50 protein-coding genes and 1 pseudogene (2 of these 51 cut by a window edge) are annotated in these 56353 nt (G+C 71.0%); 31 read left to right on the top strand and 20 right to left on the bottom strand.

The annotated features are described in order from the left end of the window. Positions 1-392 carry the 3' portion of a VOC family protein gene (locus ABZZ74_RS05735; RefSeq protein WP_356762050.1) on the top strand. Its footprint begins 4 nt before the window's first position, so 392 of the gene's 396 nt are visible here — the last part of the coding sequence; its start codon lies beyond the left edge, outside the window; the stop codon is at positions 390-392. On the opposite strand, the gene ABZZ74_RS05730 is transcribed toward ABZZ74_RS05735, so the two are convergent. Both ABZZ74_RS05730 and ABZZ74_RS05725 read right to left on the bottom strand, forming a co-directional pair. Then, positions 381-1061 (bottom strand): DUF6597 domain-containing transcriptional factor, encoded by a 681-nt coding sequence (locus ABZZ74_RS05730; RefSeq protein ID WP_356762049.1) that lies wholly within the window; start codon positions 1059-1061, stop codon positions 381-383. The two genes, ABZZ74_RS05735 and ABZZ74_RS05730, sit on opposite strands and share 12 nt — an antisense overlap. A 33-nt stretch (positions 1062-1094) precedes the next feature. Further along, positions 1095-2033 carry an AraC family transcriptional regulator gene (locus ABZZ74_RS05725; protein ID WP_356762048.1) on the bottom strand — a complete coding sequence of 313 codons (939 nt, stop codon included), beginning with the start codon at positions 2031-2033 and terminating at the stop codon, positions 1095-1097. Positions 2034-2114: 81 nt separating this feature from the next. Between ABZZ74_RS05725 and ABZZ74_RS05720 the strand changes: the two genes are divergently transcribed. Further along, positions 2115-2951, top strand: a complete 837-nt coding sequence (locus tag ABZZ74_RS05720; RefSeq protein ID WP_356762047.1) for an NmrA family NAD(P)-binding protein — start codon at positions 2115-2117, stop codon at positions 2949-2951. Between the two features lie 4 nt (positions 2952-2955). Here ABZZ74_RS05720 and ABZZ74_RS05715 read toward each other — a convergent pair whose 3' ends face one another. Then, on the bottom strand, positions 2956-4092 hold the full coding sequence (locus ABZZ74_RS05715) for a YihY/virulence factor BrkB family protein (protein ID WP_356762046.1): 1137 nt from the start codon (positions 4090-4092) through the stop codon (positions 2956-2958). 493 nt (positions 4093-4585) lie between these two features. Between ABZZ74_RS05715 and ABZZ74_RS05710 the strand changes: the two genes are divergently transcribed. The 20 genes from ABZZ74_RS05710 (at position 4586) to ABZZ74_RS05615 (ending at position 27136) form a co-directional block, all read left to right on the top strand. After that, positions 4586-7039, top strand: coding sequence for a Pls/PosA family non-ribosomal peptide synthetase (locus tag ABZZ74_RS05710; RefSeq protein WP_356762065.1), 2454 nt, complete (start codon positions 4586-4588; stop codon positions 7037-7039). Positions 7040-7077: 38 nt separating this feature from the next. Continuing rightward, entirely contained in the window at positions 7078-9216 is a 2139-nt protein-coding gene (locus ABZZ74_RS05705) for a non-ribosomal peptide synthetase (protein WP_356762045.1), read from the top strand. Continuing rightward, positions 9213-10217 (top strand): TauD/TfdA family dioxygenase, encoded by a 1005-nt coding sequence (locus tag ABZZ74_RS05700; protein ID WP_356762044.1) that lies wholly within the window; start codon positions 9213-9215, stop codon positions 10215-10217. The genes ABZZ74_RS05705 and ABZZ74_RS05700 overlap by 4 nt, the downstream gene beginning before the upstream one ends. Continuing rightward, entirely contained in the window at positions 10214-11245 is a 1032-nt protein-coding gene (gene sbnB, locus ABZZ74_RS05695; protein ID WP_356762043.1) for a 2,3-diaminopropionate biosynthesis protein SbnB, read from the top strand. The genes ABZZ74_RS05700 and sbnB overlap by 4 nt, the downstream gene beginning before the upstream one ends. Positions 11246-11281: 36 nt before the next feature. Beyond that, positions 11282-12247: a 2,3-diaminopropionate biosynthesis protein SbnA gene (gene sbnA / locus ABZZ74_RS05690; protein WP_356762042.1), complete on the top strand. Its 966-nt coding sequence runs from the start codon at positions 11282-11284 to the stop codon at positions 12245-12247. 59 nt (positions 12248-12306) lie between these two features. Next, positions 12307-13941 carry an acyl-CoA dehydrogenase family protein gene (locus ABZZ74_RS05685; RefSeq protein WP_356762041.1) on the top strand — a complete coding sequence of 545 codons (1635 nt, stop codon included), beginning with the start codon at positions 12307-12309 and terminating at the stop codon, positions 13939-13941. A 346-nt stretch (positions 13942-14287) separates the two neighbouring features. After that, on the top strand, positions 14288-15604 hold the full coding sequence (locus ABZZ74_RS05680) for a GAF domain-containing protein (protein ID WP_356762040.1): 1317 nt from the start codon (positions 14288-14290) through the stop codon (positions 15602-15604). A 147-nt stretch (positions 15605-15751) separates the two neighbouring features. Beyond that, entirely contained in the window at positions 15752-17026 is a 1275-nt protein-coding gene (locus ABZZ74_RS05675) for a hypothetical protein (protein WP_356762039.1), read from the top strand. Between the two features lie 13 nt (positions 17027-17039). Then, a complete protein-coding gene (locus ABZZ74_RS05670; protein WP_356762038.1) occupies positions 17040-17612 on the top strand; it encodes a GNAT family N-acetyltransferase in 573 nt (190 codons plus the stop codon). 127 nt (positions 17613-17739) lie between these two features. Further along, positions 17740-17823 carry a putative leader peptide gene (locus ABZZ74_RS05665; RefSeq protein ID WP_309486338.1) on the top strand — a complete coding sequence of 28 codons (84 nt, stop codon included), beginning with the start codon at positions 17740-17742 and terminating at the stop codon, positions 17821-17823. Positions 17824-17951: 128 nt separating this feature from the next. After that, complete coding sequence (locus ABZZ74_RS05660) at positions 17952-19649, top strand: nitrite/sulfite reductase (RefSeq protein ID WP_356762037.1); 1698 nt, start codon at positions 17952-17954, stop codon at positions 19647-19649. Continuing rightward, positions 19646-19825 (top strand): hypothetical protein, encoded by a 180-nt coding sequence (locus ABZZ74_RS05655; protein ID WP_133041655.1) that lies wholly within the window; start codon positions 19646-19648, stop codon positions 19823-19825. Before ABZZ74_RS05660 ends, ABZZ74_RS05655 begins: the two co-directional genes overlap by 4 nt. Beyond that, positions 19822-20532: a phosphoadenylyl-sulfate reductase gene (locus ABZZ74_RS05650; protein WP_356762036.1), complete on the top strand. Its 711-nt coding sequence runs from the start codon at positions 19822-19824 to the stop codon at positions 20530-20532. Before ABZZ74_RS05655 ends, ABZZ74_RS05650 begins: the two co-directional genes overlap by 4 nt. 20 nt (positions 20533-20552) lie before the next feature. After that, positions 20553-21089, top strand: coding sequence for an adenylyl-sulfate kinase (cysC, locus tag ABZZ74_RS05645; protein WP_208779489.1), 537 nt, complete (start codon positions 20553-20555; stop codon positions 21087-21089). Next, complete coding sequence (gene cysD, locus ABZZ74_RS05640; protein ID WP_356762035.1) at positions 21086-22021, top strand: sulfate adenylyltransferase subunit CysD; 936 nt, start codon at positions 21086-21088, stop codon at positions 22019-22021. Before cysC ends, cysD begins: the two co-directional genes overlap by 4 nt. Before the next feature lies 1 nt (position 22022). Next, positions 22023-23351, top strand: a complete 1329-nt coding sequence (locus ABZZ74_RS05635; protein WP_356762034.1) for a GTP-binding protein — start codon at positions 22023-22025, stop codon at positions 23349-23351. Between the two features lie 233 nt (positions 23352-23584). After that, complete coding sequence (locus ABZZ74_RS05630) at positions 23585-24703, top strand: aliphatic sulfonate ABC transporter substrate-binding protein (protein ID WP_356762033.1); 1119 nt, start codon at positions 23585-23587, stop codon at positions 24701-24703. Between the two features lie 35 nt (positions 24704-24738). Then, on the top strand, positions 24739-25524 hold the full coding sequence (locus ABZZ74_RS05625) for an ABC transporter ATP-binding protein (RefSeq protein ID WP_356762032.1): 786 nt from the start codon (positions 24739-24741) through the stop codon (positions 25522-25524). Beyond that, positions 25511-26389: an ABC transporter permease gene (locus ABZZ74_RS05620; RefSeq protein ID WP_356762031.1), complete on the top strand. Its 879-nt coding sequence runs from the start codon at positions 25511-25513 to the stop codon at positions 26387-26389. The genes ABZZ74_RS05625 and ABZZ74_RS05620 overlap by 14 nt, the downstream gene beginning before the upstream one ends. A 6-nt stretch (positions 26390-26395) precedes the next feature. Then, positions 26396-27136, top strand: coding sequence for a sirohydrochlorin chelatase (locus ABZZ74_RS05615; RefSeq protein WP_356762030.1), 741 nt, complete (start codon positions 26396-26398; stop codon positions 27134-27136). On the opposite strand, the gene ABZZ74_RS05610 is transcribed toward ABZZ74_RS05615, so the two are convergent. The 5 genes from ABZZ74_RS05610 to ABZZ74_RS05590 form a co-directional block, all read right to left on the bottom strand. Continuing rightward, the gene (locus tag ABZZ74_RS05610; RefSeq protein ID WP_356762029.1) at positions 27133-28080 is read right to left on the bottom strand and encodes an aminoglycoside phosphotransferase family protein; all 948 of its coding nucleotides are present in this window, start codon (positions 28078-28080) and stop codon (positions 27133-27135) included. The two genes, ABZZ74_RS05615 and ABZZ74_RS05610, sit on opposite strands and share 4 nt — an antisense overlap. Before the next feature lie 119 nt (positions 28081-28199). Then, positions 28200-30809: a fibronectin type III domain-containing protein gene (locus ABZZ74_RS05605; protein ID WP_356762028.1), complete on the bottom strand. Its 2610-nt coding sequence runs from the start codon at positions 30807-30809 to the stop codon at positions 28200-28202. 124 nt (positions 30810-30933) lie between these two features. Beyond that, complete coding sequence (locus ABZZ74_RS05600; protein WP_356762027.1) at positions 30934-31551, bottom strand: DsbA family protein; 618 nt, start codon at positions 31549-31551, stop codon at positions 30934-30936. Positions 31552-31618: 67 nt separating this feature from the next. Further along, a complete protein-coding gene (locus ABZZ74_RS05595; protein WP_356762026.1) occupies positions 31619-32215 on the bottom strand; it encodes a TIGR03086 family metal-binding protein in 597 nt (198 codons plus the stop codon). A 25-nt stretch (positions 32216-32240) separates the two neighbouring features. After that, positions 32241-33266 carry a 2-dehydropantoate 2-reductase N-terminal domain-containing protein gene (locus tag ABZZ74_RS05590; protein WP_356762025.1) on the bottom strand — a complete coding sequence of 342 codons (1026 nt, stop codon included), beginning with the start codon at positions 33264-33266 and terminating at the stop codon, positions 32241-32243. A gap of 21 nt (positions 33267-33287) precedes the next feature. Between ABZZ74_RS05590 and ABZZ74_RS05585 the strand changes: the two genes are divergently transcribed. Then, the gene (locus ABZZ74_RS05585) at positions 33288-33713 is read left to right on the top strand and encodes a hypothetical protein (protein WP_356762024.1); all 426 of its coding nucleotides are present in this window, start codon (positions 33288-33290) and stop codon (positions 33711-33713) included. A gap of 13 nt (positions 33714-33726) precedes the next feature. Continuing rightward, positions 33727-34023: a hypothetical protein gene (locus ABZZ74_RS05580; RefSeq protein ID WP_356762023.1), complete on the top strand. Its 297-nt coding sequence runs from the start codon at positions 33727-33729 to the stop codon at positions 34021-34023. Here the strand turns inward: ABZZ74_RS05580 and ABZZ74_RS05575 are convergent. Continuing rightward, positions 34010-34558 carry a DUF1697 domain-containing protein gene (locus ABZZ74_RS05575; protein WP_356762022.1) on the bottom strand — a complete coding sequence of 183 codons (549 nt, stop codon included), beginning with the start codon at positions 34556-34558 and terminating at the stop codon, positions 34010-34012. The genes ABZZ74_RS05580 and ABZZ74_RS05575 overlap by 14 nt on opposite strands. A 401-nt stretch (positions 34559-34959) precedes the next feature. Between ABZZ74_RS05575 and ABZZ74_RS05570 the strand changes: the two genes are divergently transcribed. Continuing rightward, positions 34960-37215, top strand: coding sequence for an MMPL family transporter (locus ABZZ74_RS05570; RefSeq protein WP_356762021.1), 2256 nt, complete (start codon positions 34960-34962; stop codon positions 37213-37215). 56 nt (positions 37216-37271) lie between these two features. Here the strand turns inward: ABZZ74_RS05570 and ABZZ74_RS05565 are convergent. The 5 genes and pseudogenes from ABZZ74_RS05565 to ABZZ74_RS05545 all read right to left on the bottom strand — a co-directional run. Continuing rightward, a pseudogene (locus ABZZ74_RS05565) lies at positions 37272-37472 on the bottom strand (glycosyl transferase); the annotation flags it as partial. Positions 37473-37569: 97 nt separating this feature from the next. Continuing rightward, positions 37570-38349, bottom strand: a complete 780-nt coding sequence (gene erm / locus ABZZ74_RS05560; protein WP_356762020.1) for an ErmE/ErmH/ErmO/ErmR family 23S rRNA (adenine(2058)-N(6))-methyltransferase — start codon at positions 38347-38349, stop codon at positions 37570-37572. Between the two features lie 277 nt (positions 38350-38626). Then, a complete protein-coding gene (locus ABZZ74_RS05555) occupies positions 38627-39913 on the bottom strand; it encodes an extracellular solute-binding protein (protein WP_356762019.1) in 1287 nt (428 codons plus the stop codon). After that, a complete protein-coding gene (locus ABZZ74_RS05550) occupies positions 39913-40746 on the bottom strand; it encodes a carbohydrate ABC transporter permease (protein ID WP_356762018.1) in 834 nt (277 codons plus the stop codon). Before ABZZ74_RS05550 ends, ABZZ74_RS05555 begins: the two co-directional genes overlap by 1 nt. Continuing rightward, complete coding sequence (locus tag ABZZ74_RS05545) at positions 40743-41651, bottom strand: sugar ABC transporter permease (protein WP_356762017.1); 909 nt, start codon at positions 41649-41651, stop codon at positions 40743-40745. Before ABZZ74_RS05545 ends, ABZZ74_RS05550 begins: the two co-directional genes overlap by 4 nt. Positions 41652-41849: 198 nt before the next feature. Between ABZZ74_RS05545 and ABZZ74_RS05540 the strand changes: the two genes are divergently transcribed. Further along, positions 41850-42704 carry an aminoglycoside phosphotransferase family protein gene (locus tag ABZZ74_RS05540; protein ID WP_356762016.1) on the top strand — a complete coding sequence of 285 codons (855 nt, stop codon included), beginning with the start codon at positions 41850-41852 and terminating at the stop codon, positions 42702-42704. 4 nt (positions 42705-42708) lie between these two features. On the opposite strand, the gene ABZZ74_RS05535 is transcribed toward ABZZ74_RS05540, so the two are convergent. Continuing rightward, positions 42709-43737 carry a LysR family transcriptional regulator gene (locus tag ABZZ74_RS05535; protein WP_356762015.1) on the bottom strand — a complete coding sequence of 343 codons (1029 nt, stop codon included), beginning with the start codon at positions 43735-43737 and terminating at the stop codon, positions 42709-42711. Between the two features lie 94 nt (positions 43738-43831). On the opposite strand from ABZZ74_RS05535, the gene ABZZ74_RS05530 reads away from it, so the two are divergent. Both ABZZ74_RS05530 and ABZZ74_RS05525 read left to right on the top strand, forming a co-directional pair. After that, positions 43832-44782: a DMT family transporter gene (locus tag ABZZ74_RS05530; RefSeq protein ID WP_356762014.1), complete on the top strand. Its 951-nt coding sequence runs from the start codon at positions 43832-43834 to the stop codon at positions 44780-44782. Next, the gene (locus ABZZ74_RS05525) at positions 44752-45249 is read left to right on the top strand and encodes a YbaK/EbsC family protein (RefSeq protein WP_356762013.1); all 498 of its coding nucleotides are present in this window, start codon (positions 44752-44754) and stop codon (positions 45247-45249) included. Before ABZZ74_RS05530 ends, ABZZ74_RS05525 begins: the two co-directional genes overlap by 31 nt. Before the next feature lie 7 nt (positions 45250-45256). Here the strand turns inward: ABZZ74_RS05525 and ABZZ74_RS05520 are convergent, their stop codons facing one another. The 4 genes from ABZZ74_RS05520 to ABZZ74_RS05505 all read right to left on the bottom strand — a co-directional run bounded on the left by ABZZ74_RS05520 (position 45257) and on the right by ABZZ74_RS05505 (position 49628). Continuing rightward, entirely contained in the window at positions 45257-45979 is a 723-nt protein-coding gene (locus ABZZ74_RS05520; RefSeq protein WP_356762012.1) for a 3'-5' exonuclease, read from the bottom strand. A 102-nt stretch (positions 45980-46081) separates the two neighbouring features. Beyond that, positions 46082-47329: an SAV2148 family HEPN domain-containing protein gene (locus tag ABZZ74_RS05515; RefSeq protein WP_356762011.1), complete on the bottom strand. Its 1248-nt coding sequence runs from the start codon at positions 47327-47329 to the stop codon at positions 46082-46084. Positions 47330-47440: 111 nt separating this feature from the next. Then, on the bottom strand, positions 47441-48766 hold the full coding sequence (locus tag ABZZ74_RS05510) for a copper amine oxidase (RefSeq protein WP_356762010.1): 1326 nt from the start codon (positions 48764-48766) through the stop codon (positions 47441-47443). A 55-nt stretch (positions 48767-48821) separates the two neighbouring features. Next, on the bottom strand, positions 48822-49628 hold the full coding sequence (locus tag ABZZ74_RS05505) for a Tat pathway signal sequence domain protein (protein WP_356762009.1): 807 nt from the start codon (positions 49626-49628) through the stop codon (positions 48822-48824). Between the two features lie 189 nt (positions 49629-49817). Between ABZZ74_RS05505 and glgX the strand changes: the two genes are divergently transcribed. From glgX to ABZZ74_RS05490, 3 genes are all read left to right on the top strand, one after another. Beyond that, the gene (gene glgX, locus ABZZ74_RS05500) at positions 49818-51941 is read left to right on the top strand and encodes a glycogen debranching protein GlgX (RefSeq protein ID WP_356762008.1); all 2124 of its coding nucleotides are present in this window, start codon (positions 49818-49820) and stop codon (positions 51939-51941) included. 69 nt (positions 51942-52010) lie between these two features. Next, positions 52011-54365, top strand: a complete 2355-nt coding sequence (gene treY, locus ABZZ74_RS05495) for a malto-oligosyltrehalose synthase (RefSeq protein ID WP_356762007.1) — start codon at positions 52011-52013, stop codon at positions 54363-54365. 432 nt (positions 54366-54797) lie between these two features. Then, positions 54798-56048: a M14 family zinc carboxypeptidase gene (locus ABZZ74_RS05490; RefSeq protein ID WP_356762006.1), complete on the top strand. Its 1251-nt coding sequence runs from the start codon at positions 54798-54800 to the stop codon at positions 56046-56048. A 55-nt stretch (positions 56049-56103) separates the two neighbouring features. On the opposite strand, the gene ABZZ74_RS05485 is transcribed toward ABZZ74_RS05490, so the two are convergent. Further along, on the bottom strand, positions 56104-56353 hold the 3' portion of the coding sequence (locus tag ABZZ74_RS05485; protein ID WP_356762005.1) for an SSI family serine proteinase inhibitor. The gene runs 167 nt beyond the window's last position; only the last 250 of its 417 coding nucleotides appear in the window; its start codon lies off the right edge, out of view — the gene reads right to left on this strand; it ends in the stop codon at positions 56104-56106.

Here is a 56353-nt window from a genome sequence, read left to right as displayed (position 1 = left end):
CTCCACATTTCGCCGTGATCGGCGTGGTCGCCTCCGACATGGCGGCCTCGCTCGCCTTCTACCGTCGCCTCGGCCTCGTCTTCCCGGAGGGTGCCGAGGAGCAGCCCCATGTCGAGGCCGAGCTGCCCGGTGGTCTGACCCTCGCCCTGGACACCGAGGAGACCATCCGCTCCTTCCACTCCGGATGGCGGCCGCCCAGCGGCGGCGGCCGGATCTCGCTCGCCTTCCGGTGCGGGTCACCGGCCGAGGTGGACGCCGTGTACGAGGACCTCGTCGGCGCGGGCCACCACGGCGAACTCAAGCCGTGGAACGCGTTCTGGGGCATGCGGTACGCGGTCGTCCACGACCCGGACGGCAACGGCGTCGACCTGTTCGCCCAGCTACCCCAGTAGCTCACCGAGCGGCAGCCCCGCCAACTCCCGTACGTCCCGTGCCAGATGGGCCTGGTCCGCGAACCCGGCGAGTGCGGCCGTCTCCGCGAACGGCACGCCTCGCCGGGCGAGCTTCAGGGCCCGCTGTAGACGCAGCACCCGCCCGAGGGTCTTGGGTCCGTATCCGAAGGCGGTCAGCGCCCGTCGATGCAACTGCCGTACACCGAAGCCGAGTTCATCGGCGACGGCAGCTACGGGCCGTCCCGCGTCGAGGGCGATGACGAAGTGCCGTAGCAGCGGATCGGGCGGTTCTTTGTCCGCCGCCATACGCAGGGCGAGTTTTTCGAGACCGATTTCGGGATCACCGGCCGCATTGACCAGGGCGGTGAGCCGACGAACCTCGGAAAGGGGGCGCATATCGGCGAGTTCAACGCGCCGGTCGCGCAATTCATGCGCGGGTACGCCGAGTAGAGCGGGTGCGGTGCCGGGGTAAAAGCGGATTCCCGCCCATATTCCGGCGGAGCCCTCGGCGACATAGGCGCGGGTATCCGGTCCGGCGACCCATAGCCGTCCCTCGTGCCAGAGCAGATCCATGCATCCGTCGGGCAGCACGCGTCCCACGCCGGCCTCGGACGGGGTATTCGTCCAGAGAACCGCCCCACTGAGCGAAGACGCCCTCTCCCGGTACACGAGGATCAGCCTACGCGCCCGCGATCCGCGCCTCTAAGGGGAAACCCTTTGCCGGAACTCCGCCGGGCTCACCCCGTAAACCCTCTTGAACGCACTGGACAGGGCGAACGCGCTGCCGTAGCCCACCCGCCGGGCGATCGCCTCCAGCGTCCCGTCGCCGTCGCGCAGCGCGTCCGCCGCCAGGGCGAGCCGCCACCCCGTGAGGTAGGCCATCACCGGCTCCCCCACCAGCTCGCTGAACCGCCGGGCGAGCCACGCCCGCGACACCCCGGCCTTCGCCGCCAGCGACGCCACCGTCCACGGATGGGCGGGATCGTCCTGCACGAGTCGCAGCACCCGCCCGACCACCGGATCCGCCAGCGCCCGGTACCAGGCGGGGGCCTGGGCGTCCGGCCGGGAGAACCACGCGCGGAGCGCGGCGATGACCAGCAGGTCGAGCAGGCGGTCCAGGACCACCTCCTGCCCGGGCTCGTCCCGTACGACCTCCTGCATCAGCAGCGGCGTCAGCGGGCACTCCCACACGTCGGCGGTGAGCGAGAGCAGCGGCGGGAGTGCGGCGAGCAGCCGCCCGCTGATCTCGCCGCGCATCAGATACGTCCCGATCAGCATCACCGCCGACCCGTCGGGGCGGTCGCCCCAGGTGCGCACGCCCAGGTCCATCGAGCCGTTCAGCGGCCGCCCGTCGGGATAGAAGCACTCGGCGCCCGGCAGGATCAGCGCCTGCGGCTCCGTGGCGGGGTCGTCGCCGCAGGTGTACGGGTCCGGTCCGCGGGCGATGGCGAGGTCGCCCGCCCGCAGCCGTACGGGATCGCCTTCCTCGGGTGTGATCCAGGCGTCGCCGCGGACCATCAGCATCACCGTGAGCGGGGCGCGGTCCTCGACGCGCACGGCCCACGGCGGGTCGAAACAGGCACGGATCATGAAGGCGCCACGCGCGCGTGGGCCTTCCAGCAGGCCGGCGAGAGCGTCCATGCGGTCAGCGTAGACGCGGGCACATGGGAATGAGCCGTTCAGCGATGGTCGCTCGTCGGGTGGGGCAGTTCACTGGCTGCCATGACACAGAACACGCGGAACACGACGGTTGTGGTGACCGGTGCCTCCGGTCGTACGGGACGACGCGTGGCCGAGGCCGCGCTGGCCGCGGGGCTGACCGTGCGGGCGGCCACACGGGCGCAGGGGTTCGACTGGACGGAGCGGTCGACGTGGGCGGACACGCTGCGGGGCGCGGACGCGGCGTATCTCGTCTGTCCGGCCGACGTCGGTTCGCCCGAGGCGGCGCGGCACGTCGGGCTGTTCGCGCACGAGGCGGTCGGCCTCGGTGTGCGCAGGCTGGTGCTGCTGTCCGCGCGGGGCGAGGAGCGGGCGCGGCCCACCGAGGAGGCGCTGCGGGAGTCGGGGGCGGACTGGACGGTCGTACGGGCCGCCTGGTTCGCGCAGAACTTCAGCGAGGGGCCGCTGGTTGAGGGGCTGCGGCAGAGCGGGGAGCTGGTCTTTCCGGGGGGTGCGGTGCGCGAGCCGTTCGTGGACGTGCGCGATGTCGCGGAGGTGGTGGTGGCGGCGCTGACGGCGGGTGAGCGCTATGTGGGGCAGGCCCTGGCCGTTTCCGGGCCGCGACTGCTGACCTTCGGGGAGGCGGTCGCGGAGGTCGCGCGGGCGGCGGGGCGTGAGCTGTCGTACCGGGCGGTGCCGGCGCGGGAGTACGGCGCGCGTCTGGCCGGGTTCGGGGTGCCGCCGGAGGAGGTCGAGTTCCTGGTCGAACTGTTCGAGTCGCTGCTGGACGGGCGGAACTCGTATCTGTCGGACGGAGTCCAGCGGGTGCTGGGGCGGGAGCCGCGCGATTTCGCGGACTTCGCCGGGGAGGCAGCGGCGGCGGGCACCTGGAAGGTGTGAGCGGTCAGGACCCTTCGGGCTTGTGCGGCGGATGGGTGCTCTTGACGTGGGTGCGCAGGCGTGAGGTGACGTCCTCCGGCGGCAGGAAGCGCGACCAGCGCTCGGGGAACTCCGAGGGCATGTCCGGGTCGTCGGGATCGCTCTCCAGGCCCGCCGCGGTACGGGCCACGTGCTCGGCCAGCTGCGCCTCGCGCAGGCGTTCGTTGGCGGCGCGGGCCGCGGCCGTCGCGGCGGCCGGCCAGACCCGGTCGATCGCCGCGTTGACCGCGGCCCCGACGAGCACCGCGAAGGCGCCCACGCCGATCCACAGCAGCACGGCGACGGACGCGGCGAGGGAGCCGTAGATGGTGGCTCCCTCGATGGTGTGCGTGATGTAGATGCGCAGCAGGAAACTGCCCAGCACCCACATGGCCAGGGCCACCAGGGAGCCGGGCACGTCCTCGATCCAGGGGGAACGCACGGGCACGGACACGTGGTAGAGCGTGGTGAGGAAAACGATCGACAGGACGATGACGACGGGCCAGTACAGCACCTGCACCAGCGTCTCCGACCAGGGCACGATGCGTACGACGGCGTCGGGCCCCGCCACCATCAGCGGCAGCGCGATCGAGCCGATCACCAGACCCACGATGAACAGCAGGAACGACATCACCCGGGTCTTGACGATGCCGCGCACGCCGTCGAGGCCGTACATCACGGTGATGGTGTCGATGAACACGTTCACCGCGCGCGATCCCGACCACAGGGCGAAGAGGAAACCGACCGAGATGACGTCGGGGCGGCCGCCCCTGACCACGTCGTGCAGGATCGGCTGGGCGATCTCGGTGACGCCCTTGTCGGAGAGCACGGTGCGGGAGGCGTCCAGGATGTTGCTCTGGAGGCTGCTGATGGTGTCGGTGCCGGTCCAGGCGTCGGCATAGCCGAGCAGACCGATGAGGCTGAGCAGCAGCGGCGGCACGGACAGCAGCGTGAAGAACGCGGCCTCGGCCGCGAGGCCCAGGATGCGGTACTCCATGCAGGAGTTGACGGTGTCCTTGAGCAGCAGCCAGGCGGTCCGGCGCTTGGAGACGTTCCGGTAGAGGGCACGCGCCCGGTGGAGGCGGCCGGAGGGCCGCTCGGAAGGTTCACTTGCTGGCTGCACGACCTAACGGTATCCGCCGTGCGCGGGTCCACTCATCCCCTGGCCCCGGGGTTCGCACCGGCAACACGGCGGAAACGGATCGTCGACAGATCCTCCTTTTTCTGTCATGTCCGCGTTGGCCGGATTGCTCCCCCATCATTCCGCCGTTTCTGTAAACGGCACACGTCGCCCCGTTGATCGACCTTTCCGCCAGGCCCGGAAATCGCCAATGACCCGAATCCTCTTGATGCGTGCATGAACTTTCCGAAACAATTCGGATCGTATTCGTTGTGCATGCCGAGGACGGCTCAGGCGCACACGACACGGGGGACATCAGTGGTCACGAACAGAACTCATTCCTTTCGCCTGACCACTCATTTCACTTCCGCACCAATTCGGGCCTTGTCGTGAACGGCGGGCGGGTCGACACCGTACTTCTCTCCGGGACATTCCTACGGGAACCGAGCGAGCCGCAAAAGGCGTAAGGCATGTAAAACCGTAAGGAGCGCTCGTGGTGGGAAAAGTCGAGACCGTCACCGAAAACGTCCTGGCCGAGGTGCTGGCGGGTGTCGTGCGCAGGGAACACATCCCCGTCGACAGTCACTTCTTCGACGATCTCGGAGCCAACTCGCTGGTCATGGCGCACTTCTGCGCCAGGGTCCGCAAACGGCCGGACCTGCCGTCGGTGTCGATGAAGGACGTGTACGGCCATCCCACGATCCGCAGGCTCGCGGCGGCCCTCGACACCGTGCCCGCACCCGCCGCCGCCCCCTCCCCCGCCGAGGCAGACGCCGAGGCCGAGGCGGCCCTGCCCGGCAGCACTCCGCGCTACCTCCTGTGCGGCACCCTGCAGTTCCTGTTCTTCGCCGGGTACTGCCTGCTCGCCGGGGTGGTCCTGGGCCGGGGCTACGAGTGGATCTCCGCCGTGGACGGGGTGGTGGACGTCTATGTCCGCTCGCTGGTGTTCGGCACGGCGGTGTTCGCGGGGGCGTGCCTGCTGCCGGTGGCCGCGAAATGGCTGCTGGTGGGGCGGTGGAAGGAGACCGATTTCCCGGTCTGGAGCCTCGCCTACGTGCGTTTCTGGACGGTGAAGGCGCTGCTGCACGCCAGCCCGATGATCCTGTTCACCGGCAGCCCGCTGTACGTCCTCTATCTGCGCGCCCTCGGCGCCAGGATCGGCAAGGGCGTCACGATCCTCTCCCACTCGGTGCCGGTCTGCACCGACCTGCTGACCGTCGGCGCCGGTTCGGTGATCCGTAAGGACGCTTTCCACCTCTGTTACCAGGCCCGTGCCGGACGCATCCGCACCGGCCGGGTGACGCTCGGCAGCGAGGTGTACGTCGGCGAGAAGACCGTCCTGGAGATCGGCACGACGATGGGCGACGGCGCCCAGCTCGGCCACTCCTCCGCCCTCTACGACAGCGCGACGGTCCCGCCGGGCGAGCGATGGCACGGCTCCCCCGCCCAGCCCACCGACGTGGACTACGTCCGCGTCCCGCCGGCCCCCTGCTCCACCCTGCGCCGCGCGGTCTACGCCCTGGCCGGCCTGCTGCGGACGCTGCTGCTCTACGTCCCGCTGGCGGTGGGCGGAAGCTACCTGCTGCTGACCGTGGTCCCCGCCCTGGGCGCCCTGCTCGACCCCAGCTCCCAGGACCTGACCACGGCGCGCTTCTACGGCGAGGCACTGGGCCTGTCGCTCGCCGCCTACGCCGGCTACCTGGTCCTCGGGCTCGCCGCCGTGTCCCTGCTGCCGCGAGCCCTGAGCCCGCTGCTGCGCCCGGACCGGGTCTATCCGCTCTACGGTTTCCACTACTCCGTGCAGCGTGCGATCGCCCGCGTCACCAACATCAAGTTCTTCAAGTGGCTGTGCGGCGACAGCTCGTACATCGTCCCCTACCTGCGCGCCATCGGTTACGACCTCTCGCGGGTGGAGCAGACCGGCTCCAACTTCGGCACGGAGGTGCAGCACGAGACGCCGTACCTGGCCTCCGTGGGCAGCGGCACCATGGTCGCCGACGGGCTGTCGATCGTGAACGCCGACTTCTCCGGCACGTCGTTCCGTGTCTCACGCGCGACGATCGGAGGGCACAACTTCCTCGGGAACAACATCGCCTACCCCAGCGGCGGCCGCACCGGCGAGAACTGTCTGCTGGCGACCAAGGTGATGGTCCCGCTGGACGGCGAGATCCGTCAGGGCGTGGGCCTGCTGGGCTCGCCCTGTTTCGAGATCCCGCGCTCGGTGGAGCGCGACAGCCGCTTCGACCATCTGCGCGAGGGGGCCGAACTGCACCGCGGGCTCGCCCTGAAGAACCGGTTCAACCTCCGTTCCATGGGCCTGTTCCTGTTTCTGCGCTGGCTGGACTGGTTCGTGCTCGGGGTGATCGGCTTCGCCGCCTTCGACCTGTACGGCACCCACAGCACGGCCGGTGGCCTGCTGATCGGTGCGTCCCTGATCGTCGGACTCGCTTTCAGTACCGGTTACTACGTGCTCGTGGAGCGGCTGATCGGCCGGTTCCGGCCGCTCTCGCCGAAGCTGTGCTCGATCTACGACCCGTACTTCTGGTGGCACGAGCGGCTGTGGAAGGTGCCCGACAACCATCTGGTCGTCTTCAACGGGACACCGTTCAAGAACCTCGTCTGGCGGGCGCTGGGGGTCCGGCTCGGGCGGCGGGTCTTCGACGACGGCTGCTACATCACCGAGCGCAGCCTCGCCGCGATCGGCGACGACTGCACGCTCGCCGCGCACACCAAGGTGCAGGCCCACTCCCAGGAGGACGGCACCTTCAAGTCCGACCACATCACCATCGGTGCCGGCTGCACGCTCGGCACCGGAGCGCTCGTGCACTACGGCGTGTCCATGGGCGACGGGGCCGTCCTCGCGCCCGACTCCTTCCTGATGAAGGGCGAGGAGATGCCGGCCGGGGCGCGGTGGGGCGGAAACCCGGCGGTCGCGCCACGGCACGGCTGACCGGACGGCAAGAAAAGAAAACAGGGGGAACAAGATCCATGGACATCATCCCGCGCTGGACGCTCGACCCGGTACCGGGCGTCGCGGAGTACGACATCGCACTGCCGGAGAGTGTGCCGAGCGATCCGTCGGCCCTCGCGGCCGCCCACCTCAGGGTGCTCGCCGAACTCTCCGGCGAACGCGGAGCACCGGCCCTCGCCGATCCCGGTGTGCAGGTCGGTCTCGAAGGCCGCACCCTGCGGCTGCGCTACCGCACCGACATTCTCGACGCCGCGGCCGCCGCCCGTGTCGCCGGATACCACCTCACCGCGCTCACCGACCCGCACCGGCCCACCCTGCTCTCAGAGGAGGAACTCCGCTTCCAGCTGGACGAGTTGGCGGGTCCTCGCCGACGGCTGCCGGACCGGCGGGTGCACGAGCTGTTCGAGGAGCGGGCGGCGCTGCACCCGGACGCGGTGGCCGTCGTCCAGGACGGCCGGCGGTGGACGTACGGCGAGTTGAACTCCCGTGCCAACCGCATAGCGCGGGCGCTGCTCGCCCGGGGGCTGCGGCACGAGGGCGTGGTCGCCGTGGTGATGGAGCGGAACCTGGACTGGGCGGCGACCGTGCTCGGCGTCCTGAAGGCGGGTGGTGTCTATCTGCCCGTCGAGCCGCACTTCCCGGCAGACCGGATCGCGCGGACCCTGGAGCGGGCGGAGTGCGCCCTGGTCCTCACCGAGCACGGCAGCGACACCCGGGTGGGCGGGCGCGTCCGGAAGCTGTTCGTGGACATGGCGTACGGCGAGGGGCACGCCGAGCGCGATCTCGGCCTGCCCGTCACCGCCGGCCAGCTCGCCTACATCTACTTCACGTCGGGCTCCACCGGTGAGCCCAAGGGCGCGATGTGCGAGCACGCCGGGTTCGTCAACCACGTCCTCGCGAAGATCGCCGACCTGGGCGTCGGCGCCGGGCGGACGGTCGCGCAGACCGCGCCGCAGTGCTTCGACATCTCCCTGTGGCAGCTGGTCTCCGCGCTGCTGGTCGGCGGGCGGACCCTGATCGTCGGGCAGGAGACGATCCTCGACGTGCCGCGGTTCGTGGACACGATCGCGCGGGGCCGGGTGAACGTGCTGCAGCTCGTGCCGTCGTATCTGGAGGCGGTACTGGCCGAGTTGGAACAGCGGCCGCGCGAACTGCCGGACCTGCGCTGTGTTTCGGTGACCGGGGAGGCGGTGAAGCGGGAGCTGGTCGAACGCTGGTTCACCGTCGAGCCCGGCATCCGGCTGGTCAACGCCTATGGCCTGACGGAGACTTCGGACGACACCAACCACGAGGTGATGGACCGGGCGCCGGACGGGCCCCGGGTGCCGCTCGGGCGGCCGATCGCGAACGTCCGCGTCTACGTCGTCGACGGGGACCTGGTGCCCGTGCCGCTGGGCGCGCCCGGCGAGATCGTCTTCTCCGGGGTCTGCGTGGGCCGCGGGTACGTCAACGACCCCGAGCGGACCAAGGCGGCCTTCACCGACGACCCGTACCGGCCCGGCGAACGGTTGTACCGCAGCGGGGATCACGGGCGCTGGCGGCCGGACGGGAAGCTGGAGTTCCTCGGGCGCCGGGACAGGCAGGTCAAGGTGCGCGGATTCCGGGTGGAGATCGGCGAGATCGAGAACGCGCTGCTGCGGGTGGACGGGGTGCGCGACGGCGCCGTGGTCGTCGTGGGGGGCGCGCGGCTGGTGGCGTTCTGCACGGGGCCGGAGCCGGTGGACGCCGACCGGGTGCGGGCTCGGCTGGCCGAGTCGCTGCCGGAGTACATGGTGCCGGCGGTCGTGCACTGGCGGGAGCGGCTGCCCCTGACCGGCAACGGCAAGACCGACCGCAAGGCCCTCGACCGTCTTGCCGGGCGACTGGACCGCGAAGCCTCCGCGGACCGGCAGCCGGACGGTGACGCCTCCGGCGGCCCGGACAGCCCCGGGGAGCGGCGCATGGCCGCCGCCTGGGCCGAGGTGCTCGGCATTTCCGCGGACCGGATCGGCCGCCGGGACCATTTCTTCGACCGCGGCGGCACCTCGCTGTCCGCCGTGAAGCTCGCGATCGCCCTGGACCGGGCGGTCACCATCGACGACGTCACCCGCCACCCGGTCCTCGCGGACCTGGCGGGCCTGCTGGACCAGCGCCACGGAAAGGAACAGGTGCAATGACGCACGTGTACCCGGCTCTTTCGCCCGACATCGACACAGCTCCCGGCCGTCCACCGCTCCTGCACGCCAAGCCCGAAGCGGGTGCGGCGAGTTGGGCCGCCGAACACCGTGACGCGCTGCGTGCCGCGGTCGCCGAGCACGGCAGCCTGATGGTCCGCGGGCTCGGCCTGACCGAACCGGCCGCCGCCCGGGCGGTGTTCGGGCATCTCACCGACGCCCTGATGGCCGACCGCGAGCCGTTCGCGCCCCGCCGCTCCTACGGGGACGGCGTGTACTCCTCCTCCAAGTGGCCGCCCAACCAGCAGATGTGCATGCACCACGAGCTCAGCTACTCCCTCGAGTTCCCCGGTCTGCTGCTCTTCGCCTGCCTGGAGGCGCCGGAGTCGGGCGGGGCGACCGCTCTCGCCGACGGACCGTCCGTGCTTCAGGCGCTGCCCGCGGAGCTGACCGACCGGTTCGAGCGGGAGGGCTGGCTGCTGACCCGGACGTACAACGACGAGATCGGCGCCACGCTCGAGGAGGCCTTCGGCACCGACGAGCGGGCCGCCGTCGAACGCCACTGCCGCGCCCACGCCATCGAGTTCGCCTGGCAGGAGGACGGCTCCCTGCGCACCCGGCAGCACCGCGCCGCGGTGGTCCGGCACCCGGCCGACGGCCGGCGCTGCTGGTTCAACCAGGTCGCCTTCCTCAACGAGTGGACCATGGACCCCGAGGTGCGCGAGTACCTGACCGACGTGTACGGCCCCGACGGACTGCCCTTCAACACCCGCCACGGCAACGGCGATCCGCTCGACGAGGGCGTCGTGCGCGCCATCAACGAGGTGTACGAGGCGCACACCCTGCGCGAGCCGTGGCAGTCCGGCGATCTACTGCTCGTCGACAACATCCGCACCGCGCACGGCCGGGAGCCCTTCGAGGGCCCGCGCGAGGTGCTGGCCGCACTCGGCGATCCCGTACGGCTGACCGACTGCGCGCCGGCTTTCGAGGTGAGGACCCTATGACTGCCGCCGCCGCACCGTCGTTCTCCGTCATCTCCGGTGAGCAGGTCCAACAGGCCCTGCACGGGCGGGAGTCCGAGATCGCCGAGCTCGTCGAGGCCGTGTACCTGCTGCACGGGGCGGGCGAGTCGGTGAACCCGCCGTCGTACTTCCTGCGCTTCCCGGACCGTCCGGCGTCCCGGATCATCGCGCTGCCCGCCTCGCTGGGCGGACCGCTGCGGGTGGACGGACTGAAATGGATCTCCAGTTTCCCGGACAACACGCGGTCCGGTCTGCCACGCGCCTCGGCGGTGCTGATCCTGAACGATCCCGAAACCGGTTACCCGTTCGCCTGTCTGGAGAGCTCGGTCATCAGCGCCACCCGCACGGCCGCCTCGGCCGCGCTGGCGGCCGACCGGCTGAGCCGGAGCCGACCGCGGCCGACGCGGGTGGGCTTCGTGGGAACCGGCCTGATCGCGCGCTACATCCACACCCATCTCACCGCCACCGGCTGGGAGTTCGAGGAGACGGGTGTGTACGACGTGTCGTCGCGCAGCGCGGCGGGGTTCCGCGGCTATCTGGAGCGGACGGGCGCGAAGGGGAGGATCGGTGTGCACGAGGACGCCGAGTCCCTGGTCCGCGCCTCGGACCTGCTGGTCTTCGCGACGGTCGCCGCCGAGCCGCACGTCCACGACCCATCGTGGTTCGCGCACCGTCCGCTGGTGCTGCACGTGTCGTTGCGGGACCTCGACCCGAGGATCCTGCTGGACTCGGCCAACTACGTGGACGACGTCGAGCACTGCCTGAAGGCACAGACCTCGCCGCACCTGGCCGAACAGCTCACCGGGGGCCGCGACTTCCTGGACGGCACGCTCCACGACGTGCTGACCGGCCGGGCGAGCGTCCCGGACGACCGGACGGTGGTGTTCTCGCCGTTCGGACTGGGGGTGCTCGACCTGGCGGTCGGCAGGTTCGTCCACGACGAGGTGGCCCGTCGGGGCGGGCTCAACGTCGTCGAGGGGTTCTTCCACGAGCTGCGCCGGTACGGCTGACCGGCCCGGCTGCGTGACGCATGAGAAGGGGACATCATGCCCGTCATTTCCGACCCTGTTCAGTTCAATGAGGAGGAGCTCTATGTCGACCTGCGGGCCGCTCTGGGGCTGCCGCTGTACCTGAAGTGCGAGGGGTTCAACTTCGCCGGCTCCATCAAGATCAAGGCGGCCACCGAGATGGTGGACGCCGCCGAGCGGGACGGGCTGCTGCGGCCCGGATCGGTGCTGGTCGAGTCGTCGTCCGGGAACCTGGGCGTCGCGCTCAGCGTGATCGCGGCGAGCCGTGGACACCGGTTCCTGTGCGTCACCGACGCGCGCTGCAACGAGCCGACGATCCGGCTGATGGAGGCGCTGGGCAGCGAGGTGCACGTGATCGAGGAGCCGGATCCGCGCGGGGGTTTCCTGGGCGCCCGGATGGCGTACGTGGGAGCGCTGTGCGCGTCCGACGACAGATACGTGTGGCTCAACCAGTACACCAACCACGGAAACTGGAAGGCGCACTACCGGACGACCGCGCCAGCCATCGGCCGCCGCTTCCCGCATCTGGACGTCCTGTTCGTCGGGGCCGGCACGACCGGGACCCTGATGGGCTGCGCCCGCTGGTTCTGGCAGTGGCGGCACCGGGTGCGGATCGTGGCCGTCGACAGCGTGGGCTCGGTGAGCTTCGGCGGGGCACCCGGGCGCCGGATGATCCCCGGGCTGGGCACGAGCGTGCCGCCGCGGCTGCTCGACGAGTCGTACGTCGACGACCTGGTCCGGGTGGAGGAGAGCGACACGGTGCTGGCGTGCCGGCGGCTCGCCGCCCGGGGCTTCCTGTTCGGCGGCTCGACGGGCACGGTGATCAGCGGCGCGGGCCAGTGGCTGGCGGAACACGGCCACAAGGGCCTCACGGCGGTGGCGATCGCCCCGGACCTCGGCGAGCGCTACCTGGACACGGTGTACCGGGAGGGGTGGCCGTCGGACGCGCTGGAGCGGGAGCCGGCGATGGCCCGGCTCGCGTGACGCACCGCCCGGCGCACTGAAGTGTGCTGACCGGCGCCGGTACGGGGTACTTTCGCGGCATGGCAGGCACCACGCACACCGTGACCAACCAGCCCCCGCCTCTGACCGGCTACGACGTCTACGGCGCCGACCATGCCCTGACCGCGGCCGTGGAGCGCCACCTCGCCCCCGGTCTGCTCGACGAGGTCCACGCCGAGGTGTCGGCGCTCGGGCAGTCCGCCGGGTCGGCGCAGCTGCAGGAGTGGGGCGCCCAGGCCAACGAGAACCCACCCCGGCTGCGTACCCACGACCGCTACGGACACCGGGTCGACGAGGTCGACTTCCACCCTGCGTGGCACCGGCTGCTCGGCAAGGGCGTCGCGGCCGGGCTGACCGCCGCCTGGACCCGGCCGGGCGGCCATGTGCGCAGAGCGGCGGCGTTCGTGGTGTGGACCCAGGTGGAGGCCGGCAACCTCTGCCCTCTGTCGATGACCCACGCCGCCGTCCCCGCCCTGCGCACCGATCCCGCTCTCGCCGCGGAGTGGGAGCCGCGGCTGACGTCGATGATCTACGACCGTGAGCTCAGGCCGGCCCGGCTCAAGGCCGGCTCCCTGTTCGGCATGGGCATGACCGAGAAACAGGGCGGCAGTGACGTACGGGCGAACACGACCGCCGCCCGGTCGCTCGCCGCGGACGGCGAGTACGAGCTCACCGGACACAAGTGGTTCTGTTCGGCGCCCATGTCCGACGGGTTCCTGGTGCTCGCGCAGGCGCCCGGCGGGTTGACCTGTTTCCTTGTGCCCCGGGTGCTGGAAGACGGTTCCCGCAACGTCTTCCTCATCCAGCGCCTCAAGGACAAGCTCGGCAACCGGTCGAACGCCTCGAGCGAGGTCGAGTTCGACGGGACCTGGGCGCGCCGGGTCGGTGAGGAGGGGCGCGGGGTGCGCACCATCATCGACATGGTGGCCGCGACCCGGCTGGACTGCGTGCTGGGCTCGGCGGGCCTGATGCGGCAGGCGGTCGCGCAGGCCGTGCACCACTGCGCCCACCGGGAGGCGTTCGGCGCGAAGCTCGCCGACCAGCCGCTGATGCGCAACGTGCTGGCCGACCTGGCGCTGGAGTCGGAGGCGGCGACCACCCTCGCGCTCAGGCTCGCGGCGGCCTGCGACGAGGGCGGCGAGCAGGAGCGGGCGCTGCTGCGGATCGCCGTACCGGCCGCCAAGTACTGGGTGACCAAGCGGTGCGCGCCGGTCGTCGTGGAGGCCGCGGAGTGCCTCGGCGGCAACGGTTACGTCGAGGAGTCCGGGATGCCCCGGCTGGTGCGCGAGTCGCCGCTGAACTCGGTCTGGGAGGGCGCCGGAAACATCCAGGCGCTGGACGTGCTGCGCGTGCTGCGACGCGAGCCGCACGCCCTGAACGCCTACCTCCAGGAGGTCGGCAAGGCCCGCGGCGGCGACCACCGCCTCGACGGCGCGATCAAGGACCTCCTGACCGAACTCGCCGACCTGGACGGCGTCGAGGCCCGTGCCCGCCGCCTGACGGAGCGACTCGCCCTGGTCCTCCAGGGCTCCCTCCTGGTCCGCTTCGCCCCACCGGAAGTCGCCGACGCCTTCTGCGCCTCCCGCCTGGGAGCCGACGGAGGCGCAACGTTCGGCACCTTGCCCCACACCCTGGACCTGGCTGCGGTGGTGAACCGAGCCCGCCCCGTCAACTGACCCAGGGCAAACCGCCCTGAAGGGGCGCGGGGAACTGCGCGACCAGCCACAAACCGCCCGGCACCCGCCGACGCACACCAAGCCGCACCCCGGATGGCGCACCCGGCCAAATCGCCGAAGGCAGGGGTGGTGCTGCGCCGACACGGCACCACCCCCGCCGCACTGGCCCGTTCGAGGCCGTGAACGCCGCTCGGGACGGCGTCGCTCAATATTCAAACAAGCTCGGAGCGTTCACCAGGGTTGCAAGGGGTTGCAACTTGCTGCTGTCTGTGGCCGGACTGTGTCCGTCCGTCAACCGGGACCGGCACTATGAGACGGACAGTCAAGACGACCCCCGGGAGGACCAGTGGCACTCTCGCCGACGGACGTGGCGCAGCTCGCCGTGGTCGACACGGCGCGTGCGGCGCGGGTACTCAGCGAGGTCCGTTCCGCCACGCTCGCCGGCGGGCGCGGGCCTGTCGCCCCGCGCCCGGTGATCGAACAGTCCTGGGAGCGCATGCTGCGCGGCGGCATCGATCCCGACCGGGACCGGCGCTCCGGCCTGCTCTCGCCCGAGGAGGTGCGCAGGCGCCGGGAGACCACGGAACTGCGGCATGTCCTGCCGGTGCTGCGGGAGGGCCTGCTGTCGGTGGCGGACGTCGCCCACCACATCATGGTGGTCGCCGACCAGGACGGCCGGGTGCTGTGGCGGGAGGGCAGCGCCGCGGTGCTGCGCCGGGCCGACGGGCTCGGCTTCGAGCTGGGCGCGGACTGGCGGGAGGACGTCGTCGGCACCAACGGCATCGGCACCCCGGCGGTGGTACGGCGGCCGGTGCAGGTCTTCGGCTCGGAGCACTTCGTGCGCTCGCAGACCAGCTGGACATGCAGCGGCGCCCCGATCACCGATCCGCGCGACGGCCGGCTGCTCGGCGTGGTGGACGTCAGCGGACCGCTGGAGACGATGCACCCGGCGACGCTCGCCTGGGTCGACTCGGTGGCCAAGCTCGCCGAGTCCCGGCTGCGCGAGCTGCATCTGGGGTCGCTGGAGCGGCTGCGGGCCACGGCGGCCCCGGTGCTGTCCCGGCTGAGCGGGCAGGCCCTCGTGGTGGACCGTGACGGGTGGACGGCCGCGGTCACCGGGATGCCGTACACCAGTCGGATTGCCCTGCCCAAGTCCCTGTCGGCGGGCCGCCGGTGGCTGCCGCCGCTCGGGCTGTGCTCGGTGGAGCCGCTGGCCGGGGGCTGGTTGGTGCGCGCCTCGGCCGAGCCGGAGCCACGGACGGCCACCCGGGTCGTACTGGACTTCTCCCAGCCACGCCGCTGGTCGGTGACGGTGTCCGGGAGCGCCGGCTCCTGGAGCCGTGAACTGAGTCCTCGGCACGCCGAGTTGCTGTACCTGCTGGCCCTGCGGCGGGGCGGGCACAGTGCCGCGGGGCTGGCCGAGGAGGTGTTCGGCGACCCCGCGCGCACGGTGACGGTGCGCGCCGAGATGTCCCGGGTGCGGCGCTACTTGGGCGGTGTGCTGGAGCACCGGCCGTACCGCTTCGGGGAGGACGCGGAGGTGGAACTGGTGCTGCCGGACGATCCGCGCGATCTGCTGCCGCAGTCGACGGCGCCCGCGGTCGTGGGCGCACGGATGACGGACGGGATGCCCCGAATGTGTCGTTCCGGTCTCACGGAGTGACCGTGACGCACCATCTTCCGCATATTTGCAGGGTCTTCGTGCCGAGCCGCCCTTGACTGCCGTAGCATCCCTCTACGGGCCACCCCACCTGCGCCTTTGGTCAACACACGGACCATTGGCCGCAGTTGGCTCGCCTCGGGAGGACCTATGAAGAGTCGTGGCAGGCACCGTCGGCAGAAGCGTGGCCGCGCGCTGCGCGCTTTCCTGGCCGGGACCGCCCTCGCGCTCACCGCGGCCGCCACCATGATCAGCGCCTCGCAGGCCACGGTGAGTGAGAACCCGGGCGGCCTGAAGGCGCTCGACACGGCCGGGACCTCCGGATTCCCGCTTCAGGAGCACCTGGTCCCGCGGGCCGCTCTGGACCGGCTCGCCTCGGCGATGGGCAGACCCGTCGGGGTGCGCGCCGTCCTCGCGGACACCGACCACACCCTGCGCACCCCGGCCGACTGCACGACCGCCGACCGCTCGGCGCTGCCGGTCGAACCGGCGGCCACGCGCGCGTACTGCTGGGATGCCGCCGACACCCGCGGCTGGCGGGCCGGCGCGGTGACGACCTCCGGGGACGCCGACGACGACGGCCACTGGGGCGACGACCGGGTGATCCTCTCCGGCTGGAGCCACGACACCGGCCGGACGGGCAGGCCGGGCCTGGCCCGGGTGGCCTTCGTCAACGCGGACGACCCGGACCACCTCACCTACACCTGGGCGCTGCTGGCCGTGCCGACCGACGGCGGCCGCAACTACACGGGCCTGGCCTCCACCGTCTCGGGACTGGTCTGGTACCAGGACAAGCTGCTGGTCACCACCGCCGAGGGCCTGTACGTCTACGATCTGCGCCGCGTCCAGCGGGCCTCCGTGGACAGCGACCGGGTGGGCAGGGTCCGCGGCGGCTGGTCGGCCCACGGCGCCCGCTATGTGCTCCCCGCCGTGGGCTCGTACACGCTCGGCCGGGGCACCCCGCGTCCGGCGGCCGTCTCCCTCGACCGCAGCACCGCGCCCGACAGCCTGGTGGCGAGCGAGGCGGTGCCCGCGAACAGCGACCGGCAGACCCGGTTGTGGCGCTACCGCTTCAGCAGCAATCCCGCCCGCGCCGGCCTGCTGGCCACCGACGCCGAGGGGCGGGCGGTCGCCGGCGAGGCGTACGAGACGAAAGCGACCGGCATCGTCGGCGTCCTGTCGTACGACTCCGACTGGTATCTGGACCGGCCGTCCGACAGTCGAGACGGTCGGGGCACCCTCTGGCGGCAGGACCGGCAGGAGGGGAAGGCCACCGAGTGCGGTTCGGACGACTCGCGCCACTGCTGGGGCGGCCGGGCGGGCTCGCTGTCCTTCTGGGAGGAGACCGGCGAGGTCTGGTCCCAGTCGGGGCGGATGCTGTACGCGCTGCCGCTGAGCTCGATCGACAGATCCCTGGCCGAATGATTTTCTGGCGGGCATGACGAACATCCCCGTGACCACCTGGTCGCTGGAGCAGACCGCCCCGACCGACCTCCTGCCGGCCGCCGCGCCCGAGGGGGACGTGCGGATCGTGCGCTCCGAGGTGCCCTCCCCCGAGTTCAGCCGTTTCCTGTACGCGTCCGTCGGCGGCGACATCCGCTGGATCGACCGGCTCGGCTGGAGCCACGCGCGGTGGCTGGAGCACCTTCAGCGGCCGGGCGTGGAGACCTGGGTCGCCCACGACCGTGGCACGCCCGCCGGTTACGTGGAGCTGGAGCCGCAGGACGACGGGGTCGTGGAGATCGTCTATTTCGGGCTGATCCCGGCCTTCCGCGGCCGGCGCATCGGCGGGCACCTGCTGTCGTACGGCGCCGCCCGCGCCTGGGACCTCGCGGACCGCTGGCCGGGGCTGGCCGCGACCAAGCGGGTCTGGTTGCATACGTGCAGCCTGGACGGGGAGCATGCGATGGACAACTACCTCCGGCGGGGCTTCCAGCTCTTCGACACCAAGGTCGAGGAGCAGCCGGAGGTGGCCGCACCGGGCCCCTGGCCGGGGGCATACCGCGTCTGACCTGCGCGGACAAGAGCACGAACGGCGCATGTGATCGACGACACCCCTGTCTCGCCAAACGAGACAAGGGTGTCCGCATGGCGGACGAAGCTGGACTGTGTCCAGATTGCCATGACACGCTTCCGTCATGTCTGGAACTGGAATTGCCTTGGTGAGTCGGCGGCACGTCGATCTCGGCCGCATGTCCAGCGCCATCTGTCCGGCGAGCTGACAGCCACAGCGAAGCCCGACATCTCCTGACATTCCCTCTCTTTTGCGCAACGTCGCGCACGTATGCCCATGCGCCCGAACGCGCAGGTCAGAGCCGAATTACCGCCTGTCCCGAAGGACGTAACCACCATGGCCGCCACCCCGCAGAAGCCCGCCGCCGCGCCAGTCCGCCGCAAGGTGAGCCGTCACCGCGGTGAGGGCCAGTGGGCGATGGGGCACTACACCCCCCTCAACGGCAACGAGCAGTTCAAGAAGGACGACGACGGTCTCAATGTGCGGACACGCATTGAGACGATCTACTCCAAGCGGGGCTTCGACTCCATCGACCCGAACGACCTGCGCGGGCGGATGCGCTGGTGGGGCCTGTACACCCAGCGCAAGCCCGGGATCGACGGCGGCAAGACCGCGATCCTGGAGCCGGAGGAGCTGGACGACAAGTACTTCATGCTGCGGGTGCGGATCGACGGCGGCCGCCTCACCACCCAGCAGCTGCGGGTGATCGGCGGGATCTCCGAGGAGTTCGCGCGGGGCAGCGCGGACATCACGGACCGGCAGAACATCCAGCTGCACTGGATCCGCATCGAGGACGTGCCGGAGATCTGGAACCGCCTGGAGGCGGTCGGACTGTCGACCACCGAGGCGTGCGGCGACTGCCCGCGTGTCGTCATCGGCTCACCGGTCGCCGGCATCGCCGAGGACGAGATCATCGACGGCACCTGGGCGGTCGACGAGATCCACGACCGTTACATCGGCAGCAAGGAGTTCTCCAACCTGCCGCGCAAGTTCAAGACGGCGATCTCCGGTTCCCCGCTCCTCGACGTGGTCCACGAGATCAACGACGTCGCCTTCGTGGGCGTCGAACACCCCGAGCACGGCCCCGGGTTCGACCTCTGGGTCGGCGGCGGCCTGTCCACCAACCCGAAGATCGGCGTCCGGCTCGGCGCCTGGGTGCCGCTGGAGGAGGTCCCGGAGGTCTGGGCGGGCGTCGTCGGGATCTTCCGCGACTACGGGTACCGGCGCCTGCGGACCAGGGCCCGGCTGAAGTTCCTGGTCGCCGACTGGGGCGCGGAGAAGTTCCGCCAGGTGCTGGAGGAGCAGTACCTCAAGCGCGCACTGGTCGACGGTCCGGCGCCCGCCGAGCCACTGCAGCGCTGGCGTGACCACGTCGGTGTGCACCGGCAGAAGGACGGCCGTTACTACGTCGGTTTCGCACCGCGCGTCGGCCGTGTCGACGGCACCACGCTCACCAAGATCGCCGACCTGGCGGAGGCCCACGGCTCGGGCCGGGTACGCACCACCGTCGAGCAGAAGATGATCGTCCTCGACGTCGAGGAGGAGCAGGTGGAGCCGCTGGTCGAGGCGCTCGAAGCGCTGGACCTGACGGCCAAGCCGTCGCCCTTCCGGCGTGGCACCATGGCCTGCACCGGCATCGAGTACTGCAAGCTGGCGATCGTCGAGACCAAGGCCCGCGGCTCCCTGCTGATCGACGAACTCGAGCGCCGCATCCCGGAGTTCGACGAGCCGATCACCATCAACCTCAACGGCTGCCCGAACGCCTGCGCCCGTATCCAGGTGGCGGACATCGGTCTCAAGGGGCAGTTGGTCCTCGACAAGGACGGCAACCAGGTCGAGGGGTACCAGGTGCACCTCGGTGGCGCGCTCGGCCTGGAGGCCGGGTTCGGACGCAAGGTGCGCGGCCTGAAGGTCACCGCCGAGGAGCTGCCCGACTACGTCGAGCGCGTTCTGAAGCGGTTCCAGGACGAGCGCGAGGACGGCGAGCGGTTCGCCGCCTGGGCCGCACGCGCCTCCGAGGAGGCCCTGTCGTGAGCGAGCGGGCGGCCCCCTTCTACTGCCCCTACTGCGGCGACGAGGACCTGCGTCCGGCCGAGCAGGGCCACGGCGCCTGGGAATGCGCGGCGTGCAACCGGGCCTTCCAGTTGAAGTTCCTCGGGCTGCTCGCCCGGGGCCTTCAGCACTCCGAGGCAGCGGGAGACGAGATATGAACGCCGTGACGCAAGACCGTACGACCGAGGAGCTCAAGGCGCTCGCCGAGCAGGCGGGCCGCGATCTGGAGGACGCCTCCGCGCTGGAGATCCTCCAGTGGGCGGCGGAGACCTTCGGCAAGCGTTTCTGCGTGACCTCCTCGATGGAGGACGCGGTGGTCGCCCACCTCGCCTCCCGCGCGATGCCCGGCGTCGACGTCGTGTTCCTCGACACCGGTTACCACTTCGAGGAGACCATCGGCACCCGTGACGCGGTCGAGGCCGTGATGGACGTCAACGTCATCACCCTCACCCCGCGCCAGACGGTCGCCGAGCAGGACGCGGAGTACGGCCCGAAGCTGCACGACCGCGACCCCGACCTGTGCTGCAAGCTGCGCAAGGTCCAGCCGCTGGAGCAGGGTCTGAGGAACTACACGGCCTGGGCGACCGGCCTGCGCCGTGACGAGTCCCCGACCCGTGCGAACACCCCGGTCGTCGGCTGGGACGAGAAGCGGCAGAAGGTCAAGATCTCCCCCATCGCCCGCTGGAGCCAGGACGACGTGGACGCCTATGTGAGCGAACACGGCGTCCTGACCAACCCGTTGCTGATGGACGGCTACGCCTCCGTCGGCTGCGCCCCCTGCACCCGCCGGGTGCTCGAGGGCGAGGACGCGCGGGCCGGCCGCTGGGCGGGCCGGGCCAAGACCGAGTGCGGGCTGCACGAATGACGACGACCGAGGAGTTGCAGGTGACGACCGGAGCCACCGTCTGGCTCACGGGTCTGCCGAGTGCCGGCAAGACCACCATCGCGTACGAACTGGCCGGCCGGCTGCGCGCCGAGGGCCATCGCGTCGAGGTGCTCGACGGCGACGAGATCCGCGAGTTCATCTCCGCGGGCCTCGGCTTCAGCCGCGAGGACCGGCACACCAACGTGCAGCGCATCGGTTTCCTCGCCGAACTCCTCGCCCGCAACGGCGTCAAGGCGCTGGTCCCGGTCATCGCGCCCTACGCCGACAGCCGTGACGCGGTGCGCAAGCGGCACCAGGAGAGCGGGGCGCCGTACATCGAGGTGCATGTGGCGACCCCGGTCGAGGTGTGCTCCGTACGCGATGTGAAGGGTCTGTACGCCAAGCAGGCGGCGGGTGAACTGACCGGGCTGACGGGTGTGGACGACCCCTACGAGGAGCCCGAGTCGCCGGATCTGCGCATCGAGTCCCAGCACCAGACCGTGCAGGAGTCCGCGGCCGCGGTCCACGCGCTGCTCACCGAGAGGGGACTGGCATGACGACCGTCGCATCCGTGCACGAGGGGACGGACGCCCCGTACGCGCTGTCCCACCTGGACGCGCTGGAGTCGGAGGCGGTGCACATCTTCCGTGAGGTGGCGGGCGAGTTCGAGCGGCCGGTGATCCTCTTCTCCGGCGGCAAGGACTCCATCCTCATGCTGCACCTGGCGCTGAAGGCCTTCGCGCCGGCCGCCGTGCCCTTCTCGCTGCTGCACGTGGACACCGGACACAACTTCCCCGAGGTCCTCGAGTACCGGGACCGTGTGGTGGCCGCACATGGGCTGCGCCTCCATGTGGCCTCCGTACAGGACTACATCGACCGGGGTGTGCTCAAGGAGCGTCCGGACGGCACCCGTAACCCGCTGCAGACCCTGCCGCTGACGGAGAAGATCCAGGCGGAGAAGTTCGACGCGGTCTTCGGCGGCGGGCGCCGGGACGAGGAGAAGGCCCGCGCGAAGGAGCGGGTGTTCTCGCTGCGGGACGAGTTCTCGCAGTGGGACCCGCGCCGCCAGCGCCCCGAGCTGTGGAACCTCTACAACGGCCGGCACGCGCCCGGCGAGCATGTGCGGGTGTTCCCGCTGTCCAACTGGACCGAGCTGGACGTGTGGCAGTACATCGCCCGCGAAGGCATCGAGCTGCCGGAGATCTACTTCGCGCACGAGCGTGAGGTGTTCAACCGCAACGGCATGTGGCTGACCGCCGGCGAGTGGGGCGGCCCGAAGGACGGCGAGAAGGTCGAGAAGCGGCTCGTGCGCTACCGGACCGTCGGTGACATGTCCTGCACCGGTGCCGTCGACTCCGACGCGGTGACGCTGGAGCAGGTCATCACGGAGATCGCCGCGTCCCGGCTGACCGAGCGGGGCGCCACCCGCGCCGACGACAAGCTGTCCGAGGCCGCGATGGAAGACCGCAAGCGCGAGGGGTACTTCTAGGATGACCACGACCACGGAGCTCTCCGAGACCACCCTGCTGCGGTTCGCGACGGCCGGTTCGGTCGACGACGGCAAGTCCACGCTCGTCGGACGGCTGCTGCACGACTCCAAGTCGGTGCTGACCGACCAGCTGGAGGCCGTCGAGCACGCCTCCCGCAACCGCGGCCAGGAGGCCCCGGACCTCGCACTGCTGACGGACGGTCTGCGGGCCGAGCGCGAGCAGGGCATCACCATCGACGTGGCCTACCGCTACTTCGCCACGCCGAAGCGGCGGTTCATCCTCGCCGACACCCCGGGCCATGTGCAGTACACCCGCAACATGGTCACCGGCGCCTCGACGGCCGAGCTGACGGTGATCCTCGTGGACGCCCGCAACGGCGTGGTCGAGCAGACCCGCCGGCACGCGGCGATCGCCGCGCTCCTGCGCGTGCCGCACGTGGTCCTCGCGGTCAACAAGATGGACCTGGTCGACTACCGGGAATCCGTCTTCGCCGCGATCGCCGAGGAGTTCACGGCCTACGCGACCGAGCTCGGCGTCCCCCAGGTCACCGCGATCCCGATCTCCGCGCTGGCCGGCGACAACGTGGTGGAGCCGTCGGCGAACATGGACTGGTACGGCGGCCCGACGGTCCTGGAACACCTCGAAACCGTTCCCGTGAGCCACGACCTCAGCCACTGCCACGCCCGGCTTCCGGTGCAGTACGTGATCCGGCCGCAGACCGCCGAGCACCCCGACTACCGCGGTTACGCCGGCCAGATCGCCGCCGGTTCCTTCCACGTCGGCGAGGCGGTCACCGTGCTGCCCTCGGGCCACGCCTCCCGGATCTCCGGCATCGACCTGCTCGGTGAGCCGGTCGACGTCGCCTGGACCACCCAGTCGGTGACGATCCTGCTGGAGGACGACATCGACATCTCGCGCGGCGACCTGATCGTGCCCAGCAAGGACGCTCCGCCCACCACGCAGGACATCGAGGCGACCGTCTGCCACGTCGCCGACGCCCCGCTGACCGTCGGCCACCGCGTGCTCCTCAAGCACGGCACCCGCACCGTGAAGGCGATCGTCAAGGACATCCCCTCCCGGCTCACGCTCGACGACCTGTCCCTGCACCCGCACCCGGGACAGCTCGTCGCCAACGACATCGGCCGCGTGAAGATCCGCACCGCGGAGCCGCTGCCGGTGGACTCCTACGCCGACTCGCGCCGCACGGGTTCGTTCATCCTGATCGACCCCAGCGACGGGACCACGCTCACCGCGGGCATGGTCGGCGAGTCGTTCGCCTCCCCCGAGCCCGTCAAGGACGAGGCCGAGGACGACGGGTGGGACTTCTGAGATGAACTCCCCCGATTTCTACTCCACGTTCGCCAAGGAGGGCGGCCGCGTCGGCAGCGGCGCCCTCGGCAGCGGGCAGGGCGGAGTGGCGCGATGTGTGCGCTGACGTACGCGCACTGCCTGCGCGCCCCGTCCCCCCACCCGACGTCCCGGAAGCGACGAAGACCCCCGCCGAACTCCCGGCCACGACCTGAGAGACCGTGACCGCCGGGCCAACGAGAGGAAAGCCTCCCGTGCCTGTCAACCGCTCCACCTTCCTGCGCCGCGGAGCCGCCGTGGTCGCCGCCCTTCCCCTTCTCACTCTCGCCGCCTGCGGCTACGGGTCCGACTCCAGCAAGAGCGACTCCTCCTCCAAGCAGAAGGTCTCCGCCGGTTCGTCGAAGATCGACGGTCTGGACTCCGTGAAGATCGGTTACTTCGGCAACCTGACCCACGGCACCGCGCTGGTCGCCCGTGAGCAGGGCCTGTTCCAGAAGGAACTCGGCGCCACCAAGGCCGACTACGCGACCTTCAACGCCGGCCCGTCCGAGATCGAGGCGCTCAACTCCGGCTCCATCGACATCGGCTGGATCGGCCCCTCCCCGGCGATCAACGGCTACACCAAGTCCAACGGCAAGAGCCTGAAGATCATTGGTGGTTCGGCGTCCGGTGGTGTGAAGCTGGTCGTGAACCCGAAGAAGATCACGTCCCTGAAGGACGTCAAGGGCAAGAAGATCGCGACGCCCCAGTTGGGCAACACGCAGGACGTGGCGTTCCTCAACTGGGCCGCGGACCAGGGCTGGAAGGTCGACGCGCAGAGCGGCAAGGGCGACGTCACGGTCGTCCGCACGGACAACAAGATCACGCCGGACGCCTTCAAGGCCGGTTCGATCGACGGCGCCTGGGTGCCGGAGCCGACCGCGTCGAAGCTGGTGGCCGAGGGCGGCAAGGTCCTGCTGGACGAGGCCTCGCTGTGGCCCGACAAGAAGTTCGTGATCACGAACATCATCGTCCGCCAGCAGTTCCTCAAGGAGCACCCGAAGGCCGTCGAGGCGGTACTGAAGGCCGCCGTCGAGGCCAACAAGTGGATCAACGCCAACCCGGACCAGGCGAAGGCGGCGGCCAACAAGCAGCTGGAGGCGGACTCCGGCAAGGCGCTCAAGCCGAACGTCCTGGACCCGGCGTGGAAGTCGATCCAGTTCACCGACGACCCGCTGGCCTCCACCCTCAACACGGAGGCGGAGCACGCCGTCAAGGCCGGTCTGCTGGCGAAGCCCGACCTCAAGGGCATCTACGACCTGACCATCCTCAACAAGGTCCTCACGGCCGAGGGTGAGCCCACGGTCGACGCCGCCGGTCTCGGCACCAGCTGACGCACGCCCCGAACTGTTCCCAGGAGGTGACGACCATGGCCACGACCACGACGCTCGCCAAGGCCGACGAGTCCGTCGAGTACGCGGCACGCCTCGAGCACGTCTCGAAGTCCTTCGCGACACCCGGTGGGCAGCAGCTCGTCCTGGACGACATCAGCATCGATGTCGCGCCGGGTGAGTTCGTCACCCTCCTGGGAGCCTCGGGCTGCGGAAAGTCCACGCTGCTGAACCTGGTGGCGGGGCTGGACGCGCCCAGCGCGGGCTCCATCACGACGGACGGGCGCCCCGCCCTGATGTTCCAGGAGCACGCCCTGTTCCCGTGGCTCACCGCGGGCAAGAACATCGAACTCGCCCTCAAGCTGAGGGGAGTCGCCAAGGCCGACCGCCGCGAGAAGGCGGAGCGCCTGCTCGAACTGGTCCGGCTGCAGGGCGCGTACGGCAAGCGCGTCCACGAACTCTCCGGCGGTATGCGCCAGCGCGCGGCGCTGGCGCGGGCGCTGGCCCAGGAGAGCAACCTGCTGCTGATGGACGAGCCGTTCTCCGCGCTCGACGCCATCACCCGGGACGTGCTGCACGACGAACTGACCCGGATCTGGGCGGAGACGGGCGTGTCCGTCCTGTTCGTGACGCACAACGTGCGCGAGGCGGTGCGGCTGGCCCAGCGGGTGGTGCTGCTGTCGTCGCGTCCGGGCCGGATCGCCCGCGAGTGGGCGGTCGACATCCCGCAGCCGCGGCGCATCGAGGACGCGCCCGTGGCCGAACTGTCCCTTGAGATCACCGATGTACTACGTGGGGAGATCCGCCGTCATGGCCAGCACTGAGACGACACCGGCCCAGGACGCCGGGAGCGTCGAGGCCGGCCTGGACGCACTGGAGACCGCGGCCCTCGGCCGCCCGACGCTCCGGCAGACCCTCGTCAACAAGATCCTGCCGCCGCTCATCGCCCTCGGCGTGGTGCTGGCCGCCTGGTTCGTCCTGTACCCGATCGTCGACGACCCGACCAAGCTGCCCTCGCCCGGTGCGGTGGCCGACGAGTTCAAGGACGCCTGGCTGAAGGGTGATCTGCTCGGTTACATCTGGACCAGCGTCTCGCGCGGTTTGCTGGGCTTCTTCTTCGCGTTGCTGATCGGCACCCCGCTGGGTCTGCTGGTGGCGCGGGTGAGGTTCGTGCGGGCGGCGATCGGTCCGATCCTGTCCGGGCTGCAGTCGCTGCCGTCGGTGGCGTGGGTGCCGCCGGCCGTGATCTGGCTGGGACTGAACAACTCGATGATGTACGCCGTCATCCTGCTCGGCGCGGTCCCCTCGATCGCCAACGGCCTGGTGTCCGGCGTCGACCAGGTGCCGCCGCTGTTCCTGCGGGCGGGCCGCACGATGGGCGCGACGGGCGTGAAGGGCATCTGGCACGTCGTCCTGCCGGCCGCGATGCCCGGCTATGTGGCGGGTCTGAAGCAGGGCTGGGCGTTCTCCTGGCGCTCCCTGATGGCGGCGGAGATCATCGCGAGCTTCCCCGATCTCGGCGTGGGCCTGGGCCAGTTGCTGGAGAACGCGCGCACCAACAGCGACATGGCCATGGTGTTCGAGGCCATCATCCTGATCCTGTTCGTCGGCATCGCCATCGACCTGCTGATCTTCAGCCCGCTGGAGCGCTGGGTGCTGCGCAGCCGCGGCCTTCTCGTGAAGAGCTGAACGCCCGTGTACGACAAGCCCGTTCTCCTCGTCATCGCCCACGGCAGCCGCGATCCGCGGCACGCGGCGACCGTGCACGCCCTGGTGCGCCGGGTACGGTCGCTGCGGCCCGGGCTGCGCGTGGAGACGGGCTTCCTGGACTTCAACGTCCCATCCGTGCACGGGGTGTTGGAGTCCCTGGCGGCGGAGGGCGTCCCTGACGTCGTCGCCCTCCCCCTCCTCCTGACCCGGGCCTTCCACGCGAAGGCCGACATCCCGGCGGTGCTGCGCGACGCGCCGCCGCAGCTGCGCATCCGGCAGGCGGACGTGCTCGGCCCGTCCCCGCTTCTCCTGCAAGCCCTCGAACGGCGTCTGTACGAGGCGGGGCTGACGCCCGCCGACAAGTCCTCGACCGGGGTCGTCCTGGCCTCGGCGGGGTCCTCCGACCCGGAGGCGATCGCAGTGATCGCTGACATCGCGCGGGAGTGGCGGCACACCGGTTGGTGCGCCGTGCGACCTGCGTTCGCCTCCGCGTCCCTCCCCCGGACCGAGGACGCGGTACGGGAGTTGCGGGCGCTCGGCTGCGAGCGGGTGGCCGTCGCTCCGTACGTCCTGGCCCCCGGTTTCCTCCCGGACCGTATCGCCCGGGGTGCGAGCGAGGCGGACGTCCTGGCCGACGTGCTGGGTCCGGCGCCGGAGGTGGCACGGGTGCTGCTGGAGCGGTACGACGGGGCGCGGATGCCCCGACTGGCCGCGATCGGCGCCTAGGCGAGCAAGGCCAGCAGATAGTCCTCCAGGCGTCGGGCGAGCACGGCCGGCGTCAGGTCCGTGCGGCCGAGTTCCCGCCAGGGCACGGCGACCTTCTCGGCGTCGGGGGCGAAGCCGAGGGCGTCCAGGACGCGCCAGTAGCGGCGGGCCTCCGGATCGTCGGTGAGGGTGCCGCCGGCGGCCTGGTAGTGGTCGGCGAAGCGCAGGCCGGCGTCCGCACCGTGCAGCAGGGTGAGCGCGGACGAGCAGTGCGCCACGTCGAGGTCGGCCGGCCCCCAGGACGTCTCCACCCAGTCGACGACACCCGTGACGGCGAGATCCCTTCCGGACCCGGTGAAGAGAACATTTCCGGGATGGAAGTCACGGTGCAGGAAACACGGTCGGTGGTCGGGAGCGGGACGCCGGATCACGTCCACGGCCCGGCGCCACAGCTCCGGCCGCGAGGTGTTCTCGGGAATCCGCACCCGATCCGGTGCGGTCCACGCCTCGTACGTCCGCGGCCGGTCCGCCTCCGGCACCCGCAGCCCGTGGATGGCCGCCAACTGCCGGGCGAGCAGCCGGCTTCTGCGCTCCACGTCCTCGTCGTCATCGTCGTCCAGCCGCAGGCCCCCCGGCAGCAGCGACATCACCAGCGACGGATGGTCGCAGTGCTCCGCCGCCGCGTCGACGGCGTGCAGCCGGGCGGCCGGGACGCTCGTCGGGGCGAGGAGACGGAGGATGTCGGCCTCGCGGGTGAGCAGTCCCGAAGCGGCCCTGAGATAGAAGGGTTTGACGAAGGACCGCAGCACGAGCGTGTACGGCTCACCGGGGCCGTCGATCTCCAGCCGCCGCATCCTCGACGTCCAGCCACCCCGCAGCGCGCCGACGTCCCGGATGCGCTCCCCCGCCCGCAGACTCCGCTCCACCCACAGGCGGGTGTTGGACCAGTCCTCGGTGGTGGTCATGAAGGGGAGCCTATCGGCGATCGCCGAACTGCCGTTGGTCGGCGCGGGGGTGACGACGGGCGGGCCTGGTCCCGAGTCACGGTGGCCGTCGTGGCCGGCCGTGACTCGGGACAGTCGGCTCAGGACGTCGTCGTGGCCGTCACCGTGGCCGCGGGGCCGACCCCGGCCGCCGTCACCGTGGCGACGGTGACCGTGTAGGACGTGCCCGGCCTCAGTCCGCCGACGACCCGGAACATGCCCTTGGCGGAGGGCTGAGTGACCAGGACGTCCCGGCCGGTGACCTCGATCGGGTCACGTCCGTCGGAGACGGTCACCCGATAGCCGACCACCTTGGCGTCCCCGGTCGCGGTCGGCGGGGTCCAGGCGAGGGTGGCCGCCGTGGCCGACGTGCGCAGCTTGGGGCCGGTGGGCGCGCCCGGCAGGGCGGTCGCCGGGGTGGGCGCCAGCGGCAGTGAGGCGAGGGACGGCTCGCTGCTGCCGCGGGCGTTGCTCGCGGTGACCGTCACCGTGAACGGCCCGCCGGACGACGGCAGTCCACCGATCCGCACCAGCGCCGTCCGTTTGAACTCGGCTGCGGAGACACCCTGTTGGGCGACCTGCTTGCCCGTCGCGTCGTACGCCCGTGCCGTGTACGACGTCACCGGTGAACCGTTGTCCACGAAGGCCGGATTGAAGGTGACGTACAGCGCGTCCGCGCCCGCGGTGCTCGTGCCGACGCGGGTCGGCGCCTCCGGCACGGACGGGGCCCCGACACGGCGGCTCAGCAAGCCCCGGTAGGCGGGCTCGAGACCCGCGTCGGCGAGGATCGCCGACGGCACGTCGGACAGCGCGCTCATGATGTGGTTTCCGGTCGTCACCAGCCCCTTGTTGTCGCTGTCGGCCGTGCCCTCCTCCCACCAGTTGTCCTTGACGAGGGTCGGGTCGTTGTTGCCCAGGGCGTCGCGGTAGTCGGTGTGCCGGGAGGCGACGTTGGCGTAGGAGGCGTGGTAGAGGACGTTTCCCTCGACGGTCTCGTAGGTGCAGCCGTTGTCGGTGTAGACGTTCTTTCCCAGGCCCCACTGGTCGTGGATGACGTTTCCGGTGACCTTCTCGCCGTCGGCCATGGAGGTGCCGGTCAGCCCCTGGGTGTAGATGCCACCGCCGTCGTCGAGCCCCTGCATGTAGTCGAAGATCAGGTTGTCGCGCACGGCGTTGTCGTGGCTCGGGTTCGGGGTGGCCGGGTCGCCGATCTTGTCGGGCCAGCCGCCCCAGCCCATGGAGACGGCGCTGTAGCCGACGTGGTCGATCTGGTTGTGGGCGATGGTGTTGTGCTGGGTGTAGCCGTTGAGGATGGCCACTCCGCCGTGGTACTCGCGGGGCAGGGCGTAGAGGTGGTTGTCCGTCACCTGGACGCCGGAGGCGGGGGTCTGCCCGTCCACTCCCCCGATCTCCAGTCCGTTGCCGGAGATGTCGGTGAAGACACTCCCGCTGACGGAAGAGTCCTTGCTGCCGGTGCCCAGGTCCAGTCCGGACGCGCCGAGATGCGCGAAGACGTCGTCGGCGAACTGGATGCGCTGCCCGTACGCGAAGGACACGTTGCCGGGCATCTTGGTCCAGGAGGCGAAGGGGCAGGTGCCGCCCTCGACGTACTGACACAGGCCCTGCGTGGCCCAGCCCTTGTCGCCGGTGATGGTGTAGCCGGCCTGGATCTCGGAGAAGCCCTCGGGCTGCGAGGGCTTCAGCCAGGTCGCGTAGCTGAACCGGATGCCACGGAAGGCGATGTCGTGCACCGGCGCGTCGGACGTGCCGCGTCCGTCGACGAGTTTCTCGGCCGCCGCCGCCTCCACATCGGCGCGGGCGAGGTTCTCGCCCTCGCGCGGCAGGTAGTAAAAGGTTCGGGCGGTCTTGTCGAGGTACCACTCACCGGGCTGGTCGAGGAGTTCGTAAGCGTTCTCGACGTACGAGGCCTTACCGTTGTTGGTCAGATGGCCCGGGCCGACCATGCTGACCGTGCGGCCGGGGATGTCGGGGAACTCGACCCGCTTGTTGGAGTTGTCCCAGCAGGGCTGGGCCATGGTGATGGTGGTGCCCTCGGCGGAGGCGATACGGCAGCGCGGCTCGGTCCACTGGCCGAGTCCGTTGCGCTCGATGTTCCACAACGCCTCGCCGCTGGTGTAGACGAACTCGACGTCGGACGGGTGCTTCCAGTGGGCGATCGTGTCCGAGGAGGCGGTGTAGCCGGTCGCGGTCTGGGTGAGCGTGACCGGCACGGCCCCGCGGGCCCGCTGGGCGCGCACCCCGTCCACGTACAACTGCCGGGTGTCGGTGAGCCCTTGGGGCGCGCGGGCGGCCCACAGTCCCTTGCGGCCAGGGACCTGGTGCCAGCCGACGACCTGGCGGCCGCCGCTGACGACGGTGGCGCCGGTGCCCTGCCAGATCACCCGGTGACCGTTCGTGCCGGAGTCACGGGCGTCGAGGACCAGGGGTCCGGACTGGCGGTAGGTGCCGGAGGCGAGGTGAACGGTGAGGTCGGACTTCAGGTGGGCGGTCCTGGCGCGGACCAGGTCCCGGGCGTGCTGGAGCGTGCGCACGGGATGTCGTGCGCTGCCGTCGGCATGGTCGTCACCGGTGGGTGAGACATAGAGGTCCAAGGACGCGGCCGCCTGGGCCGGGGCCACGAGGCCCGGGACCCCGAGGGCCAGCACGGCGGTGACAAGGGTGACCAGGGCGGCTCTTCGGTGCGTGGGCATGTACCCCTCCCGTGGGATAAGCCGGTACCCAACGCCGGGAAAGGTAGGAGCATTTGAGTGTCCCAGTCAATGAACGGGACGGAAATTGACGCGATCCCCCGATCCTCGGGGTAGATTCATCGGATCAGTCGAAGCGCAGAGAGCCGGTCCGGGTGCGCTTCAGCTCGAAGAAGTCGGGGTGGGAGGCCAGGACCCGGAAACTGTCGAAGAGTTCCGCCGCCCGCTCGCCGCGTGGAACGGCCCTGAGCACGGGTCCGAACCACACCGTTCCGTCGACGTGCAGCGTCGGGGTGCCGACATAGCCGCGGGACTCGGGCTCGACGCCGGCTTCGTGGCTGCGGCGGACGGCCTCGTCGTGGGACGGGTCGTGCGCGGCGGCGGCGAGATCGGCCGGCAGACCCAGCTCGGCCAGCGACTCGGCGATCACCTCGTCGAAGTCCTCGGCCTTGCGCTCGTGGATACGGGTGCCGAAAGCGGTGTAGAGATCGCGCAGGACCTTCTCCCCATGCCGTTCCGCCGCGGCCACGGCGACCCGCACCGGACCGATCGACCGGTCGACCAGGTCCCGGTACCAGTCGGGGAGTTCGTTGCCGAGGTTGTGCAGATACAGGCTCATGACATGGAAGCGGAGGTCGAGCGGGCGCTCGCGCTCGACCTCCGTCAGCCAGCGGGAGGTGATCCAGGCGAAGGGGCAGGCGGGGTCGAACCAGAAGTCGACGCGGACGGGAGAACTGTTCGTCATGCGGTCGACGGTAGTCGGGGATTGGTCCAGTTTCCTGACCCAATCACACACTGTTTCCTTGACCCAATCAGGCTCGGGCGAGCTGGGGGTCGCGTCCGCTGGAGGCGAGCGCGCGGTCGAAGACGGGGGCGTCGTCGGGGACCGGCACCGGGTCGGCGAAACCGTCGTACTGGCGGTAGAGGGCGCCGTGCTCCTCGACCACGTGCAGCACGAACCGGGCCGCGTCGTCCGAGACGCGGTACTCCTGGCCGGTGGCGGTGGCGACGTCCCAGCCGTGGACGGCCATCTCCTTGATGACCATCGAGGCGATCTGTACGGCGGGCATCTTCGCCATCCCCAGGTCGACCTCGCCCTCCCAGACCGCCGGGTCGGCCCAGGCCGCCACGGCCCGGTCCAGCTGGGCGGCGTAGGCCGCGGGCCAGTCGGGGTCGGCGGTGAAGTCCCGCGCGCTCAGCTCCTCGGGGAGCTGCTTGCGCAGGGCCCGGTGCTCCAGGCCGTGAGAGGTGTAGAGGACCCAGTGGTTGACCAGGGCGCGGACGTCCCAGTCGGGGCAGTGGGTGGGCTCGCCGAGCCGGTCCGCGGGCACACCGCGTGCCACACGGGCCGCCTCGGCGGCGCATTCGGTCATGTACGCGTGCAGATGCTCGGGGTCGTCGTACGTCATGCGCCCCACGCTAGGAAGGGCGCGCTCAGGACTCTTGAACAAACGCGACAGCGTCGTCGGCCAGCCGGGCCAGCTCCTCGATCGGCATCGAACCGGGCGCGCGGCGCTCGCGCGCGAAGGTGTTGGCGAGCTGCTGGAGCAGGTCGTTGAGCGGGGTCGGGACGCCGTGCAGACGGCCCAGCAGACCGATCTCGCCATTGAGGTAGTCGGCCTCGATGGTGCCGGTGGCACGGGCGAGGGACTGCCAGGTGGAACCGCCCGTGCGCGGGGCGCCTTCGAGCGGCACCAGGTCCACCTTGTGGCCGCGCAGCGCCTGCTGCTCCTGGACGCTGGCGTACGGGATCCGGGCGGCGTCGAGCACTGCCTCGCCCTCGGCTCGTACTCGCGCCCGCAATGTCGCCGCCGCTTCGGTGCCCTCGGCCGGTCCGCTCACCGCCATGACGGTGTTGTTGAGATTGGTCAGCAGCTTGGCGTACTGCCACCGCGCCACGTCGGGCACGACCGGCGCCTCGAAGTGGGACTTCTCCAGGTCGGCGGCGATCAGCCGGGCCGTCTCGTCGGTGCCGTGGGGATGGCGGCCGAGGTGGAGCATGCCGGTCAGCGGGGCGCCGCCGGCGGAGACGGAACCCGGTTCCAGATAGGTGGACGGCAGCCAGACGCAGACCCCGTAAACGTTCCGGAACACGCGCAGCGCGAGTCGCTGGCCCTCCACGCCGTTCTGCGCGCACAGCAGCGGCAGCCGCTCGGCGGCCGTGCCGCCGCCCGCGACCGGGGCCGGGCCCCAGGTCTGCAGCGCGGCCACGGTGTCCTGCACCTTGACGGCGAGGACCAGCACGTCGTCGGGCCTCAACTCGCCGAGCTCGCCCGGTCCTTCGACCGCGGGCAGCCGGTGGGTGTACCGCCCGTCGGGCACCGTCAGCCGCAGCCCGCCCTCCCGCAGCGCGGCCAGGTGCGCGCCCCGCGCGACCAGGACGACCTCGTGCCCCGAACCGGCGAGCCGCCCGCCGATCGCACCGCCGACGGCCCCTGCTCCGATGATGATGTAGCGCATGGGACGAGCCTCGCACAGCCCTTGACCTTGCCCCTGGGGCAGGGTCGAGCGTCCCGGCTGGACACCTGGCTGAAGCAGACGCCGTACAGCGATCCCGGTGATCTGGACACCGGCGTGCTGCCACGTGATCCCGCTGAACTCGCGCGACTGGTCCGGGGGTTGATCATCCACCGGGGCGAGGGCGAACCCCTCGGGTACGGGATCCCGCCGGAGCGGCTGCACCACGACGCCGAGTCGCGGTACGTCACCGAGATCCTGCGGATCCTGCGCGCACGCTCCAACCGGCCGCTCCCCCCGGCAGGCCAGGCCCAGGACGAGGCTGTGCCGGACGAACCAGGCACCCCGCAGGGACTCGTCCCACGAGAGCCCGGACGTCGCCGATCCGCGGCCCCGGCCCGGACGGCCCGCCACGCCTCACCGGACCGTCCGGCAGACGGTACTCGGTGATCCAGTGATCCTCGTGGAAGCCGTCGACGAAGTACGTGGCGAAGCCCCCGCGCACCCGGGCCGGCGTCCCGGCGGCCCGCAGCAGCGAGACGGCGGCGTCGAGACCCTCCCGTGGGACGGCTGGCTCCCGCTGGCCGGGGTCGAGGAGCCGGGGTCCCCTTCCGAGGACGAGCTCGCCCTGCTGGACGCGGTCGCCGCCGCCACCGACGACGAGGCGCGGCGCCTGTTCGAGGACCCTCGTCTGACCCCGCCCCGCGAGATCCCCTCCCTCGCCCCCTACCTCGGCCTGCGCAAGGTCACTCTGCCGTGAGCTCGACCAGCTTCACGACGGTGTTCCAGTTGCGGGTCGTGGCGATCACGCCCTTGGTGATCCGGGGCCTGGAGAGCACTTCGGCGAGCTTGGAGCGGCCCAGCCCCTGCGGCACGTAGAGATACAGCTCCCGCTCGCCCAGCCGGAACTCCTCCGGCAGACAGGCCTCCCGGTCGATCTCCGCGAACCGCGCGGCGTCGACCGGCGCAGAGAAGTAGGTGACGTGCAGTTGCTTGGCCTCCAGCTCGGCGGCCGGGAAGGGGCAGGCTTCGACGACCGCCTTCAGATAGGCGTGGTCGCGGACGATCACGTCGACGGAGAAACCGAAGTGCTTCTCGATCGCGTCCGTGAGTTCGGCGGCCAGCGACTCCTCGTCGCCGTGGCCCGAGGCGAAGACGGCCTGACCGCTCTGCAGATGGGTGCGGACGCGGTCGTACCCCAGGCCGTCCATCAGCTGCCGCAGCTCGGCCATCGGCAGCTTTTTCTTGCCGCCCACGTTGATCCCGCGCAGCAGCGCCGCATACGTCGTCGTCATGGCGGACACCATAGGGCGGCCGTCGTGCCCCGTGGGGGTGGGCACGACGGCCGGCGTCCACCCGGGGGTGGACTGCGCGAAACTCTGACGGACGAGCGTGGCCGTGAGCAACACCTACACGCAGCTGTTACTTACTCAACAAGCTTTCGTAATGACAAAGTCGGAGCGATGGCGACGGACCGGACACCGGCCCGCCACCCCGACCACTACTCACGAGTAGCCCGGATAGATGTAAGGGCCCGTTGTCCTCCCCAACGGTGAGGCGCCCGGGTACGAGGGGATGAGTCCGGGCCACGGCACTTCACCGGGCAGCACGACGAGTTGCTCTTACGCCGCCCATACCTTCGTAACGAAAGGTGGCGGCAGGGGGCTGCCACCGCGCACAAGGGGGCAAGCCCGTCATGGGGAACCGAGAAACACGGGTACGGGGCATAGCCGCCCGGGCCGGCGGCTGGAGCGCCCGCCACCGATGGGCTGCCGTCGGCATCTGGGTGCTGTTCGTCGTCCTGGCGATGGGGATCGGTTCCGCCGCGGGCCGGGTCGATCTGAAGGACAGCGACCAGCTGAAGGGCGAGACGCACACCGCCGCCCGGATCATCGATGACGCGGGGATCAAGGAACCGGCGAGCGAGACGGTCCTGATCCAGGCGAAGGACGGCCGGCTCAAGGCCACCGACAGCGAATTCAGGTCGGCCGTCGGCGCCGTCGTCAAGGCCGTCGACGGGACCGGCAAGGTCTCGGACGTCAAGTCGCCGTACACCACGGACACGATCTCCAAGGACGGGCGCAGCGCGCTGGTCCAGTTCGACATGCGCGGCGACTCCGAGACCGCGGGTGACCGGGTGGAGCCCGTGCTGAAGGCCGTCGCCGGGGTGCAGAAGGACCATCAGACGCTGCGGATCGAGGAGATCGGCGGCGCGAGTATGCGGAAGACGTTCGACGACGCGTTCGGCGACGACTTCAAGCAGGCCGAGTACTCCGCGGTCCCGGTGGCCCTCGGCATCCTGCTGATCGCCTTCGGCGCGCTGGTGGCCGCGCTGCTGCCGGTCGCGCTGGCGATCACCGCGATCATGGCGACGATGGGACTGATCGGCATCGTCAGCCATGTCCAGCCGATGACCGACACCGCCAACTCCGTGATGCTGCTGGTGGGTCTGGCCGTGGGCGTCGACTACTGCCTGTTCTATCTGCGCCGCGAGCGCGAGGAGCGGGCCGCGGGACGCGACGCGCACACGGCCCTGCGGGTCGCCGCCGCGACCAGTGGCCGCGCGATCATCGTCTCGGGCATCACGGTGTGCGTGGCGATGGCGGGCATGCTGTTCACCGGGCTCGCCACGTTCGAGGGCATGGGCCTGGCCTCGCTGATGGTCGTCGCCGTCGCCATGGTCGGCTCGGTGACCGTTCTGCCGGCGCTGCTGTCGTTGCTGGGCGAGCGGGTAGAGAAGGGCCGCGTCCCCTTCCTGGCCAAGGCCATGCAGCGTCGTGCCGCCCGCACGGGCGGGGAGAGCCGGTTCTGGGGAGCGGTCCTGAGGGGTGTGCTCGCGCGGCCGCTGGTGTCGGTGGTGGTCGCCGCCGGCGCGCTGCTCGCCGTGGCTGCCCCCGCCCTCGGTATGAAGACCCAGAACCTCACGCTGGACCAGGAGTTCGGTGACTCGCTGCCGATCGTGCAGACGTACAACCGCGTCAACGACGCCTTCCCGGGCGGCTCCGAGCCGGCCGAGGTGGTCGTCAAGGCGAAGGACATCAACGCTCCCGAGGTGAAGTCCGCGCTCGCCGACTTCAAAGCACGGGCGATCAGTTCGGGCGCCTCGCGCGGCCCGGTCCAGATCACCCTGCACGACGCGCAGAACATCGCCTACGTCTACGTCCCCCTGGTCGGCGGCTCCGACCTGGACAAGGCGGGCGCCAACCTGGAGAAGCTGCGCGACGAGGTGCGGCCCGCCACGCTCGGCAAGGTGGACGGCCTCCAGGCCCCGATCACCGGGCAGGTGGCCGGTTCGAAGGACTTCAACGACCAGCTCGGCGGCGCCGTCGTCCCGGTCTTCGCGTTCGTCGTGGTCTTCGCCTTCGCGCTGATGCTGCTGTCGTTCCGCTCACTGACCATCGCGATCACCTCGATCGTGCTCAACCTCCTTTCCGTGGGCGCCGCTTACGGCATCCTCGTCGCCGTCTTCCAGCACGGCTGGGGCGCCTCGCTGGTGGGCGCGGAGGGCGTCGGCGCGATCATCACCTGGCTGCCGCTGTTCCTGTTCGTGATCCTGTTCGGTCTGTCGATGGACTACCACGTGTTCGTGGTCTCGCGGATCCGCGAGGCGCGGATGCGGGGGCGCACGACGAGGGACGCGATCCAGCACGGCGTGGTCACCACGGCCGGTGTCGTCACCAGCGCCGCGGTCATCATGGTCGCCGTGTTCGCGATCTTCGGCACGCTGTCCATGCAGTCCATGAAGCAGATGGGCGTGGGCCTGGCGGCCGCGGTGCTCATCGACGCGACGATCATCCGGGGCGTGCTGCTCCCGGCGGTGATGGCCCTGCTCGGCGAGCGCAACTGGTACCTGCCGAAGTGGCTGAACCGCCTGCCCGACCTCACGCACGACGAGTCGCCGGAGGTCATCGCCCACTCGGCACCGGAGCAGGGTGAGCGGCTGACGGTCTGACGACTCCCCCTGACAGAGGGCCCGTTGGTATCCCGGGGGAACCAGCGGGCCCTCGATCACGCCCGGTGCCGGAGGAGTTCGGCCTCGATCAGGTCGGCGGCCCGCCGGGTGCCGCCCTCGTCGGCCATGCCGGCCCGAACCTCCTTGAGCCGCCGGGCGACTTCGGGGTCGTCGACCAGGGCGACGGCGGTCTCCCGCAGGGTCTCGGCGTCCGCCTCCGCCGTCGCGAGACGGCGCGCGACCCCGAGGCCCTGCAGCTTCAATTTGCGGCTCGCTCGTGGCGGCCCCGGGCCATGCACTCTCGTGCGGCTCAGGGCGGCCCCGGCACCCGCCGTCTCATGAGCACCAGCCGTCTCAAGCGCACAGCACCTCATGCAGCCGCAGCCATCGCTGCGGGGACACCTCGCCCACCAGGACCCCGGTATTCAGGCCGGCCGCCCGGAACGCCGCGTCCACCCGGCGGCGGGGGTGGGCCCGTCGCAGCGAGGCGTGCAGCGAACCCCCGACGCCCGAGAACCCCAGCTCCACCAGCTGCCGCCACCCGTCGTACGCGGCCGGTTCGAGCAGCGGGGTGCGGCGCCGCTCGATCCGTACGATCCCGGCGTCGACGCGCGGCACGGGCCGGAACCGCGTCCGCGCGACCCGCCCGGCCAGCCGCCACTCGTAGCAGGGCCAGCTGCGCACGGTGAGCAGGGACCAACTGCCGTAGTCACCGGTGCGTTTGCGGGCGTACTCGAGCTGGGTGAGCAGGGTGGCGTCGGTGAGGGCGGGTGCCCGCAGGCACCAGTCGACGATGGCGGCGGTGCGGGAGAAGGGCACGTTCCCGGCGACGGAGAAGGGGGTGCGGGGTGCCCTCGCGGTGAGGAAGTCGGCGCCGATCACGTGCACGTGGGGTATGCCGGAGAACCGGGTGTGCAACGCCGGGAGGAGACGCCTGTCGATCTCGTAGGCGCGGAGTTCCCCGCAGCGCGGGGCGAGTCGTTCGGTCAACGCGCCCTTTCCCGCGCCGACTTCGAGCAGCAGGGGTACCTGTCGTCCGCGCGGGACGGCGACGTGGGCGAGGTGTTCGGCGGTGGCGCGGTCGGCGAGGAAGTTCTGCGAGAGCGCGCGAGTGATACGGGTGGGGCGGGCCATGGCCTGCGGTCCTTGTCTTCCGTGAACGGTGAGAAGGGCAGCCGAAGGCCCTGACCGGAAGACAGAAGAGGGGAAACAGGCGCGAAGGAATCAGCGGGCGTGGCTTCCCGTACCGGTCAGGGCACCGGGGCCACGACGCATCCGAATGGAGTGCGTGCAGTCCCGGCCGAGACCGGTGATGTTGATCGCGTTGTTCGCTGCCACGAACGCAAAGCTAGGTTCGTCGCGCCACGGCGGACAACTGGTTTTCCGTGCTGCTCGGTTTTCCGTGTCGGGCTCACCGCTGGTAACGCGCGAGCACCAGGTTTCCGTCGTTTTCCAGCCGGTCGCGCAGTTCGTGGAGGTCGATCGCGCCGCTGTAGTACTCCTGGAAGGCGGGCGTGGCCACCTTGTCCTTCCACTCGGGGTAGCCGCGTACGGACTGCGCGGGCGCGGAGCGCAGGTCGGCGGCCAGGGCCGTCCCGGTGGCCCAGCCGTCCTTGGTGGTGTGCAGGGCCGGGTCCCGGAGGGCCTCGGTGCCGGTCGGCAGCATCCAGTCCCCGAGCGCCAGCCGCACCATGTTCCTCGGCCGCAGCAGGAAGTCGAGGAACGCGGCGGCCTCCTTCTTGTGCGGGCTGTCCTCGGCGATGGAGAGGGTCTGCGGGCTGACGCCCTGGGCGAGGCCGTCGGCGCCGGCCGGGGCGGGCAGCACCTGCCAGCGGAAGCCCTTCGGCGCCTGCTGCGCGATCTGCTGCCGGTAGGAGAACCCGAGCGGGACCATCGCGTACTTGCCGCCGAAGAAACCGGGCAGCGTGTCCGAACCTCCGCTGCCGAGGGTCGTGGGCGAGGCGCTGCGGTCGGTGTTCGCCTGGTCGTGGATGGTGCGGGGCACGACTTCGTCGCCCGCGCCGAAGCGGATGGTGACCTTGCCGTCGGCTCCCCGGTGGAAGAGCCGGCCGCCTGTCGACAGCGACAGGTTGAGGGTCGCCGAGACCGGTTCCTTCAGCGGCCAGGCGACGCCGTACGTGCCCTTGCCGCTGAGCTGCCGGGTGATGGCCCTGAACTCCGGCCACGACCAGGGGTGTTCGGAGGTCGGGACGCGTACGCCGGACCGTTTCAGCCAGGTCGCGTTGGCGACGACGACGCGTGGTTCCTGGAGGAAGGGCACGCCGTAGACGCCGTCGCCGAAGGTGGTGGTCCGCCAACTGCGCTGGGGGATCTCGGCCTTGAGCCGGGCGGGCAGCAGGCCCCGCAGGTCGGCGAGGTAGCCGCCGTAGGCGAAGTCGGCGAGGTCGTCGGAGGCGTCGTGGATGATGTCGGGGGCCTCGCCGCCCTCGAAAGCGGTGAGGAGCTGGTCGTGGACGCTGTCCCAACTCCCCTGGACGTACTCGACCTTGACGTCCGGGTGGCTCGCGTTCCACTCCTTCACCAGCTGCTTGTTGGCCTCGACCGACTCCTGCTGCCAGGCCAGGGACTGGAAGCGGAGGGTGATGCGGCCGTGCGCGGTGCCGTTGCCGCCGCCGGTGCAGCCGGACAGGAGCAGGGCGAGGACGAGGACGAGGAGGCAGACCGTCTTGCCGCGCATCAGTTCTTCACCGCCCCGGTGAGCATGCCGCCGGTGATCCGCCGCTGGATGAGGGCGAAGACGACGAGGGAGGGCACCGTCGCGAGGAACGCGGCCGCCGCCAGTGGGCCGAGGTCGGCGACGCCCTCCGCACCGATGAAATGGGTGAGCACCACCGGCAGCGTCTGTTTCTCCGGCGTTTTCAGCAGGACGAGGGCGAAGAAGAACTCGTTCCACGCGGTGACGAACGCGAACAGGGCCGTCGCCGTGATGCCCGGCGCGAGCAGCGGGGCGACCACGAGGACGAGGGTCCGCACCCGTCCGGCCCCGTCGACCGCCGCGGCCTCCTCGACCTCGATCGGCACCGCACGGACGTACCCGGCGAGCATCCACAGCGCGAAGGGCAGCGCCCACACGACGTACACGAGGGTGAGCCCGGCCAGTGAATTGATCAGCCGCAGGTTCTTCAGCACGAGGAACAGCGGGATGATCACCAGGACCAGCGGAAACGCCTGACTGACCACGACCCAGCCGGTGGCGGCCCGGGTCAGTGCGGTGCGGCGCCGGGCCACGACATAGGCGAGGGGAGTGGCGATCAGTACGGCGACGACGGCCGCGCCGGCCGCTGCGAGCAGGGAGTTGAGGGCCGCGTGCAGCAGGGGCTGCTCGTCGAAGGCCTGGCGGAAGTTGTCGAGCGTGGGGTGACGTGGGATCCAGGTGGGATGCGGACTGCCCAGCTCCCGAGGGGACTTGAAGGCGGTGGAGAGCAACCAGAGGAAGGGGAAGGCGAGGAAGACGAGATACGCGAGCAGGGCGACGTACTGGCCCGCCCGGGTACGGGAGTTGGCCCTCACGTGTCGTCCCCTCCCTTCAGCCGGCCCGCGAGGAACAACGCGAGCAGCACCGAGATCACCGCGACCATCACGCAGCCCATCGCCGCCGCGTACCCGAACTGGCCGTACCGGAAGGCCTCTTCGTAGGCGAAGAGCATCGGCAGTCGGGTACGGCCGCCCGGTCCGCCGTTGGTCAGCACGTAGACCAGCGCGAAGGAGTTGAAGTTCCAGATCAGGTTGAGGGCGGTGATGGCGAGGGCGACGGGTCTCAGCGCGGGCCACGTCACCGTGCGGAAGCGGCGCCAGGCGCCCGCGCCGTCCACCGCGGCCGCCTCGTGCAGTTCGCGCGGGGTGTTCTGCAGTCCGGCGAGCAGTGCGACGGTGGTCTGCGGCATGCCCGCCCACACGCCGACGACGATCACGGCGGGCAGCGCGGTCCCGAGGCCGCTGAGCCAGTCGTGGCCGTCGCCCAGGCCGAGGTGGCGCAGGGTCTCGTTGAGGACGCCCGCGTCCGGGTTGTACACCAGCCGCCACATGATGCCGACGACGACCTCGGGCATCGCCCACGGCACGATCGCCAGGGCGCGGGCCAGCCAGCGCAGCCGCAAATCCTCGTTGAGCAGCAGCGCGAGACCGAGGGCGAGCAGGAACTGCGGCACGGTCACCGCCACGGCCCACACCAGCCCGATCCGGAACGACTCCCAGAACAGCGTGTCGTGCAGCAGATCCTGGAAGTTGAGGCCGCCGATCCACCGGGTCGGCTCGGTCCGGCCGGACTGGGAGTCGGTGAAGGCCAGCAGGATGCCGTAGAGCAGGGGGCCGACGCTCAGGACGAGGATGGGGATCAGGGCGGGCAGGACGAGGAACCAGACGGCACGGTCGGCGGGGCGCCGCACCACACTTCCCGCATCGATCTCCGCTGCCACGGGTTCCCCTCTGTGTACGGGACGCGCTTCGTGTACGGGACGCTCTTCGTGTACGGGACGGTCGGGCCCGGTCATGGTCGTGAAGGCCCTGTATCCCGTCAAGGGCATGGGCACACGTCCCGGACCTGTGCGGATGCGAGACTGACCCGCGGTTGGCGAGAACCCGACGCCACACGACGGCGGACACGGAGGCGGGCGATGGACGAGGCGACGGCGCGGGCCGTACTGAGCGCGGCGGGGGTGCTGCCCGCGACGGCGGAGCTGCTCGCCCTGGGCGAGAACGCGGTGTTCGCCGACGGTGACCTGGTGGTCAAGGTGGGCCGGGACGCGGAGCTGCTGGAGCGGGCGCGGCGGGAGGTGGACGTCGCGCTGTGGCTGGCCGAGGCGGGGGTCGCGGCCGTGCGGGTGGCGGAGCCGAAGCCGTTGCTGGTCGAGGGACATCCGGTGACCGTGTGGCACCGTCTGCCGGATCCCGTACGGCCCGCCGAACCGCGGGATCTGGCCGAACTGCTGCGGGTCGTGCACGCGCTGCCCTCGCCCCCGTTCGCCCTGCCGCCACGGGAGTTGCTGGGCGGGGTGGAGCGGTGGCTGCGGCTGGCGGGGGATGCCATCGATCCGGCGGACGCGGCGTATCTGCGCGAGCGGCGGGACGGGTTCGCGGCGGCCGCGGCCGCGTTGACGCCGCGGCTGACTCCGGGGCCGATTCACGGGGACGCGTTGCCCCGGAACGTGTACGTCGGGCCGGACGGGCCGGTGCTGGTGGATCTGGAGACGTTCTCGGCGGATCTGCGGGAGCACGATCTGGTGGTGATGGCTCTGTCGCGGGACCGGTACGGGTTGCCTGCGGCGGCTTATGACGGGTTCGTTGCCGTTTACGGGTGGGATGTGCGGGAGTGGGAGGGGTGCTCGGTGCTGCGGGGGGCTCGGGAGACGGCGAGTTGTGCGTGGGTGGCTCAGCATGCGCCCAGCAATCCCGCGGCGTTGGCCGAGTTCGAGCGGCGGGTGGCGTCGTTGCGGGAGGGGGACGAGTCGGTGCGGTGGTATTCGTTCTGAGCGCCTAAGGGGTGGGGTGTTGTCCGTCATGGGGCGAGTGCGGGTTGTTTGTGGCTGGTCGCGCCCGCGCGGCGGTAGCCGCAGATTCAATACGGCCCCGCGCCCCTCTGGGGCGCGTCGTCGCACCGTCCCCATCGCTGTTCCGAATCGTTCCCGCCGCCTGCCGTAGCTCGGTCAGTACCCTTCGGACCGCCGCCCTGGCCGCGCGTTCCGGGCGGTGGAGCGCGTCGATGTGGCGTCTGGCCTGTACGCCGCTGAGGGGCTTGAGGACCAGGTCCGGGTGTGGGCGCGTGGTCCATCGGGGCATCAGGGCCAGGCCCCCGCCCGCCGCCACGGCCTCCGCCGCCACCGCGAACTCGTTGATGCGGTGGGCCAGGTGGAGGCGGCGGCCGGCTGCCGCGCCGATCGCCTCGATGGTGGCCATGACCGGGAAGCCGTCGTGCACGGTGATCCAGGGCTGGTCGGCCACGTCGTGAGGGCTGACCCGGCGTCCGGCGGCGAGCGGGTGGTCGGCCGGCATCGCGACGTCGAGGGGTTCGCGCAGGAGCGTCGTCGCCGTCACCGTGTCCGGCCAGGGTGGGGCGTGGTCCAGGCGGTGGGCCAGGACCAGGTCGTACTCCCGGGTGAGCCGGGGGAAGTCGCTCTGCGTCACGTCCTCGTCCGCGAGTGCCAGGACGGGGTTGTCCGGGCCGTCGAGCGCGCGCAGCAGGAGCGGGAAGAACGCCGCGCCCGCGCTGTGGAACGCGGCCACCGACACTTCCCCGTCGGGCTGGTTCAGGTACTCCTCGACGCTGTGGCGGGCCCGCTCCAGTGCCGACTCCACCTCGATCGCCGCACCCGCCAGGGTCTGCCCGGCGTCGGTGAGCACCAGCCGGCGGCCCCGGCGCTCGGTGAGCGGCACCGGGATCGCGCGCTGCAGCAGCCGTAGCTGCTGGGAGATCGCCGACGGGGTGACCAGCAGCGCCTCGGCGACCGCGGTGACGCTGCCGAGTTCGCCGAGTTCCCGCAGGATCCGCAACTGCCGTTCGTCCATACGTCCAGTCTAGGAGCACGATGTAGGAGTTCTAAAAGATCGTTGAAGAAACTGGTACTGGGCTTCATGGACGGTTGCGGTGCACCGTGGGCCCATGTCCGACGTTCGCCGTACCGATGCAGTCCTTCTCCTGGTCGCCGTCGTCTGGGGTTCGAGCTATCTGTCCGCCCAGACGGCCACCTCCGCCCTGCCCGTTCTGGTGGTGCTGTTCGCGCGGTACGCCCTGTCCGCGCTCGCGTGTCTCGGGCTGGTCGCCATGGGCCCGGGGCCACGCCGGTGGACGCGCGACGAGCTGCGGCTCGGCGTGCCGCTGGGGTTGACGCAGGCCGCGGTGCTGGTCGTGGAGACGTACGGCGTCGCCCACACCAGCGCCGCCAACGCGGGGCTGATCATCAGCCTGACCATCGTGCTCACCCCGCTCCTCGACCGTCGGCGCGGCGGGCCGCCTCCCGTCTTCTTCGCCGCCGCCGGGGTGTGTGTCGTGGCCGTCGGGCTGCTCATGTCCGGTCACGGGTTCCACGCCCCGCGGCTCGGCGATGTGCTGATGCTGGGGGCCGCGGTGATCCGGGCCGGGCATGTCGCGCTCGTGGGGCGGCTGACCGTCGGCCGGGCCGTGCGTCCGCTGCACCTGACGACCGTGCAGATGATCGTCGGCACGGCGCTGTCCCTGCCGGTCGCTGTGTCCGGTATGCCGGACCTGGCCCGGGCCGGTACGGCGACCTGGCTCCAGCTCGTCTATCTCGCTCTGTTCTGCAGTGTGTTCGCCTTTCTCGCGCAGACCTGGGCCGTGCAGCGCACGTCCGCCAGCCGGGCCAGTCTGCTGCTGGGCACGGAGCCGGTCTGGGCCTTCGCGGTGGGCATCGCCCTCGGCGGCGAGCGGCTCACCGCGCTCACCGGGCTCGGCGCGGCCCTGATGGTCTTCGGAACCTACTGGGGTCAGGCGATCGAGCGCGCCCATCGCACCACCGCCACCCCGCCTGAAACCGGACTCCCCGCACCCGACAAGGACCTCCGATGCCGGACCACGACACCTACCAGCGTCTGATCGACCTGCTCGACACCGCCCACGTCGACTACACGCTGATCGACCACGCCCCGGAGGGCACCACGGAGACCGTCAGCGCGCTGCGCGGGCACCCCGTGTCGCAGGCCGCGAAGTGCATCGTGCTGCGGGTCAAGGTCGACCGCCGCACCACCCGGCACGTCCTGGCGGTGATCCCCGGGGATCGCCGCGTGGACCTGGACGCCGTACGGACGCTGTTCGCGGCCCGGTACGCCGGCTTCAGCGACGCGGGGACGGCCGAGCGCCTGGCGCGGGCGGTGCCCGGTACCGTGCTGCCGTTCAGCTTCGATCCCGAACTGGAGCTGGTCGCCGACCCGGAGGTCGTCGAGCGGCCGCGGCTGTACTTCAACGCGGCCCGGCTGGACCGGTCGCTGTGCATGTCCGGTGCGGACTACGAGCGGGTTGCGCGGCCCCGTGTGGTGCCGGTCTCGGGACCCGCGCCGGTCTGAGCGGCCCTCACACCGGCTCGTCCGTCAACTCCCGCAAGGGCCATGTGCCGTCGACCACGGCGGTCGCGTCGCCCTTGCCGCGCAGGAAGCTCTGGAAGTCCGCCGCCCATTGCGCGTACCACTCGATCTGGCGGCGGTGCAGTTCCGCCGGGCCGAGGGCCGCGATCTTGGGGTGCCGGTCGGCTATCGCGCAGGCCAGTCCGGCCGCGGCGAGGGCGTCGGCGGAGGCGTTGTGAGCGGCGTCGAGCGCGACGCCGTACTCGGTGCAGACGGCTTCGAGGTTGCGCTTGCCGCGGCGGTAGCGGTCCACCCAGCGGTCGATGGTGTACGGGTCGACGACGGGGGCGGGATCGAGGCCGCCCAGGCGGTCGCGCAGGGACGGCAGTCCGTGGCGCCGCAGTTCGGCGGAGAGCAGGCTGAGGTCGAAGGCCGCGTTGTAGGCGACGACCGGAACGCCGTTCTTCCAGTAGGTGGTGAGGACGTCCGCGATGGCGTCCGCCACGCGGTCGGCGGGTCGGCCCTCGGCGGCCGCCCGTTCGTTGCTGATCCCGTGGACCGCCACCGCGTCCGCCGGGATCTCCACGCCCGGGTCCGCCAGCCACTCCCGGCGCCCCTGGGGCTGCCCGCCCCTGACCTCGATCACGGCCCCCGTGACGATGCGCGCCTCGCGCGGGTCCGTCCCGGTCGTCTCCAGGTCGAAGCCGATCAGCAGCTCCCGGTGCCAGCCCATGGGCGGCCCCCCTTCTTGGTGGTGCTTTCCCCCAGTGGTCTCCACCTTCCCATGGGCCACTGACAATCAGGGGACCGCGTTCCGCTTACCGCTTTGGACAGTTCAGGACACCGGGCGCGAATCCGCCCACGTCGCCTCGAACTCCTCGCGGTATGTCGGGAAGAGGCCGTTGTCGACCCCTTCGTTCTTCTCGTCCGACTTGACCACGCGGCTGCCGTTGCGCAGCACGAGCACCGGCGCCTCCATCCCCCGGGACCTGCGCAGATAGGACTGCACGACGGCGATGCCGTCCGAGCCGTCGCCGTCGACGAGGTAGGCGGTGAAGCGCGGTGTCTCGTCGTAGACCTGGATCTCGAAGGCGCCGGGGTCGCGCAGCCGGGAGCGCACCCGGCGCATGTGCAGGATGTTCATCTCGACCGAGCGGCTCAACTCGCCGCGTTTCATGCCCAGTTCGCGCTCGCGGCGCTTGACGGCGCTGGAGGCCGGGTTGAGGAACAGCAGCCTTACCCGGCAGCCCGCCTCGGCCAGGCGCACCAGCCGGCGGCCGGAGAAGTTCTGCACGAGCAGGTTGAGGCCGATGCCCACGGCGTCCAGGCGGCGGGCGCCGCCGAAGATGTCCTCGGCGGGGAACTGGCGCAGCAGCCGCACCCGGTCGGGGTGCACGGCGACCACGTCCGCGTACCGGTCGCCGACCAGGTCCTCCACCGCGTCCACGGGCAGCCGGCGGGCCGAGGGCACGTCGCCGGCCGCGCCGAGCATGTCCAGCAGCCGGGCCGAGGCCCGTTCGGCCTGGTTCAGGACGGCCTCGGACAGGGCCCGGTTGCGGGAGACGACGTTGCGGGTCACCTCCAGCTCGTCCAGGGCCAGTTCGACGTCGCGGCGGTCGTCTATGTACGGCTCGAAGCACGGCCAGTGCTGCACCATCAGCTCGCGCAGCTGGGGCAGGGTGAGGAAGCTGAGGACGTTGTCGTCGGCCGGGTCGAGCAAGTAGCCCTTGCGGCGGCTGACTTCGCGTACGGCGACCGCCCGCTGCACCCACTCCTGGCCGGCCGGTCCGGCTGCGGCGATCACCCACTCGTCGCCGTGGACGGGTTCGTAGATGGGACGCAGAACAGCGGCCACGACCGCGCGCAGTCGCTGTTCGACGAGGTTCAGCCAGATGTAGGCGCGGCCGGCTCGCTGGGCGCGCGTACGCACCTCACGCCAGGCCTCGGCGTCCCAGTCCAGCTCCGGCCCGATGGAACCGCTCTCCATGGGCCTGGCCAGGGACACCGTGCCGGGCGGGACGTCTGCGGAGTTCCCCTCGTGACCCTCGTCACCAGGGGGCAGCTCCAGCCCTCCCGAGCCCACCCAAGCACCGCCTTCCACTCCCCCGAGCACACCCCAGGTCAACGATCAAGGAAGCGTACTCCGCGAGCGGGCGGCGGTGCAGCCGGATGGGCAGGTCGAATCTCAACTGGCTTAGTGCCAGTGCCCGTTCTCACCGGCGAGGGCGGCCGGAGTGAGCGGATTCATAGCGGTGACGTCGCGCGGGGCGATGGAGAAGCCCTGCCAGTGGACCGGCATCGGCTGCTGGTCCTCGTCCCTGGCTATGTGGTGGAAGCCCACGTTGACCCAGACGATCGGGTGGGTCAGGGTCTGCCCGTTCACCCAGGTGTCGACCGACTTGCCGTGTCCGGCACCGCAGTTGAGCGGGTTGCCGCTGGCGTACTGCTCGCACCGGTTGTACTCGGTGAAGTACACGTCGTGCTTGGTGAAGTTGTGCCCCGGGTACTTGGCCGTCGGCCCCTGCACGATCTCGTACGAGCGCGCGTGACCGTCCTTGTTCTTGCCGGCCGTGCTGACCACCCGCCACCAGCGCATGTCCTTGGCGTCGCCGGCCAGTTCCTTGGTGACCTTGGTCATCGTCGTCTTGTTGGTCGGCGCCTGCTGGCCGCCCACCGGCGGGCTGACGACCGAGTCGTACTGCTCGACGTTGGCCTTGGAGGAGCCGTCAAGACCGAAGTCGAGCCGCCAGAAGATGTTGTGGCTGTGGCTGGTGGCGTACGCCCGGGCGCCCTTGCCGATGGGCCAGCCGCGGCCGTCGCCCGCGTCGTAGTCGTCGGGCGAGAGGCTTCCCGTCGCGCCGGCGTTCATGGTCATCGTGCCGTCGTCCTGGAAGCGCCACTCGGTGATGTACTCGTACCAGCCGACCTTGTTGACCGTGTAGAGCAGCAGGTCCTTGCCCTGCGCCTGATAGGTCTTGTTGGCGTCGGAGAGCATGTGGTACGCGTGTCCGCGGGAGCGCGTGGTGGCGCACAGGCCCTTGATGTTCGGCGAGTCCGAGTAGAAGGGCTCGGGCACCTTGACGGTCTTGATGGTGCCGCCCGGGCACTCGGCGGGCGTGAGGTTCAGCAGACCGTTGCCGAAGCTGTAGTCCGTGACGTCGTTGTACTCGATGCTGCCGTCGTCGTACGGCACGTCGATCTGGGCGAGCTTGGCGCTGTTGAGCACCTTGATCGGCTGGGACTCACCGGGCGGCTGGTAGGAGATGTCGTCCAGGATGACCCCGGACCGGCTCTCGAAGCGCCAGCACATGCGCCAGGTCGTCCCGGTGGAGAGCTTCTGCTCGATCTGGTAGGCCGCGCTGCACGCCGGTGCGGCGGCCGGGGCGGCAGCCTCCTTGTGATCGGCAAAGGCGGGGGCGGACGCCGTGCCGCCGAGGACGAGTCCGACCGCGAGCGGGCCCACCATGGCCCGCCTGCGCAGCGCCCCCTGGCGGGCACGGCTGTCTCTGTTGACGCGCATGAAGAAATGGCTCCCTTACAGGAGATGTGGGTTTGAGAAGTGGACGGAGGCCGGGTCAGCCGATCTTGACGACCTTGCGGGCACTGAGGTCGATCACGAAGTCCCGGGCGTCGATCCAGGCGCCGTTCTTGACCTTCGGGAACAGCCGGGTGCAGCGGTGCTCGCCGCACTTGCCGAGCGCGGCAGCCGGCCGGATGCCCGGGGTGGCCCGGAACACCATGCTGGTCAGCGTCAGCTGGTCCGGGGAGGTGAGCTCCTTGCCGGTGGCGTCCTTGTAGTCGGCCTTCAGGCCCGCGCCCAGCGGGTCCGCGATCAGCAGCCGGGCGGCCTCGGTCTGCTCGGCGATGCTCAGCGGCGGCTGGACGTCGTGCTGGGTGCTGGTCCCCTCGACCTTGCCCGTGTCCAGGTTGACGGTCTTGGTGACGACACTGTCGTCGCGGTAGTCGTAGAACGTCACGTCCGCCCGCCGGGGCGCCGTCAGGCTGCCCGGCTGGTCGGTGTCGGGCTCGGCCAGCTCTACGGTGAGGCGCTGCGGTCCGCGGGCGCCCCGGACGTTCTCGCCGGTGTTGAGCAGCTGCGGGCTCAGCGCGATCTTCTCGACCCGCTTGGTCTCGTCGTCGGTCAGCGGGTCGAGGCCCTTGCCCCTGTCCCCCTCGGCCGGAGCCTGCTGGACGACCCCGGGCGCGGGTGTGCCGTCCGCCTGGGCCGCCTGGTTGGCGGTCCGCGCCCCGGCCGTCCCTCCGGACTCGTCGGCCCCCGCGGTCCCCGGCAGGGTGATTCCGACCATCACGGCGGTCGCGGCCACCGCCACTGCCGCACCGGCCACCACCTTGCCCAGGTGGCGGTGCACTATCTTGCGCACATTTCCCCCCACTCCCCCTCGGTCACGGGAGTATTCGATTGCCCCACAGGTAAGCCTTGGAACAGGCATACCGCCTATGCACTGGTCGGGAGGTAAGAGGGACGTAAGTCATAGGTGGTTCCATCAGTTTCGGGGAGACTCGACGCCAAGGCGCCACGAGGGCGCTCTGCACCTGAAAGAGTCGTATCCATGCAGGTCTGGCCTGGCGAGGCGTATCCGCTCGGTGCCACGTACGACGGCGCCGGCACCAACTTCGCGGTCTTCACGGAGGCCGCGGACCGAGTAGAGCTGTGTCTGCTGCACGACGACGGCTCGGAGACGGCGGTGGAACTGCGCGAGAGCGACGCGTTCGTACGGCACGCGTACGTGCCCGGGATCATGCCCGGACAGCGTTACGGCTTCCGGGTGCACGGACCGTACGACCCCGGACGCGGACTGCGCTGCAACTCGGCGAAGCTGCTGCTCGACCCGTACGCGCGTGCGATCAGCGGTTCGATCCGCTGGGGCGAGGAGGTGTACGGCTACCACTTCGACGCGCCCGAGGAGCGCAATGACCTGGACTCGGCGCCGCACACCATGACGTCCGTGGTGGTCAACCCGTACTTCGACTGGGGCGACGACCGCCGGCCGCGGCGCGGCTACCACGAGACGGTGATCTACGAGGCCCATGTGAAGGGCCTGACCATGCGGCACCCGGGGCTGCCGAAGGAGCTGCGCGGCACCTACGCGGCGCTCGCGCACCCGTCGATCATCGAGCACCTGGTGGAGCTCGGCGTCACCACGCTGGAGCTGATGCCGGTCCACCAGTTCGTGAACGACCACCGGCTGGTCGACATGGGCCTGAACAACTACTGGGGCTACAACACGATCGGTTTCTTCGCCCCGCACAACGCGTACGCCTCCTGGGGCGACCGCGGCCAGCAGGTCCTGGAGTTCAAGTCGGCGGTCCGGGCGCTGCACGAGGCCGGCATCGAGGTCATCCTCGACGTGGTCTACAACCACACCGCCGAGGGCAACCACCTGGGCCCCACGCTGTCCTTCAAGGGCATCGACAACCCGCAGTACTACCGCCTCACCGACGATCCCCGCTACTACATGGACACCACGGGGACGGGGAACTCCCTGCTCATGCGGTCCCCGCACGTGCTGCAGCTGATCATGGACTCGCTGCGGTACTGGGTCACCGAGATGCACGTCGACGGCTTCCGCTTCGACCTCGCGGCGACCCTTGCCCGGCAGTTCCACGAGGTGGACCGGCTGTCGTCGTTCTTCGACCTGGTGCAGCAGGACCCGGTGGTCTCCCAGGTGAAACTGATCGCCGAGCCCTGGGACGTCGGCGAGGGCGGCTACCAGGTGGGCAATTTCCCGCCGCTGTGGACGGAGTGGAACGGTAAGTACCGCGACACGGTACGGGACCTGTGGCGGGGCGAGCAGCGCGCGCTCGCCGAGTTCGCGTCCCGGCTGACCGGCTCCTCGGACCTCTACCAGGACGACGGGCGGCGCCCGCTGGCCTCGATCAACTTCGTCACCTGCCACGACGGCTTCACCCTGCACGACCTGGTCTCCTACAACGACAAGCGCAACCGGGCCAACGGCGAGGACAACCGGGACGGCGAGAGCCACAACCGGTCCTGGAACTGCGGGGTGGAGGGCGAGACCGACGATCCGGCGGTGCTGGAGCTGCGCGCCCGCCAGATGCGCAACTTCGTCGCCACGCTGATGCTGTCCCAGGGCGTGCCGATGATCAGCCACGGGGACGAGGTCGCCCGCACCCAGCAGGGCAACAACAACGCCTACTGCCAGGACAACGAGCTGTCCTGGGTGCGGTGGCCCGACCCGGACTCCGAGGGGCTCGACACCCAGCTGCTGGCCTTCACGCGCGCGATGGTGTGGCTGCGCAAGGATCACCCCGTCCTGCGCAGACGGCGCTTTTTCCACGGGCGGCCGGTGGAGGGCACCCACGACGAGCTGTCGGACATCGCCTGGTTCACCCCCGAGGGCCGGGAGATGATCCAGCAGGACTGGGACTCGGCGCAGGCCTCGGCGCTGACCGTGTTCCTGAACGGCAACGCGATCTCCGAGCCCGGCGCACGCGGGGAGCGGATCACCGACGACTCGTTCCTGCTGATGTTCAACGCCTCGCCCGAGACGCTGGACTTCGTGGTGCCGGTCAACCACGGCCGGCAGTGGCAGGTGGTCGTCGACACCGGCCGCCCGGACGGAGTACCGCCGGACACGGGCCCGAAGGTGCAGGCCGGCGACCGGCTGACCCTGGTCGACCGGAGCCTGACGGTGCTGCAGCGGCCCGTGTGAGCGACTCGGGCACGCACGCGTGGCGGGCGCCATGACACGAAAGCCGGTGGGAGGGGTACGTAGCTCTGCATGACACCTGAGCGTCCCCTCCCCCCGGTGCCCACGGCCACCTACCGGCTGCAGCTGCAGCCCGAGTTCCCGTTCGCGGCCGCGGCGGCGGCGGTGCCGTACCTGGCCTCGCTGGGCGTCTCGCATCTGCATCTCTCCCCCGTCCTGGAGGCCGTGCCCGGCTCCGCGCACGGGTACGACGTCGTCGACCACGCGCGCGTGCGGGAGGAACTGGGGGGCGAGGAGGGGTTGCGCGCGCTGGCGCGCACGGCGCGCGAGCACGGGCTCGGGCTGGTCGTGGACATCGTGCCGAACCACATGGCGATGGCGCCGCGGCACAACCGCGCCCTGTGGGAGGTGCTGCGGGAGGGCCCGAAGTCGCCGTACGCGCGCTGGTTCGACATCGACTGGGAGGCGCAGGGCGGACAGGTGCTGCTGCCGGTGCTGGGCGGACCCCTCGGCTCGGTCGTCGGCGAGCTGCGCGTCGACGGGGACGTGCTGCGCTACTACGACCATGTCTTCCCGCTCCGCGAGGGCACCGAGGAGCTGCCGCTGCCGCAGCTCCTGGACGCCCAGTGGTACCGCCCGGTGTGGTGGCGGCTGGCCCGCACCGAGCTCAACTACCGGCGTTTCTTCAGCATCTCGGAGCTCATCGGGGTGCGGGTGGAGGACCCGGAGGTCTTCGAGGCCACCCACGACAAGATCCTCCAGCTGCTGCACGAGGGGGTCGTCGACGGGCTGCGCGTGGACCACCCGGACGGGCTCGCCGACCCGGACAGCTATCTGCGGCGGCTGCACGAGGCGACAGACGGCCGCTGGACGGTCATGGAGAAGATCCTCGCCGACGGCGAGCACCTGCCGGCCTCCTGGCCCGTGGCGGGCACCACCGGGTACGACGCCCTGCGGCACGTCGACGGGCTGTTCACCGACCCGGCGGGCTTCGGGGAACTCCTCGGCCAGTACCGGCGGTTCGCGGCCCCGCAGACCGACCGGGGCGGCGACTGGGAGGCGACGGTACGGCGGGCGGCGTACAAGGTGCTCACGCACGAGCTGGCCGCCGAGGTCGACCGGCTGACCCGGGTGGCGAGCAGGCTGTGTGCCACTTCGCCCGACCCCGCACTGCGCGACCGGGCTCCCTGGGCGCTGCGCACGGCCCTGACGGAGCTGCTGGTGCGGTTGGAGGTCTACCGGCCCTACGCCTCCGGTGACGCCGCCTCCGTGCTCACCGAGGAGGCCGCGGCCGAGGCACGGCTCGCCTTCGTCGTCCCGGAGGAGGCCGGCGCGGTGGACGTGGTGCGGGGCCTGCTTCTGGGGCGGGGCGGTGAGAGTCCCGAGTACGTCGAGTTCCGCACCCGGTTCGCCCAGACGGCGTCCGCGCTGCGCGCCAAGTCGGTGGAGGACACCGCGTTCTACCGCTATGTGCCGCTGCTGTCGGCGAACGAGGTGGGCGGGAATCCGGGCGGCCCGGCGCTGTCGCCGGAGGAGTTCCACGCGTACTGCGCGCGCGTGCAGCGCGACTGGCCTGCGAGCGGGACGGTGCTCTCCACGCACGACACCAAGCGCAGCGCCGATGTACGGGCGGCGCTGGAGGTGCTCACCGAGTGCCCCGGGCGCTGGGCGTACGTCCTGGCGGAGGTGACGCGCACCGGTGAGGGCGTGCCGGACGCGCAGCTGGCGTGGGCGGCCTGGCAGACGGTGTTCGGCCTCGGTCCGGCGGACGAGGAGCGGGTGCGGCAGGCGCTGCTGAAGCATGTGCGCGAGGCGGGGCTGTTCACGAGCTGGACCGAGCAGGAACCTGCGTACGAGGAGGCGGTGGCGGCGTTCGTCGCGGCGGGCCCGTGCGGGGCGCCCGGCGAGCACGTCATTGCCCTGCGGGAGGCGCTGGAGCCGCACATCCGGGCCAACGTGCTCGGCGCGGCCCTGGTCCACCTGACGATGCCGGGCGTGCCGGACGTCTACCAGGGCACGGAGACCGAGTACCTGGCCCTCGTCGACCCGGACAACCGGCGCCCGGTGTCCTTCCCGCCGGACGCCCCCGGCGACAAGGGCGCGCTGACGGCGGCCGCCCTCGGGCTGCGCGCCCGGCGGCCCGGCGCCTTCGGGGAAGCGGCGACGTACACGCCGCTCACCCCGGAGGGACCCGCGGCGGAGCACTGTGTGGCCTTCGCGCGCTCCGGGGAAGCCGTCACGGCGGTGACCCGCCTGTCCCTGCGGCTCGCGGAGGCCGGCGGCTGGCAGGACACGGTGCTGCCGCTGCCACCGGGACGCTGGTCGGACGTCCTGGCTCCGGAGCGGGAGTTCACGGGGCACGCACGCGTGGAGGAGCTTTTCGCACGGTTGCCGGTGGCACTGCTGGAGCGGACGGACTCCGACTGAGGCCCCGGGGACCGCGAGTCGGGGGCCCAGGCTCGGGAGCGCGCCGGGGGCGCGTCTCGCGAACTTCACGCCGGGCGTGCGCTCCGCCGTCGTGCGCCGTGGTGTTGTCCGGGGGACCCGATCGCACCCGCGTGCGCTCCCGGGGTGTGCGCAGGGAACCGGCGCGTGCGGGCGTGTGGGGAGCCGTCGCGTCTGTGTGCCCTTGCGCCGGGCGGCCCGCTGCCGTCCGCCGTCCGAGGTCGGCTTACGTACGCGTGTACATACGACCCGTCACCGCTGCGCGCGGCTGCGCGCCCCCGGCGGCGGTTACGGTTGTTGCGGCTGGCGGTCAATGCATCTGGGCGCCCCCTGGAGGCTCCCCCGAGGCGACCTTGACAGGGGGCGGAGACCGTGGGGTACTGCGGATTGCGAAGCCAGGCGGACGTGACGGGGGTGAGTCTCCTGCCGCAGCTGCGTTACCCCACCGTGCCCCAACTCGTCTCGTCCGCGAGGGCGTTGGCCACCCATCGGCCCACCCTGTGCACACTGAGACAGGTGGGTGTCTCCCGCGCCGGGCGCCCCCTGCACCTGCTGTCCGTGGGCCATGCCCGACGGGCCGTACTGGTCGTCGCCGGCGCCCACGCCAACGAGCCGACCGGCGGCTCCACCCTCCTCGCCCTGGCCGAACGGGTCGTACGGGAACGGGAGTTGCGCACCGACACCTCCTGGCACTTCCTGCTCTGCGCCGACCCCGACGGCGCGAGCCTGCACGTCACCCCGGCACCGCGCAGCCTGCTCGACTACCACCTCGGCTTCTTCCGGCCGGCCGCCGAGGAGCAGCCGGAGTGGTCACCCGCGGTGCTGCCGCCGCACCGCCTGCCGCCCGAGACTCGGGCGCTGACCGGGGTCATAGACGAGCTGCGGCCCTACCTCCAGGTGACGCTGCACGGGACCGATTTGGGCGGCAGCTGGGTGCAGCTGACGAAGGACATCCCGGGGCTCGCCGAGCCGTTCGCCAAGTCCGCCGCCCAGCTGCACATCCCGGTGGAGACGGGCGCTTCGGACGCCGCGGGCTGGTCCGCGTCCGGACCGGGGGTGCATGTGATGCCGTCGCCGGGCGCGGGGGCCGCGTACCCGAGCATGCCGGACGACGCGCGGCGGAGCACCTGGTACCACACCCACCGCTACGGCGGCCTGACCGCGGTCGTCGAGGTGCCGATGTGGGCGAGCGACCTGGTGGACGACCCGGCGCCGCATCCCGCGCCGGCCGCCGCGATACGCCGGCTGGCGCGCCGGCTGCTGCGGGACGGGCTGGAGGTGGAGCGGGTGCTCACCGACGCGCTGCCCCGCCTGGAGGGCGTCGACGGGCCGCTGCTGCGGGCCGCGAGGTGGGCGCTGGAGCTGGTTCCGGGGCTGGCCGCGGACTGGATGCACACCCCGCCCGCCGACGACACCATGGCCTACGTCGGGAGCGTGGACGCGTTCGGACGGCGGCTGCCGTTGCGGGCCGCGGCGATGCTGCTGCGGGTCCTGCGGGAGACCGACGACCGCGCGGCACCGCACCTGGAGCGGCTGGTGTCGACCTGGAGCGACTCCTTCGCCGAGCGCTTCCGGGCCCGCTGGGTGCCCCTGGAGCACCAGGTCGAGCACCAGTCCCGCACGGTGGTGGCCGCCGCCCTGCACGCGCGCGACGGGACGGCCTGAGAAACGGCGCCCACGCGCGCGTGCGGACCCCGCGGCACGCGGCACACCGCGCGCGTCACCCGTCGAGCGCGAACACCTCCCCCGTGCGCGCCCCGAGGGCGCATCCGTTGGAGAAGGTCTGGACGTACTCGACCTCCCGGCCGCTCCACTGTCCCCGCGCGTGCACGGTGACCGGCGCGTAGACCATCGGGCACATCACGTCCCTGGCCGGGAGCGCGCCGATGTCGCCGTCGACCGCCGCCAGCTCGGCGCACGCCTCGGCCGCGCGCGCGTGTCCCTGGGGCGGATCGCACAGCAGCAGGGTG

The sequence above is a fragment of the Streptomyces sp. NPDC006476 genome (assembly GCF_040612015.1).
Lineage (GTDB): Bacteria > Actinomycetota > Actinomycetes > Streptomycetales > Streptomycetaceae > Streptomyces > Streptomyces griseorubiginosus_B.
Note: the sequence above shows the minus strand (reverse complement) of the source record. Positions and strands in the feature narration are given on the sequence as shown.

What these genes read in the sequence shown, in the direction of transcription:
- ABZZ74_RS05725 (WP_356762048.1), bottom strand. Translation starts at nt 2,033, where the DNA reads ATGGACGCTCTCGCCGGCCTGCTGGAAGGCCCACGCGCGCGTGGCGCC.
- ABZZ74_RS05720 (WP_356762047.1), top strand. Translation starts at nt 2,115, where the DNA reads ATGACACAGAACACGCGGAACACGACGGTTGTGGTGACCGGTGCCTCC.
- ABZZ74_RS05705 (WP_356762045.1), top strand. Translation starts at nt 7,078, where the DNA reads ATGGACATCATCCCGCGCTGGACGCTCGACCCGGTACCGGGCGTCGCG.
- ABZZ74_RS05700 (WP_356762044.1), top strand. Translation starts at nt 9,213, where the DNA reads ATGACGCACGTGTACCCGGCTCTTTCGCCCGACATCGACACAGCTCCC.
- sbnB (WP_356762043.1), top strand. Translation starts at nt 10,214, where the DNA reads ATGACTGCCGCCGCCGCACCGTCGTTCTCCGTCATCTCCGGTGAGCAG.
- sbnA (WP_356762042.1), top strand. Translation starts at nt 11,282, where the DNA reads ATGCCCGTCATTTCCGACCCTGTTCAGTTCAATGAGGAGGAGCTCTAT.
- ABZZ74_RS05685 (WP_356762041.1), top strand. Translation starts at nt 12,307, where the DNA reads ATGGCAGGCACCACGCACACCGTGACCAACCAGCCCCCGCCTCTGACC.
- ABZZ74_RS05675 (WP_356762039.1), top strand. Translation starts at nt 15,752, where the DNA reads ATGAAGAGTCGTGGCAGGCACCGTCGGCAGAAGCGTGGCCGCGCGCTG.
- ABZZ74_RS05670 (WP_356762038.1), top strand. Translation starts at nt 17,040, where the DNA reads ATGACGAACATCCCCGTGACCACCTGGTCGCTGGAGCAGACCGCCCCG.
- ABZZ74_RS05665 (WP_309486338.1), top strand. Translation starts at nt 17,740, where the DNA reads ATGTCTGGAACTGGAATTGCCTTGGTGAGTCGGCGGCACGTCGATCTC.
- ABZZ74_RS05660 (WP_356762037.1), top strand. Translation starts at nt 17,952, where the DNA reads ATGGCCGCCACCCCGCAGAAGCCCGCCGCCGCGCCAGTCCGCCGCAAG.
- ABZZ74_RS05650 (WP_356762036.1), top strand. Translation starts at nt 19,822, where the DNA reads ATGAACGCCGTGACGCAAGACCGTACGACCGAGGAGCTCAAGGCGCTC.
- cysD (WP_356762035.1), top strand. Translation starts at nt 21,086, where the DNA reads ATGACGACCGTCGCATCCGTGCACGAGGGGACGGACGCCCCGTACGCG.
- ABZZ74_RS05635 (WP_356762034.1), top strand. Translation starts at nt 22,023, where the DNA reads ATGACCACGACCACGGAGCTCTCCGAGACCACCCTGCTGCGGTTCGCG.
- ABZZ74_RS05625 (WP_356762032.1), top strand. Translation starts at nt 24,739, where the DNA reads ATGGCCACGACCACGACGCTCGCCAAGGCCGACGAGTCCGTCGAGTAC.
- ABZZ74_RS05620 (WP_356762031.1), top strand. Translation starts at nt 25,511, where the DNA reads ATGGCCAGCACTGAGACGACACCGGCCCAGGACGCCGGGAGCGTCGAG.
- ABZZ74_RS05610 (WP_356762029.1), bottom strand. Translation starts at nt 28,080, where the DNA reads ATGACCACCACCGAGGACTGGTCCAACACCCGCCTGTGGGTGGAGCGG.
- ABZZ74_RS05605 (WP_356762028.1), bottom strand. Translation starts at nt 30,809, where the DNA reads ATGCCCACGCACCGAAGAGCCGCCCTGGTCACCCTTGTCACCGCCGTG.
- ABZZ74_RS05600 (WP_356762027.1), bottom strand. Translation starts at nt 31,551, where the DNA reads ATGACGAACAGTTCTCCCGTCCGCGTCGACTTCTGGTTCGACCCCGCC.
- ABZZ74_RS05595 (WP_356762026.1), bottom strand. Translation starts at nt 32,215, where the DNA reads ATGACGTACGACGACCCCGAGCATCTGCACGCGTACATGACCGAATGC.
- ABZZ74_RS05590 (WP_356762025.1), bottom strand. Translation starts at nt 33,266, where the DNA reads ATGCGCTACATCATCATCGGAGCAGGGGCCGTCGGCGGTGCGATCGGC.
- ABZZ74_RS05575 (WP_356762022.1), bottom strand. Translation starts at nt 34,558, where the DNA reads ATGACGACGACGTATGCGGCGCTGCTGCGCGGGATCAACGTGGGCGGC.
- ABZZ74_RS05570 (WP_356762021.1), top strand. Translation starts at nt 34,960, where the DNA reads ATGGGGAACCGAGAAACACGGGTACGGGGCATAGCCGCCCGGGCCGGC.
- erm (WP_356762020.1), bottom strand. Translation starts at nt 38,349, where the DNA reads ATGGCCCGCCCCACCCGTATCACTCGCGCGCTCTCGCAGAACTTCCTC.
- ABZZ74_RS05555 (WP_356762019.1), bottom strand. Translation starts at nt 39,913, where the DNA reads ATGCGCGGCAAGACGGTCTGCCTCCTCGTCCTCGTCCTCGCCCTGCTC.
- ABZZ74_RS05540 (WP_356762016.1), top strand. Translation starts at nt 41,850, where the DNA reads ATGGACGAGGCGACGGCGCGGGCCGTACTGAGCGCGGCGGGGGTGCTG.
- ABZZ74_RS05535 (WP_356762015.1), bottom strand. Translation starts at nt 43,737, where the DNA reads ATGGACGAACGGCAGTTGCGGATCCTGCGGGAACTCGGCGAACTCGGC.
- ABZZ74_RS05530 (WP_356762014.1), top strand. Translation starts at nt 43,832, where the DNA reads ATGTCCGACGTTCGCCGTACCGATGCAGTCCTTCTCCTGGTCGCCGTC.
- ABZZ74_RS05525 (WP_356762013.1), top strand. Translation starts at nt 44,752, where the DNA reads ATGCCGGACCACGACACCTACCAGCGTCTGATCGACCTGCTCGACACC.
- ABZZ74_RS05520 (WP_356762012.1), bottom strand. Translation starts at nt 45,979, where the DNA reads ATGGGCTGGCACCGGGAGCTGCTGATCGGCTTCGACCTGGAGACGACC.
- ABZZ74_RS05510 (WP_356762010.1), bottom strand. Translation starts at nt 48,766, where the DNA reads ATGCGCGTCAACAGAGACAGCCGTGCCCGCCAGGGGGCGCTGCGCAGG.
- glgX (WP_356762008.1), top strand. Translation starts at nt 49,818, where the DNA reads ATGCAGGTCTGGCCTGGCGAGGCGTATCCGCTCGGTGCCACGTACGAC.
- treY (WP_356762007.1), top strand. Translation starts at nt 52,011, where the DNA reads ATGACACCTGAGCGTCCCCTCCCCCCGGTGCCCACGGCCACCTACCGG.